We start from the raw sequence: 43,705 nt of genomic DNA on the forward strand, positions 1-43,705 counted from the left end.
TGAGCTACTGGATTCTCTGGCGCACGCGGTTCGGCCTTCGGCTGCGTTCGTGCGGCGAGAACCCGGTCGCGGCGGAGTCGCTCGGCGTGAACGTGTACCGCTACAAGTACGTCGGCGTGCTGATCTCCGGCGGGTTCGCCGGCATGGGCGGTGCGTCGCTGGTGCTGCTCAAGGGCGGCGCGGACTACCTGGAGAACCAGACCAACGGCCGCGGGTACATCGGTCTGGCCGCGATGATTTTCGGCAACTGGCGACCGGGCGGTCTGCTCGGCGGTGCCGCGCTGTTCGGGTACTCCGACGGTCTGCAGCTCGCCGGCGGCGGCGACGCGGTGCTGGCGTTGCTGTACGGCGCGGTGATTCTGCTGGCGATCATCGTGATCGTGCAGCTGATCCGGAAGCGCTGGCTCGCGGCCGCGCTCGGCGTCGTCGGTGCTGGGATTCTGTACGCGATCTACTGGACCAACGACACTCTCCCGAGCGACTTGATCCCGTACACCGCGCACTTCGTGACGCTGATCGTGCTAGCTGTTGCGTCGCAACGACTTCGGCCGCCCAAGGCGGACGGCGCGCAGTATCGACGAGGTGAGGGCGACTGATGTCCGAAGTGGACTGGGAGGCTTTGCGGGCGGCCGCGGTGTCGGCTGCTTCGCACGCTTACGCGCCTTATTCGGGACTGCACGTCGGCGTCGCGGCCATTGTGGACGATGGTCGGCAGGTGACCGGTTGCAACGTCGAAAACGCTTCGTACGGCTTGGGTTTGTGCGCTGAGTGCACAATGGCCGGACAATTGCGACTGTCCGGCGGCGGCCGTTTGGTCGCGGTGGCTTGCCGCAGTGGCTCGGGTGAGCTGCTGATGCCGTGTGGACGGTGCCGCCAGATTCTGTTCGAACTCGGCGGATCCACTTGCCTGGTCGACACTCCGCGTGGAGTGCTGCCGATGTCGGAGGTGCTGCCGGACGCGTTCGGGCCGGAGGACCTGCCGTGACTTTCACCGCGGTAGACGTCATCCGGACCAAGCGCGACGGCGGACGGCTGAGCGACGAGCAGATCGACTGGGTCGTCGACGCCTACACCCGCGGAGCGGTCGCGGAAGAGCAGATGGCCGCGCTGGCCATGGCGATTTTCTTGCGTGGCATGGACGACGGCGAGATCGCGCGCTGGACCGGCGCGATGATCGACTCGGGCTCGCGGCTGTCGCTGGACGTCGCGCGCCCGACCGTGGACAAGCATTCGACCGGCGGGGTCGGCGACAAGATCACCTTGCCGCTGGCTCCGCTGGTCGCCGCGTGCGGTGCCGCGGTGCCGCAGCTGTCCGGTCGCGGGCTCGGGCACACCGGCGGGACGCTGGACAAACTGGAGTCGATTCCCGGCTGGCGGGCGGCGTTGTCCCTGGACGAGATCGCGGCGCAGCTGAACTCGGTCGGCGCGGTGGTCTGCGCGGCGACCGAGGGCTTGGCTCCGGCGGACAAGAAGCTGTACGCGCTGCGGGATGTCACGTCGACGGTCGAGTCGGTGCCGTTGATCGCCAGCTCGATCATGAGCAAGAAGATCGCCGAGGGCGCTTCGGGGCTGGTGCTGGACGTGAAGGCTGGGTCCGGCGCGTTCATGAAGACCGTGCCGGAGGCGCAGCTGCTGGCGCGGACGCTCGTGGACATCGGGACCGCGCACGGGGTCGCTTGCACGGCGTTGATCACCGACATGAGCACGCCGCTCGGCCGGGCGGTCGGCAATGCGGTCGAGGTCGCCGAGGCGGTCGAGGTCCTGCGCGGCGGTGGCCCGGCTGACGTGGTCTCGCTGACGGTGGCGCTGGCTCGGGAAATGCTTGCTTTGGCGGGGATTTCCGTGGATCCGGCTGAGGTGCTGGCGTCCGGGGAGGCTTACGAGGTGTGGGCTCGGATGATCACCGCCCAGGGCGGGGATCCTTCGGCTGCCTTGCCGCGGCCTTCTACGGTGCACGTCGTCCCGGCACCTGCTTCAGGGGTGCTGACTTCGCTGGACGCCTATGCCGTGGGTGTCGCGGCTTGGCGGCTTGGGGCTGGCCGGGCGCGAAAGGAAGACCCGGTGCAGGCCGCGGCGGGGATCTTGTGCCACGCGAAGCCGGGTGACCAGGTGGTGGAGGGGGAGCCGTTGCTGGAACTGCACACGGACACCCCGGACGCGATCCCGGCGGCCCTGGCCGCGCTGGAAGGCGGGTTCGAGGTGGGAGCGGAGGCTCCTGCTGCGCGGGGGATCGTGCTGGAGGCGGTTCGGCCCTGAGGGTTTGCTTTCTCGTGGTTCCTGATCAACGGGCTGCGGTCGCCGGGCGTGGCCCATCGATCGCCCGCAGAGGGTGCCGACCGGCAGTTCCGGCGTGCTCGTCGGTCTGGATCTAGGGACGGGCGAGCAGCACGCGGTTGTCTTGGACTCGGACGGGAAGCGGCTGCATGACGGGCCGCTGCCCAACAGCGAACCGGAGCTATGGACGCTGTCGCGCACGGACCGCATCAGTAGCCCTAAACGCCGGGATTGCCGAGACTCACGCTCCCCGCAGGGGCGCGGACACAGTCTGCCGCGCCGGGCGACAGCCTGAAAGATCGTGCTCCAGCAAAGTAAACAGGTCGCCGCCGAGACTCGATGAGCACCCTTTGCCGCGCTCATCTGCCTTGCCCGACGGCGCTGCGACCTCTACGCCATGCTCCGCAACGGCGCCCACTGCCAGCACTCGGAACCAGGTCCAGCCACTGCGGCTTGACAGCCGTACAGCGACATCCTCTAGAGGGCGGGCTCGGTCGCGGCTAGTGACACTGAAACGACGAAGCCCCCGTCCAGAACTCTGGACGGGGGCTTCGGTCACTCAAGCTCAGTCGGTCGACTCGTCCGAGTCGCCGCCAGCCTTCGCCTTCGCGTCGGCGGCCTTGGGCGACCGCCCGTTGCGCGAGCTGCGGCGCGGCTGGCGCGGGGCGGGCGGCGGCGGGGCGATCTGCTGTACGGCCGGTCCGCCGCCCAGCATCAGTTCCGCGAACGTCGCCATCGCTTCGTCCAGCTGGCCGCCGATGCGGCGTACCGATTCGTCGTTGCTGCGGCGCACCAGCGAGTCGACCGCGTCGGTGTCCGGCTGCTTCGACAGCGTGCCTTCGACCTTCGACAGGCCGCTGCGGACCGAGCCGTCCAGGTCGCCGATGCGGCCGGTGACGTCGTCCTCGACCTTGTCGATGCGGCTGGACAGGTCGTCGAGACGCTGGGTGATCGTTTCGAGCTTCGTGCCCACCGAGTCGAGGCGCGCGGCCGGGTCGATCATCTCGCCGGTGTCGGAGACGGCGCTCTTCAGCGCGTCGGTCGCGGTGGCGATCCGTTCCTTCGTCGCGCGGTCCAGTTCGTCGACGCGCGAGCGCAGTTCCTGGTCCGTGGTCTCGATCCGCTCGCGCAGCGACGTCTCGGCCATCTCGATCCGGTCGCGGATCGGGCCCTGCGTGGCCTGCGGCAGCGACTCCAGCTTGGCGTCCTGCTTGTCCAGGTGCCCGCCCAGCTCGTCGAGCCTGCGATGGATGTTCTGCAGCTTGTCCTCGAGCCCGTCCATCCGGCCCGCGACGCCCTCGAACCGCGCCGCCACGCCGTCGAGGCGTCCGTCGAGCTGGGCGAAGGGCTTCGCCAGCTTGTCGACGATGCTCTCCACCGCGTGCGTGAGCGCGGCGATCGCGTTGTCCTGCGACTCCAGCCGCGTCATCGCCTCGTCGAGGCGCTCCGCCAGCACCCCGACCTCGGTCCGGTCCGGCAGTTCCGACAGCCGCTTGCGCACCGCGCCGAGGGAGTCCACCGGGGCGAGCCGGGCATAGATGTCGTCGAGCGCGTCGAAGATCTGCTGCTGCTCGCTCTCACGAACCTCGGCCGCGCGCACCAGCATGTTGCGCATCCGGTCGAACGACGGAGCGGCAATGTGGTTGTCAGTGGTCACTGCGGTGTCCTTCGTCGGCGGGGAAAAATGGAAGGGACTGACCCGAGCTTATCGATGAAGAAAATTGCTGTGCGTATGGCCCCCGGGGAACGCGGATAACGACCGTGCCACCCGGATGGCCGATTCCTTGCGCACAGTGCTGAGCAGAGGGTTGTTCCGGTGCTCTCGGTTACGGCCAGGTAGGGGAATGACAGCGAGGCTACCGTTGGAGCATGTCGGACGTAACCCCGCTGAGCGCGGAGATCCTGCGCCGCGCCCCCAAGGTCCTGCTCCACGATCACCTCGACGGCGGCTTGCGGCCGGGCACGGTCGCCGAACTCGCCGAGGATCTCGGCTACCGGGACCTTCCCGCGACGGATCCGGACGAGCTGGGCCGCTGGTTCCGCGCCGCGGCGGACTCCGGTTCCCTGGTGTCGTACCTCGAAACGTTCGCCCACACGTGTGGTGTCATGCAAACGGAGGAAGCCCTGGTCAGGGTTGCCGCCGAAGCGGTCGAGGACCTGGCCGCGGACGGGGTCGTCTACGCCGAGCTGCGGTACGCGCCCGAGCTGTTCGTGGAACGCGGGCTGTCACTCGATGCAGTGGTTGAGGCCGTCCAGGCGGGCTTCGCCGAAGGGATGCGGAGGGTAGCCGCGGGCGGCGGCCGGATCCGGGTGCGGACGCTGTTGTGCGGCATGCGCCAGCACGCCCGCGCGCTCGAGATCGCCGAACTCGCGGTGCGCTGCCGCGACGCCGGGGTGGCCGGATTCGACATCGCCGGACCGGAGGACGGATTCCCGCCTACCCGCAATCTGGACGCATTCGACTATTTGCGCCGGAACAATGCACACTTCACTATTCATGCCGGCGAAGCGTTCGGGCTTCCGTCGATCGGCGAGGCAATCCAGTACTGCGGTGCGGAACGGCTCGGGCACGGCGTGCGGATCGTCGACGACATCACCGCCGACGCCGACGGAAATGTCCACCTTGGACGGTTGGCCTCCTACGTCCGGGACCGGCGGATCCCGCTGGAGATCTGTCCCTCGTCGAATGTCCAGACCGGAACCGTGCCGTCGCTGGCCGAGCATCCCATCGGCCTGCTCGCCCGGCTGCGCTTCCGTGTCACCGTCAACACCGACAACCGGCTGATGAGCGGCTGCACGATGACCAGTGAATTCGCCGCGCTGGCCGAGACGTTCGGCTTCGGCCTCGACGACTTCCGCTGGTTCACGATCAACGCCATGAAATCCGCGTTCCTCGATTTCGACGAGCGGCTCGAGTTGATCGAGAACGTCGTCAAACCCGGGTACGCGGCGCTCGGCTGAATCCCGGCTCCGAAGCGGCCATGGCCGCGGCCGCCCGGAAAGGCGGTTGCGTTCGTTAGCCATGCCAACTATCGTTCACTATATAAGAAATACTTCTCAATATATGAGACAGTGGACGGAATGGCGCAGGTCGAGGCGGGGGAGCAGGTGCGGGAAAAAGGCAGCTCGCGACGGTGGCTGATTCTCGCGCTCGGCCTCGCCGCGCAGACCGCCAGCTGCTCGTTCCTTTACGGGCTCCCGTTTCTCGTGCCCGCCATGCGCGAGGCCGACCATCTGACGCTGGCGCAGGCGGGCACGGTCGTCGCGGCCCCGAGCATCGGCCTGCTGCTCACGCTCATCGCCTGGGGCGCGGCTGCGGACCGTTACGGCGAGCGGCTCATCATGGCGCTGGGCCTGGGCATTTCGGGGTTACTCCTCGTGTACGCCGCCCTGTGGCACCACCCGGTCGGACTTCTCTTTGGAGTGTTTCTCGTAGCCGGTGCGTGCACGGCTTCGGTGAACGCGGCGAGCGGCCGGGTCGTGATGGGCTGGTTCGCCAAATCCGAGCGCGGCGTCGCGATGGGGATCCGGCAGACGGCGCAGCCGCTGGGGGTCGGAGTGGCCGCGCTCGGGCTGCCGCCGCTGGCCGCGCTGTGGGGGTTCCAGGCGGCGATGCTGCTTCCGGCCGTGCTGGCGGTCGGCGTGGCGCTGTTGGTGGCGCTGTTCGTCGTGGACCCGCCGCGGCCGCCGCGTGCGGCGAAGGGGGAGCGGCCGCCGTCGCCGTATCGCAAGCCGTGGCTGTGGCGAGTGCACGGCGCGAGCGCGCTGTTGGTGGTGCCGCAGTTCGCGGTGTCCGCGTTCGCGCCGGTGTATCTGGTGTCGCAGCATCAATGGACCGCCGCGCAGGCCGGGGTGTTCGTCGCGGTGGCTCAGGTGCTCGGCGCGCTCGGGCGGCTGGCGTCGGGGTATTGGTCGGACCGGGTCGGCAGCCGGCTGCGGCCGATGCGGCAGCTCGCCGTCGCCAGTGTGGTCGTGATGCTGCTGGTCGCGGTCGGGGACGCGACTTGGCTGTGGCTGGTGCTGGCCGCGCTGGTGCTGGCGGCGGTGATCACGGTGGCGGACAACGGTCTCGGCTTCACCGCGTCGGCCGAGCTGGCCGGGGTCGCGTGGTCCGGCCGCGCGATGGGGACGCAGAACACCGCGCAAAACATCGCCGCGTCGGCGACCCCGCCGTTGCTGGGCCTGGTGATCGGGGACAGCCGGTATGCGCTGGCGTATTGCGTGGCGGCGATTTTCCCGCTGCTGGCAATAGGTCTGGTTCCGGTGCGGGCGGAGTCCGAAAAGGACTAAGCGCGCAGGCCGTCGAGAAAGAAGGCTAAGTGCCGCCGCCAGGTTTCGGGTGATTCGCGGATCAACGGCGACATCGCGGACATCAGCGGGGCGAGATCCGCGGGTGCGAAATCGGCGCGCAGCTGACCGGATTCCTTTGCCCGGTCGATAATCCGCGCGGCGTGCTCGAAACCGGCGGCGCACGCCTCCAGTACGGCCGGGCTGAGCGGCAGCCGCCGGGCGAGGGCGTCGCTGAGGCCGTGATCCTTGGCCTGCAAGGCAAACAGGCCGTCGAGGAACCCGGTGAAGCCCTGCCACGGGTCCGGCTCCGCCAACGCCTGCGTTGCCAGCTCGTCCAGTGCCGCGATTTGCGCGGGCAGGATCGCGTCGACAAACGCGTCTCGGGTCGGGAAGTGCGCGTACAGGGTGCCGATGCTGACTCCGGCACTGCGGGCGATCTGCTCCAGCGGCGCGTCGAGGCCGTGCTCGCCGAACGCGCGCGTGGCGGCGGCCAGCAGTTTGTCGCGGTTGCGGGCGGCGTCCGCGCGCAACGGCTTCGATCCGGTGGCCATGGGTCCCATCGTACAAAGTCGAGGCTGCCCTCGGGTTTTGTGGTAGCTTGGCGAACGAAGTCGAGGGCACCCTCGATTTATCCCTGGGGAAGGAAGCCAAGTCATGACCGCTCGCCCGACCGCTGTCGTTCTCGGAGCCGGACCCGGCCTCGGAATGTCGATGGCCCGCCGGTTCTCTGAGGAGGGATACCGCGTCGCGCTCGTTTCGCGTACCGCTGAGCGGCACCCGGCTTACCTGGCCGAGCTCGACAACGCCGAAGCGTTCGTCGGCGACGTCCGGAACGGCATCAGCGCGACACTCGAGGAAATCACCGAACGGTTCGGCAACATCGATGTCGCCTACTACGGCCCAGCCGCGATCGAACCGGACAGCTTCCCCACTGACATCACCGACGCGACCGTCGACGCTGTCGAGAAGGCGATGAGCTGGGTGTACCCGGCGGTCGAGGTGGTCGGCAAACTGCTGCCGGGCATGCTGGAGCGCGGCAGCGGCGGATTCCTGTTCGCCGGCGGGCTCAGCGCGGTGCGGCCGATGCCCGCGCTCGGCGCGCTCGCGGTGTCGTCAGCGGCGCTGCGGAATTACGCGCGGACGCTGTACGAGGGGCTGGCCGGGACCGGCGTGTACGCGGGCAGCCTGATCATCGGCGGTCTGGTCGAACGCGGCGACATTCACCGGATGGTCGTCGCACAGCGGGAAAAATACGGCGACGCCGGCGGCCACACCCTGGATCCGGATGCGATCGCCGGCGTCGCCTGGAAGATGTTCTCCGCCGGTGACTCGGCCGAGAGCGTGTTCGACGCCCTCTAGCAGGTTCAGACCACCGTGAGGCGGTTCTCGAAGTCCTCGACCAGCTTGCGCCAGGCGCTCTGCTCGGTGTCGAACGGAGCGCTCGGCTCGAGCCGGCTCGGGTCCGGCCGCAGCACGAACGACACCAGCCAGCCGAGGCTTTCGTTGGCCGCCAGCGCGGTTTCGACGGTGTCGTCGCCCGCCCATTCGGCCGCGTCGGTGATCAGCTCGACGGCCAGTTCCAGCTGGGTCGGGTCGATCGACTCCGGGCCCTCGGCGATGTCCTCGTCGAGACCGGGGAACACGTAGGTGTTGTCGGTGTCGACCTCGATCTCGAGCTCGTCGGCCGCCGCCTTCTCGCGCACCTCGTCCCAAGTGGACACGCTCGCGAGGTCGGTGTCGGCGAGCTCGTCGCCCGCCTTGATCGCCTTGAGCAGTGCCTTCGGCGAGCTGAACACGTCGATCTCGCCCTCGTTGCCGAGGAACACCGGCTTGTCGTCGAGGTAGCAGCGCAGCGTGTAGTACTCCGCGCCGGAGGTGACGATCTTGATCGGGTCGATGCCGACCTCGCCCCAGAAGCCGACCGGTTCGTCCTCGGCGTCCTCGTCCTCGGCGTCGACCGCTTCGAGGTCCTCCGGACCTCCGTCCTCTTCACCGGCCTCCGCCTCGGCGGACTCCTCGTGGAAGGCGGCCAGCTCTTCGGCGGTCTGCTCCAGCACCGCGGCGTCGACGTCCGGCACGGTCACCAGGTTGTCGATCGCGTCGAGCACGGTGTCCCACTTCTCGGAGACCGCCTTCGACAGGTCGTTCCACAGCGCTTCGCCCTCGCGCCCGGTGAACGGCAGCCGGCCCTGCTCCAGCAGCGAGAAGCCCTCGTAGGCGTCGAGCACCTCGTGCACCTCGTCGAGCTCGCACACGTCGGCGAGCGAACGGACGATGCCGACGATCTCGGCCAGTTCGCCGATCGTCCACGAGTCCGGCTCCTCGGCGACCAGCTCGGGCACGCCGACGAGGTCGTAGGAGTGGTCGTCGTCGGGGATCAGCTCGGGCACGTTCAGCACGGGCACCGCGTCCCACGCCGGGTGGTCGAGCAGGTCGTGCTGCTCGGCCGTGCGCACGAAAGCGGCCAGGTGCGCGGCGTCCGGGAAGGCGTACAGGTCGTCCTCGTCGCCGAGGAACGCTTCCCACTCCTCGCCGTCCTCCCGCCACCGCGGGGCCCAGAGGGTGACCACGTCGCCCTGCGGCAGCCCGAGCTCGATCGGGATGATGTCCTGTGCCATTGCCGAATCCTCCGCGAGTACCGCCCGTGTGCGCGCCCGCCTGTCCGTTCCCCTCCGGCAGCGCGCGGTACCGGAAGCCTACGGGTTAGGGCAAGCACCCGCGATCTCCCCTGCACCTGCGGGCGGGGCCGGGATGGCACGATGGGTGCCACGATGACTCTCACCGACCTCCTGCCAGCGGATCCCGACGCAGATGCCCTGTTCGAAGCCTTCACGACGTGGACGGCGGAGCGGGGCATCGAGCTGTACCCGGCGCAGGAGGAGGCGGTGATCGAGGTCGTCTCCGGGGCCAACGTCATCCTGTCGACCCCGACCGGCTCCGGCAAAAGCCTCGTCGCGGTCGGCGCGCACTTCACCGCGCTCGCCCACGGCAAACGCAGTTTTTACACCGCGCCGATCAAGGCGCTCGTCTCGGAGAAGTTCTTCCAGCTCATCGAGATCTTCGGGGCCGACCAGGTCGGCATGATGACCGGCGATTCCAGTGTTAACGCGGACGCGCCGATCATCTGCTGCACCGCGGAAATCTTGGCGAACATCGCGTTGCGCGACGGCGCCGATGCTCCGGTCGGCCAGGTCGTCGCGGACGAGTTCCACTTCTATTCGGAACCGGACCGCGGCTGGGCGTGGCAGGTCCCGCTGATCGAGCTGCCGAACGCGCAGTTCGTGCTCATGTCGGCCACGCTCGGCGACGTTTCGTTCTTCGAAAAGGACCTGACCCGGCGGACCGGACGGCCTACCGCGGTGGTCACTTCGGCGCAGCGGCCGGTGCCGCTCACCTTCCGGTACGCGCTCACGCCGCTGCACGAGACGATGTCCGAGCTGCTCAACGGCGGCCAGGCGCCGGTGTATGTCGTGCATTTCTCGCAGGCGGCGGCCATCGAGCGGGCGCAGACGCTGATGAGCATCAACGTCACGACTCGCGCCGAGAAGGACGCGATCGCCGATCTGCTCGGCGACTTCCGGTTCTCCGCCGGGTTCGGCAAGACGCTCTCGCGGCTCGTGCGGCACGGCATCGGCGTGCACCACGCGGGCATGCTGCCGAAGTACCGGCGGCTGGTCGAAACGCTCGCGCAGTCGGGTCTGCTGAAGGTGATCTGCGGGACGGACACCCTCGGCGTCGGCATCAATGTGCCGATCCGGACCGTGGTGTTCTCGGCACTGACGAAGTACGACGGTGTGCGGCAGCGGCATTTGAAGGCGCGCGAGTTCCACCAGATCGCCGGGCGCGCGGGCCGGGCCGGGTACGACACCGACGGTTACGTGGTCGTGCAGGCACCGGATCACGTGGTGGAGAACGCGAAGGCGCTGGAGAAGGCGGGCGACGACCCGAAGAAGAAAAAGAAGATCGTCCGGAAGAAAGCGCCGGAGGGTTTCGTCAACTGGACCGAGAGCACGTTCGACCGGCTGATCGCGGCCGATCCGGAACCGCTCACGTCCAGCTTCCAGGTCAGCCACTCGATGCTGCTGAACGTGATTTCCCGGCCGGGCAACGCGTTCGACGCGATGCGGCATCTGCTGGAGGACAACCATTCGGACCGTCCGACGCAGCGGAAGCTGATCCTGCGGGCGATCGAGATCTACCGTTCGCTGCTCGCGGCCGGGGTCGTGGAAAAGCTGCCCGAACCGGACGCCGAGGGGCGCGTCGTCCGCCTGACGGTGGACCTGCAGTTCGATTTCGCGTTGAACCAGCCGCTTTCGCCGTTCGCGTTGGCTGCCATCGAATTGCTCGACATCGAGTCGCCGTCGTACGCGCTGGACGTGGTGTCCATTGTGGAATCCACAGTGGACAACCCGCGTCCGGTGCTGTCGCAGCAGCAGTTCAAGGCACGCGGGGAAGCCGTGCAGGCGATGAAGGCCGACGGGATCGAGTACGACGAGCGGATGGAACTGCTCGAGTCCGTCACGTATCCGAAACCGTTGGAGGAACTGCTCAACGCGGCTTACCAGTCGTATCGCGCCGGGCATCCGTGGGTGGCGGATTACGAGCTGTCGCCGAAGTCGGTGGTGCGCGATATGTACGAGCGCGCGATGAACTTCGTGGAATACGTGGGCTTTTATCAGCTCGCGCGGTCTGAGGGCCTCGTGCTGCGCTACCTCGCCGACACCTACGACGCGTTGCGGCACACCGTGCCGGACGAGGCGAAGACCGAATCGCTGCAGGACCTCATCGAATGGCTCGGCGAACTGGTGCGCCAGGTCGACTCGAGCCTGCTGGACGAATGGGAAGCGCTGCGGCATCCGGACGAGGAGGGCCCGGTGTCGCACCGGCCGCCGCCCGAGCCGCCCGCGGTCACGCGCAACGAGCGGGCGTTCCGCGTGCTGGTGCGCAACGAGTTGTTCCGCCGCGTGGAGCTGGCTTCGCGCCGGGCGTACGAGGAACTGGGCTCGCTGGACGCGGCTTCCGGCTGGGACGCGGACGCGTGGGAAGACGCGATCGAGGACTACTTCGACGAGCACGATTCACTCGGAATCGGCCCGGACGCGCGTGGTCCGGCGTTGTTGCTGATCGAGCAGGAGCCGGACGTGTGGCGCGTTCGGCAGATCTTCGACGATCCGGCTGGCGACCATGACTGGGGGATCAGCGCGGAGGTCGATCTGCGTGCCTCGGACGAGGTGGGCAGCGCGGTGGTCCGGATCGTGGACGTCAATCAGCTCTGAGGGTTTGCGTCCGGGCTGGCCAGGATCGGCGGCTGCCAACGGGTGTAGCGCAGCATCGACCGCGCCATCACCGTTGTCGGCATGGCTCGGAACGCCAGATTCCGCACCGCGATCGCGGCTGGGTTCGTCAGCTGCTGGCCCATCCGGCCGGTTTGCCGGGCGGCTCGGGCGATGGCCTGGCTGCGCGGGCGGCGTTCGGCGTCGTACCGGGTGAGCGCGGTGTCGAGGTCAGTCGACGACAGCGCATGGGCCAGTGTCACCGCGTCTTCCAGGGCCTGACAAGCGCCCTGGCCAAGGTTCGGCTGCATCGCGTGCGCGGCATCGCCGAGCAGGGCGACTCGACCGGACACATAGGACGGTAGCGGCGTCACCAGTTCGTAAACGTCGTGATGCAGCACGGCTTCCGGGTCGGTCGCGTCGAGCAGCTCGGTGATTGGTTCGTGCCAGGAACCGAAGCGGCGGCGCATTTCGGCGATCGGGTCGGGATAGCGGGTGCCTGCCGGGATGCTCAGCACGGCGTGCCATTCGGCTCGGCCGTCCGCCAAACCGATGTATCCGAACTCGACTCCACGGCCCCAGGTGAGGTTGAAGTCCGAAGAGGACAGTGGGAACGGCTCGGTCGTGATGGCGCGGATGACGGCCGATCCACTGTAGACGGGGCCAGGATGAGCGGGAAAGAAACGCTTGCGCAGTCGGCTGTTTACGCCGTCGGCGGCGACAATCACGTCGGCCTTATGGCGGCCGGACGACGTGACCACGGCGTTGTCCTCGACGGCGGTGACCTCCTCCCGCACCACCGGCGAGGGCAGCAGAGACCGCAGCAGCCGATGCAATTCGTACCGTGCGATGCCGACGATCGGCGTCCCGGCGACGCGTTCGAGTTCGGCTCCGTCCATGCGCGCCAGCCAAGTCCCGCGCGGGCTGCGGGTGCTGACGGTGCGCTGGAAGCAGCCGTCGGCGCGGAGTGCGTCGCCGGCTCCCAATGCGTCCAGGGCTCGAACGCCGTTGGCGGCAAGGGAAATTCCGGAACCGGCGTCGTCCAGTTCGCCGGGCAGTCGTTCGAAGACCGTGACCTGCCAGCCGACGCGCGACAATCCGATCGCCGCGGCCAGCCCGCCGATTCCCCCGCCGACGACTGCCGCTGATCCACCTGTGGGCACCCCGCCAGGATAGGCCCGATCAGCTGGCCATGAGCATGGAACGCGCGTCCAGGCCGTCGAACCACAGGCCGATCGCCAGTCCGGCGGCGGCTTCCAGCAGGGCGGCTCGGTCGAGACCGCCCGCGGGCAGGGGAGTGCAGCCCAGGTCCTGGACCAGCTCCGTTGCCACGGCGACGGCCTCCGGGGCACCGCACAGCGGGACGCCGAGCGGGCGGCCTTCGAACAGCGGAGGAGCCATTCGCCAGACGTCCACGTGGGCGAGGTTGAACGCCTTCACCACCGAAGCGCCGGGGGCATATTCGGCGATCCGCGCGGCTACGGGTTCACCGGTCGCGCCAGGGGTGTTGGTGCAGTCGATGAGGACTTTGCCGGTGAGGTCGAGCGGGGTGAGCAGGGCTTCGAGGGCGGTGGTGGGGACGGCCAGCAGGATGGCGTCCGCCCGGGCAGCGGCCTCGGCCCAGTCCAAAGTCTCGGCACCGAGTTCAGCGGCCAAGGCGGCGGCGTGCGCGGGGGAGCGGCCGGAGACGGTCAGGTCGTGCCGGGTCCACTGGCCGCCGAGGGCGGACGCCATTCCGCCGGTGCCGAAGAGGGCGATGCGCATGGGAAGGTCTCCTGTCGTCGCGTGGTTGTACGCAAGCGACGTTAGGAACTCCGGCAGGAACCGAAAGGTAACCATGGACTTCATCGCCGACTGCCGCACCCGGCTCGCATTCGACCTGGTGGCGAACACCTGGCATCCGGTCGTGCTGTGGGCGTTGAAAAGCGGCCCGCTGCGGCACGGCGAACTGCGCACGCGCATCGGCGGGATCAGCGCGAAGGTGCTGACCGAGGCGGTGCGCAAGCTGGAACGCGACGGGCTCGTGGAGCGCGCGGACGGGGCGTATCAGCTCACCGGGCTAGGGGCGAGTTTCCTCGGCCCGATCGAGGGGTTCGGGCGCTGGGCGGCGGAGTACGGCGACCAGGTGCTCGAAGCGCAGCTCGCTCACGAGGGCAATGGCCTGGCCCGCGCCAGCTCCAGTAACGGGACGGCCGCCGCGGCGTCGGTGACCAGCGTCGACACCAACCCGGAACGCAGTACCGCGTCCACCGCTTCGGCTTTCGGGCGGCTGTAACCGATCGCGATCACCTCGGGGACCGCCATCAGCTCCTCGTGGCTGATCGCCAGCACGTGGTGCGCCAGCCCGGTGCCGAGCGAGTTGCCGTCCGCGTCGAACAGCCGCGCGGCGACCTCGGCGGTCGCGCCCCGGGCCGCGATGGCGGCGCGTTCGGCCTCGTCCAGCGCGTCGTACACGGTGGACTCCCCGGCCTCCCAGGACCCGATACTCACGACCGCTTTGGTGAGTTTCCCGAACTGGGCGAACGTTTCCGCGATGCCCGGCTGGTGCCGCAGGATCTCGGTGGTCCGCCGGTCGGGCAGGACGAGCGGGCCGAAGATCGGGTACGAATCGCCGCCGGACACCGACGTCACGCGGCTGACCGTCTCCACCGAACGGCCGCGCATGTCCATCCCGGCCTGCACCCCGCACAACTGCACGATCGGGCAGCGCGGCAGGGTCCGGATCGCCTCGGTCATCGCGTTGACCGACCGCGCCCAGGACAGCCCGATGACGTCGTCCGGGGTCGCGATCTCCTCCAGCAGCCGGGCGGCCAGCGCGCCGACCTGCTTGCGGACGACCTCCCTCGGTTCCTTTTCGGATGCTCGTTCGAGCACGAGCACGCGGTTCAGCCGGTACGCCCGGCGGATGTCGTCGGACAGTTCGACGTCGACCGGCGCGGGCAGGTCGAACTCGATCCGCACCAGTCCGGACTCGAGTGCCGTGTCCAGCATCCGCGCGACCTTGAAACGGCTCATGCCGAACTCGTCGGCGATCTCCAGTTTCGAGGTGCCCTGCACGTAGAACCGCCTGGCCATGGTCGCCAGCAGCAGCGTCTCGGTTAGCGGTAGTGGCCCCTTTTTCCTGCTCACATGAGCAGGATAGCGCAAAAATGAGCTTTGCTGGTTGACGGATCCGCAGGCAGGGGCCTGTAATGCCTACGCATGTTACCTACGGCATAAGTCAAAATCGCTCAAATGAGCATCTTGGAAGGTGATGACGCATGCGCGCCGCGATCGTGGACCGGCCCGGGGAGATCCGGGTCGGCGAGGTTCCCGATCCGAAGCCCGGGGAGCGCCAGGTCGTCGTGAAGGTGGGTGCCTGCGGGATCTGCGGCACGGACCTGCACATCGCCGACGGGCATTTCCCGCCGACCCCGTATCCCATCGTCCCCGGGCACGAGTTCTCCGGGGAGATCGTCGAACTCGGCGCGGACGTGCCCGCCGAGTGGAAGGTCGGCGACCGGGTCGCGGTCGACCCGTCGATCTACTGCGGATACTGCACCCCGTGCCGGTCCGGGCACGGCAACCTCTGCGCGAACTGGAACGCGACCGGCGACACCGTCAACGGCGCGTTCGCCGAGTACGTCGCGGTGCCTGCCGACACCTGCTACCGGATGCCCGACTCGATGACCTGGGAACAGGGCGCGCTGGTCGAACCCGTTTCCTGCGCGGTGCACGGCGTGCGCCGGATCGGCGTGGAGGCGGGCGAACGGTTCCTCGTGGTCGGCGCGGGCACGATGGGGCTGATCATGCAGCAGCTCCTGATCCGCGCGGGTGCGCACGTGACGATGGTCGACCGCAACGCCGCCCGGTTGCCTCGCGCGACCGACCTCGGCGCGACCGCGGTGGCCGCCGATGTGTCCGAATTGGACGATGAACGCTTCGACGCCGCAGTGGACTGCACGGGCGCGGCACCCGCCATCGAGGCAGCGTTCAACGCGCTGCACCGCGGTGGCCGGTTGCTCGTGTTCGGCGTCGCTCCGGCCGAAGCCCGCGTCGCGCTTTCGCCGTTCCGCATCTACAACGACGAAATCACCATCGTCGGTTCGATGGCCGTGCTGAACAGCTACGGCAACGCGCTCGACCTCGTCGCGAACGGTTACATCGACACCGAAGCGCTGATCACCGACACCCTTCCGCTCGAGCAGTACCCCGAGGCGCTGGCGAAGATGCGCAGCGGGTCCGGCCTCAAGATCCAGGTGCTGCCCGGAGGTGGTGGCGGTGCGTAAACTCCTGTGCCTCCTTGCCGCGACAGCGTTGTTAGTGACGGGATGCGCCGGAGCCGGGGCGCTCGGCACCGGCGGGCGGACACTGGTCGTCGCGATCGTGTCCAATCCGCAGATGAAGGACGCCATCTCGCTCAAGGGCGAGTTCGAGCAGGCCAACCCCGGGATCAAGCTCAAGTTCGTTTCCCTTCCGGAAAACGAGGCCAGGGCGAAGATCACCGCGTCCACCGCCACCCAGGGCGGCGAGTTCGACGTGGTGATGATCAGCAATTACGAGGCTCCGCAGTGGGCGGCCAACGGCTGGCTGGAGAACCTCGAACCGCACATGAAGGCGACGCCGGGATACGACGAGGCCGACTTCATCCCGAGCATCCGGCAGTCGCTGTCGTACCAGAACCAGATGTACGCGGTGCCGTTCTACGGCGAATCGTCCTTTGTGGTCTATCGCAAGGACCTGTTCCAGAAGGCCGGGCTGAACATGCCCGCGCATCCGACGTGGCAGCAGATCGCCGATTTCGCCGCGAAACTCGATGACAAGCAGGCCGGCGTCGCCGGGATCTGCCTGCGCGGCAAGCCGGGCTGGGGCGAGAGCCTCGCGCCGTTCACCACGGTCGCGAACACCTTCGGCGCGCAATGGTTCGACAAGAACTGGAACGCGAAGCTGACCAGCCCGGAGTTCACCAAGGCAGCGAACTTCTACGTGAACCTGCTGCGCGACCACGGCGAGGTCGGCGCCTCCAGTGCCGGGTTCACCGAATGCGGCACCAAGTACGCCCAGGGCAACGCCGCGATGTGGTACGACGCCACCTCGATGACCGGCACCACGGAAGACCCGAAGACCAGCCACGTCGGCGGCAAGAACGGCTACGTCGCCGCGCCGGTGGACAAGACGCAGGCGAGCGGCTGGCTCTACACCTGGGCGCTGGGCATTCCGAAGGTCGGCAAGAACAAGGACGACGCCTGGAAGTTCATGGCGTGGATGACGAACAAGGAGTACGCGAAGAAGGTCGGCGAGACCTACGGCTGGAACCGGGTGCCGCCGGGCACGCGCAAGTCGACCTATGAGATCCCGCAGTACAAGGAAGCCGCGAAGGCCTACGCCCAGCCGACGCTGGACGGCATCGCGGCGGCCAACCAGCAGCAGACGATGGTGAACCCGGTGCCGTACCCGGGCATCCAGTTCGTCGGGATCCCGGAGTTCCAGGATCTCGGCACCCGGGTGAGCCAGCAGCTGTCCGCCGCGATCGCCGGTCAGACCTCCGTCGCCGACGCGCTCGCGCAATCGCAGAAATACGCGGAAACCGTCGGAAAGTCGTATCAGGAGGTGCAGAAATGAGCACCCTCTCCGTCCCCGCCGGAACCGCGCCGGCGACCGCGAAGCCCGCCGCCAAGAAGGTGACCGGTTCGGCAGGCAAACGGCGGCTGCCGCTGCTGCCCGCGCTGATCTTCGTGATCGCGGTGACGCAGATCCCGTTCCTGCTCACCCTGTTCTACTCGTTCCAGTCGTGGAACCTGGTGCGTCCGGGCTCTCGGCATTTCGTCGGTTTCCGCAACTACATCGACGTCTTCACCGACACGACGTTCCTCGGCGCGCTGCTGAACACCGTGGTGCTCACCGTGGTCTGCGTGTTCCTCTCGCTGCTGCTCGGACTCGGGCTCGCGGTGCTGCTCGACCGGAAGTTCGCCGGCCGCGGCTTCGTCCGCACGCTGCTGATCACGCCGTTCCTCATCCTCCCAGCGGCTGGCGCGCTGCTGTGGAAGACGACGGTGTTCGACCCGACGTACGGGCTGCTGCACTTCGTGTTCGGCACGGACACCGATTGGCTTTCGCAGTTCCCGCTGGCCGCGGTGATGGCGCAGATCATCTGGCAGTGGACGCCGTTCATGACGCTGCTGATCCTCGCCGGGCTGCAGAGCCAGTCTAAGGAGGTGCTGGAGGCGGCGTCGGTGGACGGCGCGAGCCGCTGGCGCACCTTCGTGTCGATCACGCTGCCGCACCTTTCGCGGTTCCTGCAGCTGGCCACGCTGCTCGGCGCGATCTACATCGTGAACAGCTTCGACGCGATTTTCCTGATGACGCAAGGCGGTCCGGGCACGGCCAGCACGAACCTGCCGTTCTACATCTACCAGCGCGCGTTCGAGGGCTTCGACATCGGACAGTCGTCCGCGATGGGCGTGGTGGTGGTCATCCTGACGATGATCGTCGCGACCTTCGCGCTGCGGCTGATGTTCCGCGCGTTCTCCGTGGACGGAGGAGTCAAGTGAGCACCGCAACCGCCACCGCCTCGCCCGCCGCCACCGACACCGCGCCGCCTCCGCGCCGCCGGACCAAACGCCGCTACGGCCCCGGCACGCTGACCGTCGCGACCTGGATCATCGCGATCCTGTTCGTTTTCCCGCTGCTGTGGATGATCCTCACCGCGTTCAAGCAGGAGAACGACGCCTACACCGATCCGCCGAAGCTTTTCTTCACGCCGACGTTCGACCAGATCTCGAACGTCCTCAACAGCGGTTTCCTGCCGTACCTGGGAAATTCGGCGTTCGTCACGGTGATTTCGACGCTGCTCGTGCTGCTGCTGGGAATCCCGGCCGCGTACGCGCTGTCGCTGGCCCCGGTCAAGGGAACGAAGAACGCGCTGGGCTTCTTCCTGTCGACCAAGATGCTGCCGATCGTGGCCGCGATCATCCCGCTGTACGTGATCTCGCAGAACACCAACCTGCTGGACACGGTGTGGGCGCTGATCATCCTGTACACCGCGATGAACCTGCCGCTCGCGATCTGGATGATGCGGTCGTTCTTCCTGGAAGTCCCCGGCGAAATGATCGAGGCGGCGCGGATCGACGGGGCGAACCTGCCGACGTTGCTGCGCAAGATCATCATGCCGGTGGTCGCGCCCGGGATCGCCGCGACCGCGCTGATCTGCGTGATCTTCTCCTGGACGGAGTTCTTCTACGCGGTCAACCTCACCGCCGCCCGGGCCGGCACGGTGCCGGTGTTCCTGGTCGGCTTCATCACCAGCGAGGGCCTGTACTGGGCCCAGCTGTCCGCCGCCGCGCTGCTGGCCTCGCTGCCGGTGATGATCGTCGGCTGGATCGCGCAGAACCACCTGGTGCGCGGCCTGTCCATGGGCGCTGTGAAGTAAGGGAGAACGCAGATGTCCGCTGAAGTGATTTACGACCAGGCGTCGCGTGTCTACCCCGGCAACCCGGGCGTCCGCGCGGTCGACCAGTTGAGCCTCGAGGTGCCGGACGGCGAATTTCTCGTGCTCGTCGGCCCGTCCGGATCGGGCAAGTCGACCGCGCTGCGGATGCTCGCCGGGCTGGAGGACGTCAACGAGGGCGCGATCCGGATCGGCGACCGCGACGTCACCGACCTGCCGCCGAAGGACCGGGACATCGCGATGGTGTTCCAGTCCTACGCGCTGTACCCGCACATGACGGTCGCCGACAACATGGGTTTCGCGTTGAAATTGCGCGGTTTCTCGGCGGCCGACATCAAGAAGCGGGTGGACGAGGCCGCCAAGATGCTGGACCTGTCGCGGTTCCTCGACCGCAAACCGAAGGCGTTGTCCGGCGGGCAGCGGCAGCGGGTCGCGATGGGCCGGGCGATCGTGCGCGAGCCGAGCGTGTTCCTGATGGACGAGCCACTGTCCAATCTGGACGCGAAATTGCGCGTGGAAACCCGCGCCAACATCGCGAAACTCCAGCAACGGCTCGGCACGACGACCATCTACGTGACCCACGACCAGGTCGAAGCCATGACCATGGGCGACCGGGTGGCCGTGCTGAAGGACGGCGTGCTGCAGCAATGCGCGTCGCCGCGGTCGCTGTACGAGAAGCCGGAGAACTCGTTCGTGGCCGGGTTCATCGGGTCGCCGGCGATGAACCTCGCGACGCTGCCGTTGACCGACGGCGGCGTGCAGCTGGGCGACCTGGTGGTGCCACTGCCCACCGAGGTGCGGACCGCGGCGGCTGGGCTGTCGGAGATCGTCTTCGGCATCCGGCCGGAGTCGCTGCGCCTGGTCGGCGAGGCCGACGACGGTTTCGAGCTGGTGGTGGAACTCGTCGAGGAACTGGGCGCGGACGCGTACCTGCACGGCAAGGTCGGCGACGACCGGTTCGTGGTCCGGGTCGACGGCCGGACGCCGCCGCGGATCGGCGACAACGTCCGGGTGGCGCTGCGCGGCGAGGGCGAGACGCACGCGTTCGATCCGAAGACGACGCTGCGGCTGGGCTGAACGGCTCGTGAGTGTTCATGCCGGTTAGCACCGGCATGAACACTCACGACCGCCTACCTCTCACGGGGGGGGGGGGGGGGGGGGGGGGGGGGGGGGGGGGGGGGGGGGGGGGGGGGGGGGGGGGAGACGCTTCCCCCTCGCGCCGGATCCCCTCCGCCGTGCTCCAGGCGACGCTTGACGCATGACGCTGAAGCAAGCCGAGTTGCGCAAATGGCCGGGTTACGCCGCCGCGGTGTGGGGCCTCTTGTTCGCGATCCCCAGCTTCGTCTGGGCGACCGGCAGTACGTTCGGCGCGCAGTCGACGGTGTCGCCGTCGCTGGTGAAGCTCGCGCAGGACCGGGTGCCGTGGTTTGTGGCCGTGCTGGTGATCACCGGACTGCTGAAGGTTTTCGGCGCGGTGGTCGGCGTCAGCCTGACGCGGCCGCGCGGCCGGTGGCTCAGCCGGACGATGGTGTTCTGCGGCGGTGGTGCCTCGATCCTCCTGACTTGGCACGGCGGGCTGTTCGTCGTGCAGGGCGTGCTGGTGAAGACCGGAGCCGTGGCGGTCGATCCAGCGCTTTCCAACCTGGTCGGTTGGTATCTCTACCTCTGGGGACCGTGGTTCATCGTCGGCGGTATCGCGTTCGCGGTGGCGGCCGCGCGGTATGTCGTGGACCGCGATGACCGACGCACGCTGACGCGGTACGGAGTGGTCGGCGCGCTCGGTGCGTTGGCGCTGTCGGTGGCCGCGGTCGCGACGGGCATCGGGTGAGTCAGCGGAGGGCGCCGGCGAGGACCGTGCTCGCCATCTGGCGAACGGCTTCCTCGCTGGGCGGTTCTCCGGTGCGATCCGCGAAGAGCAGGTGACCGGCTCCGATGAGCGTCGGGGCCAGTGTCTTCACATCGGCATCTGGGGAGATCCGGCCGAGTTCTTGTTCCGCGGCAAGGTAATTCGCCAGTACGTGCGCCGCGTCCGTCGCCAGCGGAATCCCCGGACCCGGCCGCGCTGCCCGGAGCCGGTGCCGCAGTTCGTCGCGGAAGGTGATCAGCGCGACGATCGACACCGCGACCGACGAGAAGACCTCGGTGAGCACCTCGGCCACCGTTTCGACCACGTCGCCGGTCCCGGCGTGCAGCTCCTCCGCGCGGGCTTCGAGGCGATGGATCCGGTCGAGCACCAGTGCGGCGAGAAACGCGTCGAAATCCTCGAAATGCCGGTGCAGCACGCCCTTCGCGCAATCCGCCTCGGTGGTGACGGCGCGACTGGTGAGTCCGCTCGGTCCTTCGCGCAGCAAAACCCGTTCCGAGGCGTCGAAAAGCTGAGCGCGAACGTCGCGGAGATGGATCCCGGTGGGCACTTTGACAGTCCTTCCTAGCCATAGTGGGCGCTTGCCCACTATGGTGGGCACATGCCCACTTTACCTCGTCCCGAACCGCATCAGCACCGGACCATGGCGGAGTCGTTCGGCGTCGATCCCGAGCGCTACGACCGGGCCCGCCCGCGTTACCCGGACCAACTGGTGACCGCCGTCCTCGCCGCCAGCCCAGGGAAGGACCTGCTCAACGTCGGGTGCGGCACCGGCATCGAGGGGCGGCAATTCCACGCCCGCGGCGCCGTCGTGCTCGGCGTCGAGCCGGACGCGCGGATGGCGGAGTTCGCCCGGCGCGCTTTCCCGGTCGAGGTCGCGAAATTCGAGGATTGGGACCCGGCGGGGCGGACGTTCGACGCCCTCGTGTCCGGGCAGGCGTGGCACTGGGTCGACCCGGCCGCGGGAGCCGCGAAAGCCGCGCAAGTGCTCCGCCCCGGCGGCCGGTTCGTCGCGTTCTGGCACGTGTTCATGCCACCGGAAGAAATTTCCCTGGCACTGGCGGACGCGTTGCGCCGGGCGATGCCGGATTCGCCGTTCAGCGGCAACTACCTGAAAAAACCCAGCGCCGACGCCTACCAGCCGATGCTCGACAAAGCCGCGGACGGACTGGCCGGGACCGGCGCGTTCGGCGCGGCGGAGAACTGGCAATACGCCTGGACGCAGGACTACAGCCGCGACGAATGGCTGGACCTGCTCGCCACGCAGGGCGGCGTCACCGTGGCGACGCCGGAGCAGCGCGACCGCATCCTGGCTGAGGTCGGCGCGGCGATCGACGCGCGCGGCGGCAGGCTGACGACGAATTACTCGACCGCCGCGGTGACCGCCGTCCGTCTTGCCGCGTGAAAGGCCGGTCCCCGGCGCGAAACCGGGGACCGGTCAGGTCACTCCTCCAGCGAAAGCGCTTGGCTCGGGCAGATGTTCACGGCCTCGCGCGCCTTCTCGACCAGTTCGCCGTCCGGGGTGTCGTTGAGGACGATGACCGTGCCGTCGTCCTCGCTCTGGTCGAACAGCGCGGGCTCGGTGAGCACGCACTGGCCGGCGCCGACGCACTTGCCGGTGTCCGCGATGATCTTCATGATGGCCTCTTCCTGGCTTGTGGTGGGAGCACTCTGATCTCTACCAGGTCACCGGCAACTGGTACAGGCCGAAGATCGTGGCGTCCTTCTTCACCGGTAATTCGTCGGCCGGGACCGTGCACGTGAGTGTCGGAACGCGGCGGAACAGCGTGTCGAACACGATCTGCAGTTCCATCCGCGCCAGGTTCTGGCCGAGGCACTGGTGCGGTCCGAACCCGAACGCGACGTGGTGGCGCGCGCCGCGTTCGAGGTCGAGCTTTTCCGGGCTCTCGAACACGTCCGGGTCCCAGTTCGCGGCGTAGCCCAGCACGAGCACACCCTCGCCCGCCTTGATCGTGACGCCGCCGATCTCCACGTCCTCGGTCGCGACCCGCGCGGTCGCGCCTTCGACGATCGTGAAGTAGCGCAACAGTTCCTCGACCGCGAGCAGCGTCTTGCCCGGATCGGCCTCGATCGTCGCGCGCTGCCCGGGGTTCTCCAGCAGCCCGATGGTGCCGAGCGAGATCATGTTCGCGGTGGTCTCGTGCCCGGCGACCAGCAGCAGGAACGCCAGCCCGATCATCGCGTCGTGGTCGTAATTGCCTTCCTCGCGGCGTTTGACGATCTGCCTGCCGAGCAGGTCGTCGGTCGGGTCCTTCTCCTTCGCCGCGACCAGGCCGCTGAGGTACGCGCGCAGTTCCTCGGACGCCTTCTTCCGGTCTTCGACGCTGGTGCTGCGCCGGATGAGCGCCATGGTGCGCTCTTGGAAGTAGTCGTGATCGGCGTACGGGACGCCGAGCAGTTCGCAGATCACCAGCGACGGCACCGGCAGCGACAGCTTTTCCACCAGGTCCGCCGGTTTCGGCCCGGCGAGCAGTTCGTCGATCAGGCCGTCGACGATCTCCTGGATCCGCGGCCGCATCGCCTCGACCCGCTTCACGGTGAACTCGCCGAGCACCTCCCGGCGGGCCTCGCCGTGCTCGGGCGCGTCCATCCCGATCATGGCTTTCTGCTTGGCGTTGGTGAGGATCGCGGCCCCGCCCTCGGCCAGGAACGGGAAATTGGGCAGGAACCGGTCGGAGGAGAATCGGCGGTCGCCGAGGATCTGCCGTGCTTCCTCGTGCCGCGAGGCAACCCAAGCCTCTTTGCCGCCGGGGATCTGCACGCGGGTGAGCGCGCTCTGCTCGCGCATCCGGACGTACTGCTCCGGCTGGGCGAACGGGCAGGTCCGGGCGACCGGCATGCGGAGTTCTTCAGTGGCAGTCATCGTTTCCCCCTCACCAGGTCACCGGGAGGCAGTAGAGCCCGAAGACGCCGGAGTCGTGTTTGAACGGCAACTGGTCGACCGGCGCGGCGAGCCGCAGCGTCGGAATACGGCGGAACAACGTGTCGAAGACGATCTGCAGTTCCATCCGCGCAAGGTTCTGGCCGAGGCACTGGTGCGCGCCGAAGCCGAACGCGACGTGGTGCCTGCCGCCGCGGGTGATGTCGAGCCGCTCGGGCTCGGGGAAGACCTCGGGGTCGAAGTTGGCCGCGTAGCTCAGGCCGAGGACGCCTTCTCCGGCCTTGACGGTGACGCCCGCGATGTCCACGTCTTCGAGGGCGACGCGGGTGGTGGCGAATTCCGCGATGGTGAAGTAGCGCAGCAGTTCCTCGACGGCGTCGAGGGTCTTGCCCGGATCCTCCTTGATCGCGGCGAGCGCGTCCGGGTTCTCCAGCAACGCGACGGTGCCGAGCGAAATCATGTTCGCGGTGGTCTCGTGCCCGGCGATGAGCAGCAGGAAGGCGAGCGACACGAGGTCGTCGTGGTCGTAGTTGCCTTCCTCGCGCTTCTTCGCGATCTGGCGGCTGAGCAAATCGTCCGCCGGTGCGGTTTCCTTCTTGAAAACCAGCTCGGACAGATAATTCTGCATCGCTTCGACGGACTTGCTGCGTTCCTCGAAGCCTGTTTCGCGGTTGAGGAGCCGTGAACTGTGCGTCTGGAAGAAGTCGTGGTCGGCGTACGGAACGCCGAGCTGCTCGCAGATCACCAGCGACGGCACCGGAAGCGACAGCGCCGACACCAGGTCGGCGGGCTTGTCGCCGGCCAGCATCGCGTCGATGTGCTGGTCGACGATCTCCTGGATGCGCGGCTGCAGCGCCTTCATCCGCTTGACGGTGAACTCGCCGACGACGCTGCGCCGGGCCGGGCCGTGTTCCGGGGCGTCCATCGCGATCAGCGACGGGCGCAGCCTCGGACGGCGCTGCTGGCCGTCCTTGAACAGGACCGGGAAGCCCGGATTGAAGCGGTCCGAGCTGAACCGCGGGTCGTTCAGCATCGCCCGCAGGTCCTCGTGCCGGTTGAGCACCCAGGCGCGCTGGCCGGTGTGCTCGAGCTCGACGTAGTGCGCGCGAGCGTCGCGGAACCGGTCGTACTCCGGCGGCGGCGCGAACGGGCAGGTGCGCTTCATCGGGAACGCGGCCTGCTCCGGCTGGGTGCGGCTGGGCTGGGCGACTTCGGTCATCTGAACCCCCTGTGGTGGGTTTGCCCCGTTACGGAATGAATGTGGAGGATTACATTCCGGTTCACTGCCCAAGGTACCGAAGTGGAGGATCGCCGTCCACTAGCAACGGGGTGACAATTGCTGTCCGCCCCGGGTTGCCGGCACGTTTGCGCAGCTGGTCCGGCGTGCGAGAATGCGCGCCAACCGGGAAAAGGGAAGGCCGGGTATGAGTGCAGACCCCGAGACGCCGCTGCGGGCGGACGCGCAACGCAACCGCGACCAGATCATCGCCGCGGCTCGCGTCATCTTCGCCAGCCACGGTCCCGAGGTCCCGATGGAGGAGATCGCGCGCGCGGCCGGCGTCGGCGTCGGCACCCTCTACCGGCGCTTCCCGGATCGCGACGCGCTCATCCGCGCGGTGGCGGTGGACAATTTCGCGGGCGTGCTGGACAGCGCCCGGCGGCTGTCGGTGGAAGCGCCGACGGCGTGGGAAGCGTTGGTGCAGTTGCTGTATCACGGCGCGGAGCTGCAGTTGTCGATGCAATTGGCCATGTTGTCGCAGCGAGCGCACGAAATTCTCAAGGACGACCCCGAGGTCGCGCACCTGCGCGAAGCGGTGCTTCTCGAGGTCGAAGGCCTGGTCGACCGGGCGCAGGCCGAGGGGACGCTGCGCAAGGACGTGGGCGCGGGAGACGTCGCGGTGCTGTTCGCCCGGCTGATCCGGCAGCTGCCCGCGCACCGGTTGAAATCGCCGGAGATGGCGACGGCGCGCAACATCGCGATCATGATCGACGGCCTGCGCGCCGGTCCGGCCACCACGCTGCCGGGGCGGCCGATCGACAAGGAAGACTTGCTCTGACCGCTTCTTCGGACGCGACGGGACGATCGGGGTTGCTCCGGCGGGGGTGATCTCACAACGGGCCATCGAGTCGCGGACGGGGACGTCTTATCTCGTGAAAGCCGGTGCGGAGCCGCCGGAAAACGCGAGAGGGGACGAACAATGAAGAACATCCGCCGAATTGCCGTCGCAGTCGCCGTCGCCGGAGGCGCGGCCGCGGTCTTCGCCGGTACCGCCAGTGCCACGACCACGGAGTCGTCGGCGCTTCCGTGCACCGCGAACCAGTTCAGCACCAAGCTCGTCTACGGCGGGGCCGGCGCGGGCCAGCGCAACGCCGCGATGCAGTTCACCGCGAACCAGGGCGAGCGGTGCGTCCTTTCCGGCCGGGCCGACGTCGACCTGGTCGGTGCGCACAACGTCCTGGTCAACAACGAGGCTCCGGCCGACGCGCCGCCGGTGCTGATCGCGAACGGTTCGTCGGCGTACGTGCCGCTGCACTGGACCGCGATCGGCTCCGACGACGAGCAGCAGACGCCGAACGCGCTGACCATGACCGCCCCGGCCGCCTCCAACCCGCACGGCGACCCGATCGACCCGAACGTGACGGTGGACTGGACCCTCGGCGCGGTCGACGCCGGCGCCGACAGCCACACCATCGACGTCGGTGCGATGACGGCCGGCGAAGCGCCTGCGGTGTAAGGGATTACTGGTCAGCCGGGCGGGGCTGCGCGGGTGAGCGAATCGAGCACCCGCAGCAGCACCGCCCTGGCGGCGTCGCCCTCGGCCGCGACTGTCCACAGTAGATCCGCGACCTCGTGGTACGGGTCGACGTCGCTCGCGATGTGCTCGCCCTCGGGGGTTTCGACCATCGCGACGTCGTCGACGACCCAGAAGTCCGAGGTGACCGGGTAGGGCACGACGACGTCCGCGGGGATGATGCCGAAGCGGATGTTGGGGGTGCCGAGCAGCGCGAGCAGCTTGTGCACCTGCCCGATCATCACCTCGTGCGGCGCGTTCGGATAGCGCAGCGCCGCCTCGGAGGTGAGCAGTTCGATGGTCCGGCCGGGTTCGTAGAGGATCTGCTGGCGCTGCATCCGCGCCCGGACGGCTTCGGTGATGTCCTGTCCGCCGCCGTGGATCCGGGCGTGGGCGAGCAGCGTATGCCGCGCGTACTCCGGGGTTTGCAGTAATCCGGAGACAATTCGGAGATCTACCGCCCGAATTCGTAGCGCTCTGGCCTCTCGGGCAATGGATTCCTCTTGCCGAGCGCGGTGTCCGTCGCGGACTTTGTCTTTCCAGCTGGCGTGCGCGTCGCGGACCTCGACCAATTGCTCGCGCAGTTCCGCGGCCAGCTCCGGCGGCCCGCCGACGGCGGCGACCCAGGCGTCGAGGTCGTCGTCGCCGACGGTCTGCCTGCCGTTTTCGATCTTGCTGACCTTGGGCGCGTTCCAGCCGATGGCCCTGGCGAAATCCTTTCCGGTCTCGTAGCCCGCGTCGACCCGGAGCCGGCGCAGGCGATCGCCAAGCTCTGCCCGGCGTTTCTCGAAACTGGTAGGCACTCGCCCTCGCTATCGCATGCGGAATTCCTCGAACCCGATGGCATCTTCCCACACCTGGGGTCGAGTTTCGAGAAATCCTGGGCGACTAGTGCGTCTGAATCGCCGGGCTGCCCTTGCCTCGCCTGCGCCGGTCGTCGTGCTCAGGCTTCCTGCGGGAAGAACTTGAGCAGGCCGGCGGGGATTTCGACGGCCGTCTCGGTGTCGGGCATGCCGCGTTCGTGCAGTTGCCGCAACGCCTGCTCGTCGGTGACCCGGTATCCCTGGACGACGTACGTGCCGCGGTTGGTGCGATAAGCGTTGGGGCAGTTGCCGCCCGCGCTGGTGGTGCCGAGGAACTCGAGGGCAAGTGCTTCTTCGGACTGGGCGGGATGCGGGGTCATGCGGAGTCCTCCTGACGTGCTGGCGGCGCCTGTACCGGACACGGGGTTGTCGAAATTTCCCCAATGGCACATGTTGGCAGAGAATTTCGCGAAAGGATAGGGTTGTGGCGCGAAATGTTGGGGCTCGGTGATGCTCGTTCAGGCAAGTTCGGCGAGCGTGTCGACGAGGTGGGAGCGGGTGCCGGAGTAGACGTTGATCCGCGGCCCGCCGACCTCGTCCGGGCTGACGAGCACGCGTCCACGCCCGGTGAGGTCGATCGCGGACAAGCGCTGGCCGACGATTCGGCGAGTTCGAGAGCTTCGCGCAACCGCGGACTGGGCGCGCCCAACCCAAGCGCAAGCCTGCCCGCTGCGCAGTTTTTCGAATGGCCGCAGACAAAACCGCCGTTCCGGCTTAACCGGAACGGCGGTCTGGGTGAGCTCGAACGTCAGACGCCCATGGGGTGCCAGACGGTTTTCGCTTCCAGGTACCGACGCAGGCGGGACAGGTCGGGTTCGGCTGTCCAGTCTGGTTCGGAGTCGGGGACGGACAGGACGCGCTTCACCGTTCCGGCGGCTTCCTGGGCCAGGGTGACGCGGTCCTCGGGGGTCGCGCCGGTCGGGTCGAGGGCGTTGACGTCTCCGTGCGAGGCCAGCCAGGGGCCCAGTTCCGCGGCGTGGCCGGTGAGGATGTTCGCGACGCCGCCGGGGACGTCGGAGGTGGCCAGGACCTCGGACAGGGTGATGGCGGGCAGGGGGCGGTCCGCGCTGGAGACCAGGACTGCTGTCGAGCCGGTGGCCAGGACAGGCGCCAGGACGGTCACCAGACCCAGCAAGCTCGACTCTTGCGGCGCGAGGACGCCCACGACCCCGGTGGGTTCGGGCGTGGTGAAGGAGAAGTACGGCCCGGCGACCGGGTTGGCGGCGCCAAGGACCGAGGCGATCTTGTCGGTCCAGCCCGCGTACCAGACCCAGCGGTCGATGGCGGCGTCCACAAGGGACTCGGCCTTTTTCGCGGCGACGCCCTCACAAGCGGCTACCTCGGCGGCGAACTGGGCGCGGCGGCCCTCCATCACCTCGGCGACGCGGTAGAGCACCTGGCCGCGGTTGTATGCAGTTGCCGACGACCAACCGGGGAACGCCTTGCGGGCGGCGGACACCGCGTCGCGCAGGTCCTTGCGGGACGCGTGGGCCGCGTTGGCCAGGAAGGCGCCCTTGGCGTCGGTGACGGGGTAGACCCGGCCCGATTCCGAGCGCGGGAATTTGCCGCCGAGGTAAAGCTTGTAGGTTTTGGCGACGGAAATCCGGTCAGACATTGAGGTAGGCCTCCAAACCGGTGCGTCCGCCCTCGCGGCCGAAACCGGACTCCTGGTAGCCGCCGAACGGGGCGGCGGGGTCGAAGCGGTTGAACGTGTTGGCCCAGACAACGCCTGCCCGGAGCTGGTTCGCCATCCACAGAATGCGCGAACCCTTCTCGGTCCAGATGCCCGCGGACAGCCCGTACGGCGTGTTGTTCGCCTTCGCCACGGCCTCTTCTGGGGTGCGGAAGGTGAGAACCGACAGCACCGGGCCGAAGATCTCTTCGCGGGCGATCCGCATCGACTGGTGGACCTCGGAGAACACCGTCGGCGCGAAGAAGAACCCGCGGTCCGGCACCGGGCACGGGCTGGTCCAGCGCTGCGCGCCTTCCGCGTCGCCGGATTCGACGAGGCCGCGGATCTTCGCGAGCTGCTCGGCCGAGTTGATCGCGCCGAGGTCGGTGTTCTTGTCCAGCGGGTCGCCCAGCCGCAGCGTCGAGACGCGGTACCGGAGCTTCTCCAGCACCTCCTCGGCCACCGATTCCTGCACCAGCAGCCGCGAACCCGCGCAGCAGACGTGGCCCTGGTTGAAGAAGATCCCGTTGACGATCCCCTCCACCGCCTGGTCCAGCGGGGCGTCGTCGAACACGACGTTCGCCGCCTTGCCGCCGAGCTCCAGGGTCAGCTTCTTGCGGGTGCCCGCGACGGTGCGCTGGATCAGCTTGCCGACCTCGGTGGAGCCGGTGAACGCGATCTTGTCGACGTCCGGATGCTCCACAATGGACGCTCCGATGTCGCCGGCTCCCGGCAGGATGTTCACCACGCCCGGCGGCAGCTCGGCCTGCTGGCAGATCTCGGCGAACACCAGCGCGGTCAGCGGCGTGGTCTCGGCCGGCTTCAGCACGACGGTGTTCCCGGTGGCCAGCGCGGGCGCGATCTTCCACGCCAGCATCAGCAGCGGGAAGTTCCACGGGATCACCTGGCCCGCGACGCCGAGCGGCTTCGGGTCCGGGCCGTATCCCGCGTAGCCGAGCTTGTCCGCCCAGCCCGCGTGGTAGAAGAAATGCGCGGCCGCGGTGGGCACGTCGGAATCGCGCGACTCCTTGATCGGCTTCCCGTTGTCCAGAGTCTCCAGCACCGCCAGCTCGCGCGAGCGTTCCTGGATCAGCCGCGCGATGCGGAACAGGTACTTCGCCCGCTCGGCGCCCGGCATTTTCGACCAGACCGACGTGTACGCCTTGCGCGCGGCCTTCACCGCGATGTCCACATCGGACTCCGACGCGGTGCCGACCTCGGCGAGGATCTCCTCGGTGGCCGGGTTGACCGTCTTGAGCGGCTCGCCGGAACCGTCGACGAACTCGCCGTTGATGAACGGCTTGTACTGCTCTTTCAGATTGGCCAGAGCGCGAGATTCCGGCGCGGGCGCGTATTCGAAGATGCCCATGTCAGTCCACCGTCACGTAGTCAGGGCCGCTGTAGTGGCCGTCCACCTGGGTGCGCCGCTGCAGCAGCAGGTCGTTGAGCAGGCTCGACGCGCCGAACCGGAACAGTTCCGGCGTGAGCCACTGCTCGCCCGCGACCTCGTGCACGGCGACGAGGTACTTGATCGCGTCCTTCGTCGTCCGGATCCCGCCCGCGGGCTTGACGCCGCGCAGTTCGCCGGTGCGCTCGTGCCAGTCGTGCACCGCCTGCAGCATCACGTGCGTGACCGGCAGCGTCGCGGCGGGCGACACCTTGCCGGTGGACGTCTTGATGAAGTCCCCGCCCGCCAGCAGCGCGAGCCAGGACGCGCGGCGGACGTTGTCGTACGTCGCCAGCTCGCCCGTTTCGAGGATCACCTTGAGGTGCGCCGAGCCGCAGGCCGCTTTCACGGCGCGGATCTCGTCGAACACCTCCAGATAGCGGCCCTCGAGGAATGCGCCGCGGTCGATCACCATGTCGACCTCGTCCGCGCCCGCCTCGACCGCGAGCCGGGTGTCGGCCAGCTTCACCTCGCGGCTCGTGCGGCCCGCCGGGAAACCGGTGGCGACACTCGCCACCCGCACGCCGCTGCCCGCGAGCGCTTCGACGGCTGTCTCCACCAGATCCGGATACACGCACACGGCCGCGACGCGCGGGCAGTCCTGCCGCTCGGGGTCCGGCCGCATCGCCTTGGCGGCGAGGCCGCGGACCTTGCCGCGCGTGTCCGCTCCTTCGAGCGTGGTCAGGTCGACCATCGACACCGCGGTGTCGATGGCCCACCGCTTGGCTTCCTTCTTGATGCTCCGGGTCGCGAGCCCTGCCGCGCGCTGCTCGACGCCGACCTGGTCGACACCGGGCAGCCCGTGCAGGAACCGCCGCAGGCTCGCTTCGTCGCGAGTGACGTCCGTCAGCGGCGACGGGGTTTCCGGCGCCGCTGCCGGGCTGGTGGTAGCTGTCATACCGCTGAGTGTAGGTGCGCGACAGCAGGCGCCGGAGCGCTCACCGGAATCTGTGGACAGCTGGTCACAGCCTCGCGGTTGTCCACAGCCGCGCGGCGCGGGCGACGGTTTTTGTCGGTGCTGTGTGCAGTCGGGTTCAGGATTCGATCTGCGGTGCGTTCAAGTCCTTGGCCGGCTTGCGGTACACGACGACGCCGCCCCAGAAGCCGAGGCCGTTGATCGTGACGGTCGGGGCGGTCGGCGGGGCAGGCGGCGCGCCGGACTTGTCCTCCAGCATGAACGCGCCCATGAAGCCGATGCCGGTGACGTTCACGTTGATGTCGTCCGGGACGGTGATCTCGATCCCGCCCATGATCGCGACCGCGGTGATCGTGCACGATTTCTCGGCGAACCGGGCGCTGCGCAGGTCGATTTCGGCGCCGCCCCAGAACGCGAAGGTCGTGTGCTGCTGCGGCAGGACCCAGCTGCCCTTGCGCACGGCCCCGGACATCACGCCGATCGACACGGCGGAACCGGGATGCCCGCCGACGCGGTTGTCCGGCAGCCCGAGCGCGCGCGAAGGGGCGGGCTGCAGCGAAGCCGACGCGGTGGGCGCGATCGCGGCGCTGCCCGGCAGGTCGGCGGTCACCGGTTTCAGGTCGGCGAACGTTTTCGCGGAGTAGACGCTGGAGAGCCGCTCTTCCAGCTCGTCGATCGTGATCCGGCCTTCGGACAGGGCCTGGTGCAGCACCTGCGCGACCTGCTCCCGATCAGCGTCCGACACGCGCATCTGGTCCGGGCCCGGCATGGCTGGATCTCCACTCACCTGGGAAAGCCTAGTCCTGTCGGGTCTGCGCCGGGTCCATCGAACGGTGGATAAGGGCATCATGGCGTGATGGATGCTGGGTTGACGGGGACTCTCGTGCTTCCGGACGGGGTTCGGTTGCGGGCACGTGGGCTGGGGAAGCCGAAGCCGGAGGGGGCGGATCCGGAGTTCGGGTTGTATTTGGGGTCTCGGCGGATGCGGGCCAAGTACGACGCTTCGCTGAACTGGGAGCGGCGGTGGGTGTTGTGGCCGGACTTTTTGCTGCCGCGGGATCGGGAGGGGGCTCGGCGGGAGATCCTGGGGTTGCATGCCCGGGCGGTTGCCGGGGAGGCGGTTGAGGTGGCTTGTCTTGGCGGGGTTGGGCGGACTGGGACTGTGCTGGCTTGTTTGGTGACGTTGGGCGGGGTGGGGGCTGAGGAGGCGGTGGAGTGGGTTCGGCGGGAGCACCATCCGCGGGCGGTGGAGACGCCTTGGCAGCGGCGGTGGGTGGGGTGGTTTGCTGAGGCTCGGTAGTCGGGCGGGGCCTCGTCGCCTGGCGGCGACATTGGCCCGTCCTGGTTGCGTGGGGCACCCCGAAGGTTGATTGTGCTGACGGTTCGGGGGTGCTTGTCAAGGCGGGAAAGATGCCTTGACAAGCACCCCCGAACCGCAGGGGAGCTTCGTATCGGGGTTGGGGGAGGGGCTGGGTGCCTCGCTCGTAGGGTGCATCGGCTGCGGGGAAGGGCCAGGTGCCTGGCTCGTTGGGTGCGTCGGTGCGGCTGGGGTCCTCGGTGCTGGGTGCACCGGCTGCGGTTTGGGTGGGGTTAGCGGCCCCAATGTGGCATTGGGTGCATCTGACGCACCGAACGCCACATTGGGTGCATCCGACGCACCCAATGCCACATTGGGGAAGCATCCCGGTGGCTGGGTTGGCGGGGCGGCCGTGAAGGGCTCCTTGAGGGAATCCAGGTCCGTGAAGGGGCCCCTCACCTCTGGAGCATGGTCGTGAGGGGAACCCTGCGGGAATCAGGGGATGTGAGGGTGGCCCTCACGACGTAATGNACCTCTGGAGCATGGTCGTGAGGGGAACCCTGCGGGAATCAGGGGATGTGAGGGTGGCCCTCACGACGTAATGGGGCCCACGAAGGTGCGGGGGAAAGAGTGGCGGGTCCGAAACGGGCGGCTAAGTTGTGCGCTATGGATGTGCAGGTAGTCGATCACCCGCTGGCCAAGGCTCGTCTCTCGACCATGCGGGACGCTCGGACTGACAGTGCTGCGTTCCGGGCCGCGCTGCATGAGTTGACTGTCATGCTCGTCTATGAAGCCATGCGGGACGCGCCGGTGCGTACTGAGCGCATTCATACTCCGGTCGCGCGCACTGACGCTTTTCGGCTTGCCAGTCCGCCGTTGCTGGTGCCCGTGTTGCGGGCGGGGCTTGGCATGGCTGACCAGGCGCACAAGCTGATCCCGGACGCGCAGATGGGGTTCGTCGGGCTCGCTCGTGACGAGGAGACGCTCAAGCCGACTCCGTACCTTGAGTCGCTGCCTGAGTCTCTCTCGGATCGGCCGGTGTTGGTGCTTGATCCGATGCTCGCGACCGGTGGCTCGATGGAGTACACGATTCGTCTGCTGACCGATCGTGGTGCTACTGACGTCACCGCCATCTGTGCGCTTGCCGCGCCGGAAGGGTTGGCGCACCTGGAGCAGACTGGGCTGCCGCTTCGGGTCGTCACGTCGAGCATTGACGAGCGGCTCAACGATTCCGGGTTCATCGTGCCGGGGCTCGGCGATGCGGGGGATCGGCAGTACGGGGCTAGGTAAGCCAGCCGGAAGCGTTGGCGTGCAAGGCTTTCTCGTACGCGTCGGAAACGCTGAAGCCGTCCGGGAGGCGGCCGGACAGTTCCAACGACACCAGGCCGTGCACGAGACCCCACAGGCTGACGGTGATCAGTTCCGGTGCGACGTCTTGGAACTGGCCGGACGACACCGCGGCGCGGACGACGCCCATCAGCGGGGCGAGGGTGGCTTGCGCGACCTCGTCGGCCTCGGCGTTGGGTTCGAAGCCTGGCACGGAGCGGCTGAACATGATCGCGTACAGGTGCGGGTCGGCTAGGGCGCTTTCGCGGTACGCGATGCCCAGCCGCACGAGGTCGGCTACTGCGTCGCCGGACAGGGGGACTTTCGCCAGGCGGGCGCCGAAGCGGCGGAAGCCCTCGACGTACAGCGCGTTCACCAGGTCCGGTTTGCTGCCGAACAGCGAGTACACCGCGGTGGTCGACGTGCCGGAGTCGGCGGCCAGTTTGCGCAGCGACAGGGCCTTGGGGCCGTCCGCGGAGATCAGTTCGCCTGCCCGGTCCAGGAGCTTCAGCCGGAGGGTTTCGTCATGGGTACGGGGGCGAGGCATGTACCCAGCGTAACGCAACAACGTTATAAAACGCGACCGTGACCGTCGTTTTAAGATTTGACCTGGAGTGCACTCCAGGTCGTACTGTCGAGCGCATGAGCTACTCGATAGCGGAAGCCGCACGACGTAGCGGCCTGTCGATCGACACCCTCAGGTACTACGAACGGATCAAGCTTCTCGAACCGCCCGCACGAGACTCGGCGGGGCGGCGCGCCTACTCCGACGAGGACCTGAACTGGCTCGGCTTCCTCACGAAACTGCGGCTCACCGGGATGCCGATCAAGAGCATGCGCGAGTACGCCTCGCTGCGCAGGCACGGGGTGGCCAGCGCGGGACGGCGCAAGGCGATCCTCGTGGAGCAGCGGCAGTCGGTCGCCGACCGGATCGCCGAACTGCAGGGTTGTCTCGACATTCTGGACTACAAGATCGCCAACTACGAGCAGATCGAGCGCAAGGCCTTCGGCGTCGCGCCCGAGATGGAGGGAATTTCCGCGTGATCGGTACGAGGAAGCTCGGCGCACTGGAGGTCGGGGCACAGGGGCTCGGCTGCATGGGGATGAGCTCGGCCTACGGCGTGCGCGACAACGACGGCGAGTCCGTCGCCACCGTGCACCGGGCGCTGGAACTGGGGGTGACCCTGCTCGACACGGCCAACGTGTACGGCGCGGGGGAGAACGAGAAGCTCGTCGGCAAGGCGATCGCGGACCGTCGCGACCAGGTGGTTCTCGCGACGAAGTTCGGCATCGTGCACACCGATCAGGGCATGACCGCGCGCGGTGACGCCGCGTACGTGAAGCAGTGCTGCGACGAATCGCTGCAGCGGCTCGGGGTCGACCACATCGACCTCTACTACCAGCATCGCGTCGACCCGAACGTCCCGATCGAGGAGACCTGGGGCGCGCTCGCCGAGCTGGTCCAGGCCGGGAAGATCCGTTTCGCCGGGATCTCCGAGGCGGGTGCGGACACGATCCGCCGGGCGCACGCGGTGCATCCGGTCACCGCGCTACAGAGCGAGTGGTCGCTGTGGACGCGTGGCATCGAGGACGAAATTCTCGGCACCTGCCGGGAGCTGGGGATCGGAATCGTGCCGTTCTCGCCGCTGGGGCGCGGGTTCCTGACCGGTGCCGTCACCTCGGTGCAGGAGCTGCCCGAGGGCGACATGCGGCGCGGCCTGCCGCGGTTCGCCGAGGACAACTTCGCGCGCAACATGGCGATTGTCGAGGCGCTGCGCGCGCTGGCCGCGGACAAGGGGGTCACCGCGGGGCAGCTGGCGCTCGCCTGGGTGCAGGCCAAGGGGTCCGACGTCGTGCCGATTCCGGGCACGAAGCGGCGGAAGTACCTGGAAGAGAACGTCGGCGCGGCCGAGCTGGAACTGTCCGAAGAGGACATCGCGGCCATCGAGAAGGCCGCTCCGCTCGAGGCGGTCGCCGGTGCGCGGTACCCGGAGGCGCTCGCGCGCGTCACCGGCAAGTAGCAGCCCTCGTCCGCCCCGACGGGCCCGCCGCGCGCTAGGCCGAGGTCCGTGAGGGCCACCCTGAGGGAATCTGATTCCCTCAGGGTTCCCCTCACGGACTTTCGCAGGAACAGGCCGCGGCCGTCTCACCTGCCGGTGTCCCGAAGACCGGGTACGTTCTGAGGGATTTCTGAGATCTTCCGACCACTCTGATCGCCGTCAGATCACGGCGACGCGGGAGGTCGGTTTCATGGCGGACGTGCTGGACTACCTGGTGGTCGGAGCCGGGCCGGCGGGATTGCAGCTCGGGCGGCAGCTGGGCGGGGCCGGGCGCAGCTACCTGGTCCTGGAGCGCGGGTCCGTGCCCGCCGCGTTCTTCACGCGCTTTCCCCGGCACCGCACGCTCATCTCGGTCAACAAGAAGTACACCGGATGGACCGACCCCGAGCTGAACCTCCGGGTCGACTGGAACTCGCTGCTCGACGACGGGCCGGACCCGCTCGTCTTCACCGACTACAGCGCGGAGATGTTCCCGCCCGCGGAAGCGTTCCTGCGCTACACCGCCGATTACGCGGCGAAACACGACGTCAAAATCCGGTACGACACCGAGGTTACGCGAATTTCGCGCGCGGACGACGTCTTCACGGTCACCGCGGCGGACGGGGAAACGTTCAGCGCGCGGCGGCTGATCATGGCGACCGGCGTGACCAAGCCGTACGTCCCGGATGTGCCCGGCATGGAACTGGTCGACCAGTACGCCGATTACGACATCGAGCCGGAGCAGTTCATCAACCAGCGCGTTCTCGTGCTGGGCAAGGGAAACTCCGCTTTCGAGACGGCTGACAGCATCAATGCCTACGCCGCGGTGCTGCACGTCGCGGGGCCGCGACCGGTCAAACTCGCCTGGCGCACGCACTTCGTCGGGCATCTCCGCGCGTACAACGCGGGCGTGCTCGACATGTACCAGCTGAAACTGCAGCACGCGATTCTCGACGGCGACGTCCGCGAGATCACCAAGGACGACGACGGCTACCACGTCAAGTTCGCCTTCGCCCGCGCCAATGAACTGGTGAAGGAGATCCGTTACGACCGGGTCATCGCGGCCACCGGATTCCGTTTCGACGCCTCGATGTTCGACGAGGACTGCCGTCCGGAGATGACGATCAACAACCGGTTCCCGGCGCAGACGTCGTCGTGGGAATCGGTGAACGTGCCGGGACTCTACTTCGCCGGGACGATCACCCAGGTGCGCGATTTCAAGAAAGCCACCAGCGCGTTCATCCACGGCTACCGTTACGGCGTCCGCGCGCTTTCCAAGGTGCTTGACGAGCGTTACCACGACACCGAATGGCCGAACACGGTGGTGGCCAACAAGACCAGCGAACTGGTCGACGCCGTCATCCGCCGGATCAACCGCACTTCCGCGCTGTACCAGCAGTTCGGCTTCCTCGCCGACGTCCTCGTGGTCGACGGCGACCGAGCCAGGTATTACGAGGAAGTCCCGGTCGACCGGTTCAAGGACACCCCGCTGGGCGAGAGCGCCGACGCGTTTGTGATCACTCTCGACTACGGGCCGGACCACGACAAGATCGACCCGTTCGATTTCGCTGTCACCCGCGCGAGCCAGGACGTCGCGAACGATTCCGGCGAAGGGCATTACCTGCACCCGATCGTCCGGCATTACCAGGGCGGCGAATTGGTCGCGACTCACCACGTCACCGAGAACCTCGAAAACGAGTGGAACCGCCCGGTGCACGTGGACGCGTTGACGGCCTTCTTCACCAAGCAGCTCTGACATGCGCACTATCGCGGAGCTGGAAGCCATCGCGCGGGAACGGATGGAACCAGCGCACTACGACTATTACGCCGGTGGCGCGGGGCGAGAAGACACGTTGCGCGCCAACGAAGAAGAATTCCGCCGCCGGGTCCTCGTGCCGCGGGCGCTGCGCGGAGTCGGTAAACGCGACCTGTCGGTGGAAATCGCCGGATCGCCGTTGTCGATGCCGATTTTGGTGTGCCCGACGGCTTTCCACCGGCTCGCGCATTCGGACGGAGAACTCGCGACTGCGCAAGCAACCGCGGAAGCGGGCACCGTCTTCGTGTGCAGTATGGCCTCGACGACGGCGGTCGAGGACGTCGCCAAGGTCGCGGACGTACTGTGGTTCCAGCTGTATGTGCAGTCAGATCGGGATTTCACCGAAGCGGTCATCAGCCGGGCGGAGAACGCGGGCGCGCGGGCATTGGTGATAACGGTCGATTCCGCGGTACGCGGACGGCGAGAACGCGAATTTCGCCACTCGTTCCACGATCTCCCTCCGGGGATGGCCGCCGAGAACATGCGCGACAGCACCGGTCGCGTGCGGAATATCGAGATGCCCGTCGATCTGACCTGGGAAGACCTGGGCTGGCTGCGCGCGGCCACGAAAATGCCGTTGCTGCTCAAAGGCGTGCTGCACCCGGAGGACGCCCGGCAGGCGGTGGCGGCCGGAATCGACGGGATTTTCGTGTCCAACCACGGCGGCCGGCAACTCGACGGCGCAATTTCGAGCCTGGCCGCGTTGCCGGAAATAGTGTCCGTTGTGGACGGTCAAGTGCCGGTGCTTCTCGACGGCGGCGTGCGAAGCGGCGCGGATGTGGTCAAGGCGCTCGCTCTCGGCGCGGACGCGGTCGGCGTCGGCAGGCCGGTGCTGTGGGGGCTCGCCGCGGCGGGACAGGAAGGGGTCGCCGAAGTGCTGGAACGGCTGCGCGAGGAAACGGACACCGCGCTCGGCCTCTGCGGGGCGCGCACCCCCGGCGAGCTGACCGCGGACCTGGTCCGATGAAGCGGCTCGTGGTCGCCGGGGCGGCCGGGCTGATCGCGACCTCGCCGAAGTGGCTGCCCGGCCGGGTGGTCGCGTTGCGGAACCGGATTTTCGCGCTGGTCAACGGGGACGAGGGCTACCCGGTGCCGGTCGAGGACTTCCGCCGGGTGTACGCCGATCCGGCCGCTGACGGACGCAGTGAGGGCGCCGCACTGTCCGACCTGTTCTGGTACTGGCTCGCGCCCGGACCCCAGGTGCACCAGGAACATCTGGAGCCGGGCCCGCGCTACGACGAGGTCGCCAAAACGACCCGGAGCATCCTGGTCAAGTCGAAGGCCGAATCGCAGGCGCTGACCGAACGGGTCGCCGCGCGCGTGCTCGACCGGATCGAAACCGGGCCGGGACGGCTGCTCCGGCTGCGCGACGAGATGATGCCGGTCTGGGCCGAGCTGTACTACGAGCTGGTCTTCGGCGAACCGTGTCCGCCGGAGGCGCGGGACCTGATAGTCGGGCATGCCGACGACGTCGTGTCCGCGCTGAAGTGCGTGCGCCCGCGCAACATGCGCCGTCGCGCCCGGCTCACCGCGTACCTGCGCCGCCGCCTCGACGACGTACCGCATCCGCTGCCGTCCCGGCTCACCCGCGAGGAGCAGGTGTTCTACCTGCAAGGGACGTTCTTCAACACCGCGGTCGTGCAAATGTCCGAGGCGATGGCGCACCTGCTGATGGTGCTCGCCGAACATCCGCGGGTGCAGCGGAGGCTCGCGGAAAACCCGGACGACGACGAGTATTTCGACCGCGTGCTGGACGAATGCCTCCGCACGTACCCGCTGTTCGGCATCGCGCACCGGATCAGCACCGGCGACATCGAACTGGCCGACCGGACCATCGACGCCGGCACCGTGCTGCTGTTCAGCTATCCGGAATTCCACCACGCCGGACTGGACCGGGCCGACGAGTTCGACCCGGAGCGCTGGGCCGGTTGCCCCGCGCACCAGCAGAGAAATTTCTTGCCGTTCGGCGTCGCGCAGAACCGGCCGTGTCCCGCGCGCGGCCTCGCCCCGGTGACGATGCGGGTGGTGACCAGGGAATTCCTGCGCCGATTCACTCTCGCCACGAGCGCCGCGCACACCCGGTCGATTCCCAATCGCGGACCGGTTTTCGTCACGCCGCGCGGATCGCGGAGAAATCCGCGGACCGCGCTGGCCTATCTGGCGGTGCGGGATCGCTGGGAAGACGTGTGGCGCAGCCTCGCGCAGTTGGTGTTCGGCACCTACATGGTGCTCGACGCGCGCCGGCTCCGGTTGTGCACCAAACACTTCCAGGGAGGAACCCGATGAGTGCCGTAGAAGCCGCACCCGCGTTTTTCCTGGCGGCCGTGGTGATCCTGGCTGCCTGCCGCGCGGTGAACGCGCTCGCCGTGCGGCTCGGGCAGCCGCCGGTGGTCGGCGAGATGGTCACCGGCGTGCTGCTGGGCCCGTCGCTGCTCGGGCTCCTGCTGCCGGGCGTGCAGGAATGGCTGTTCCCGGACTCGGTGCGGACGCTGCTGTACCTCGGCGGCCAGATCGGGCTGGTCATCTACATGTTCGGCGCGGGCTACGAATTCCGGCTGAGCGCGCTCAAGGAAGGCCGTCGAACCGTGGCGGCAGTGTCCGCGGCGGGCACGGTCGTGCCGCTCGCCCTCGGCGTCGGGGTGAGCGTGCTCGGCGCGAACTGGGCCGGGATCCTGAAACCGGGGGTGTCGCCGGTGGTTTCGGCGGCGTTCGTCGCGGTGGCGATCGCGATCACCGCGTTCCCGATGATGGCTCGGATCATCACCGAACGCGGCCTGGGCAGCACGAGGTTCGGCTCGCTGGCGCTGGCCTGCGGCGCGCTCGACGACGTCCTCGCCTGGATCCTGCTGGCCGTCGTGCTCGGCATGCACGCCGGTACGGCCGGTCCGATCGCGACGGCCATCGGCGGCGGAGTGCTGTTCGTGCTGCTGGTGTGGCTGGTGGTCCGCCGGATCGTGGTGAAGGTGATGGACAACCCGCGGGTGTCAGTGGACCAGCGGATGCTCGTGACCGCCATGTTCCTCTTCGCCGCCGCGTGGTTTACCGACGTCATCGGCCTGTACGCGGTGTTCGGCGCGTTCGTGCTCGGGCTGGTTTTCCCGCGCGGCGAGGCGGCCGACGCGGTGCTCGCGCGGATCATGCCGGTCGGCCGGGTCGTGTTCCTGCCGCTGTTCTTCACCTACTCCGGCCTGAACACGCGGTTCGCGCTGCTCGCCGACCCGAAGCTGCTGCTGTTCGCGCTGGTCTGCATCGCGGTCGCGGTGGTCGGCAAACTCGGCGCCTCGTGGGGCGCGGCACGGCTGACCGGCGAACCGCAACCGGTCGCGCTGCGGATCGGCGTGCTGGTGAACGCGCGCGGACTGATGCAATTGGTGGCGTTGAACGTTGGGCTGTCCGCCGGAATCGTTTCGCCCGCGCTGTTCACCGTCCTGGTGCTCGTCGCGCTCGTCACCACGATCATGACCTCGCCGGTGCTCGGCTGGCTGGACAAACGCGACGCCCGCCGGTACGCGGACGGGGAAATGCCCGAATTTCTCCTGAGCGGGCGAAGCTGAGCGATTGCCTACGAAAGTCGAGGGTCGGATGGCCGGATCACTGCGAGTATGGACCTGTGCACGATGAGGCAGAGACCCCGGCGGCTTCCCGGGTGCTCCTGGTCGAGGACGATCGCGATCTCGCCGGGATGCTCGTCGAATTGCTCGCCGGAGAAGGTTACGAGACCGAAGTGGCCCACGACGGACAGCGCGGCCTGCACCTCGGGCTCACCGGAAGGCACGCGGTGGTGATTCTCGACCGGCGGCTGCCGGTGGTCGACGGCCTTTCGGTGCTGGCCCAGCTGCGTCGCCGGGCGGTGCCCGCGCGGGTGCTGGTGCTGTCCGCGCTGGGCGAGCTGGCCGACCGGGTGCACGGCCTCGACACCGGGGCCGACGACTACCTGGTGAAACCGTTCGAGACCGACGAACTCCTCGCCCGGGTACGCGCGTTGTGCCGCCGCGACGCGGAGCACGCCGAGTCCCTCCCGCTCGGCGCGGCGGCGCTCGACCTCCAGCGGCACGAGGTCGTGCTGCCGCGCGGCGAGCGGGTGACACTGTCCGGACGCGAGTTCGAGCTGTTGCGCACGCTCGCCCAGCGGCCCAAGGCAATCCACCCGCGTGCGTCGCTGCGCGCGGGAGTGTTCACCGAATCCGCCGCGGAGTCCATTGTGGACACCTATGTGTACTACCTGCGGCGGAAGCTGGGCCGCGGTGTGGTGAAGACCGTGCACGGCCTCGGCTACCAGATCGGGGCGGTGTGACCACCGTCGTCGCCCCGGAGGCGCGGGCGCTGCGGCGCGCGCGGCGGATCATCGCGGGCCAGATCGCCGTGGTGATCACGATCGTCGTGCTCGCCGCGGGCGCGATCGCGTACTGGGTGCTGCTGCGCGGGCAGGCCGCGGAGACCGAACGCCAGCTGGATTTCGCTTTGGGGCACGGCCTTTCCGCGACTCCGCCCGGATGCACCTACCTGGTGACGCCGCAGGGACACGCGCCTGCCGGGCGGCTGCCGTTCGCGCTCCCGCCGATTCCCGCGGTACCGAACGACGGCGACGTGGTGACCGAAGAACGCGTGCTCGACGGCGCGACGTACACCATCCGCACGGTGAACCGCGAAGGCGAAGTCTGGCAGGCGTTCTTCAACGAGCATTACCTGATCTCGGACCGGGAACAGCTGCTCCTGGGGCTCGGGGTGGCCGAGCTTGCGGTGCTGATCATCTCGGTGATCAGCGGGTACCTGCTGGCCGGACGGGCGATCCGGCCGTTGGGCGAGGCGCTGCGCCGGCAACGGACGTTCGTCGCCGACGCGTCCCACGAGCTGCGGGCGCCATTGACCCGATTGCACACCCGCACGCAACTCCTGGCCCGACGCGGCGGTGCGGGGTCGGCCGAGCTGGAAACCCTGGTCTCAGGCACCCGGGAACTGGGCGCGGTGGTCGACGATTTGCTGCTGTCCGCGCAGGCCTGTTCCGAGCGGCCGCATCTGGAACCGGTGCAGCTGGCGGTGCTGGCGGAACAGGCCGTGGCGGCGGAATCGGTCCGCGCGAACGACCGGCAGGTGGACCTCCGGCTGAGCCGTTCACCCGGTCTGGAGGACGTCGTTCCAGGCGTGCCGACCGCGTTGCGGCGAGTGCTGTCCGCCTTGCTGGACAACGCGATCGGGCACACGCCGCCGGGCGGGTCGATCGAGGTGATTCTCGCCAACCCGGACGCCCGGCACGTCGAACTGCGCGTGTGCGACACCGGGACGGGCTTCCCGCAGCACGAAGCGGAACGCCTTTTCGAGCGGTTCGCCCACGGAGCGCACGGCGAGGGCCGGCGCTTCGGACTGGGGCTGGCGTTGGTGCAGGAAGTCGTCGCGGGACACGGTGGGACTATCGCCGCGTTCGGCAAGCCGGGGGTCGGCGCGACGTTCACGTTGCGCTTTCAACGGGCTTGAGGGGAACCCTGAGGGAATGAACTGCTCCCCGGAAGT

Annotated in this window: 44 protein-coding genes and 1 pseudogene (1 of these 45 cut by a window edge); 27 read left to right on the plus strand and 18 right to left on the minus strand. The window is 68.2% G+C overall.

The genetic code is table 11. From position 1 onward, the window contains the following. The 3 genes in view from EIZ45_RS32705 to EIZ45_RS32715 are tightly spaced (each overlapping or abutting the next) and all read left to right on the plus strand, a layout consistent with a single transcriptional unit that may run on beyond the window. A protein-coding gene (locus EIZ45_RS32705) for an ABC transporter permease (protein ID WP_051172618.1) crosses the window boundary here: on the plus strand, positions 1-596 show its end. It extends 637 nt beyond the left edge of the window; the window shows 596 of its 1,233 coding nt (coding positions 638-1,233); its start codon lies beyond the left edge, outside the window; the stop codon is at positions 594-596. After that, on the plus strand, positions 596-985 hold the full coding sequence (locus EIZ45_RS32710; RefSeq protein WP_037816141.1) for a cytidine deaminase: 390 nt from the start codon (positions 596-598) through the stop codon (positions 983-985). Before EIZ45_RS32705 ends, EIZ45_RS32710 begins: the two co-directional genes overlap by 1 nt. Further along, positions 982-2,256 (plus strand): thymidine phosphorylase, encoded by a 1,275-nt coding sequence (locus EIZ45_RS32715; RefSeq protein ID WP_134667574.1) that lies wholly within the window; start codon positions 982-984, stop codon positions 2,254-2,256. Before EIZ45_RS32710 ends, EIZ45_RS32715 begins: the two co-directional genes overlap by 4 nt. A gap of 583 nt (positions 2,257-2,839) precedes the next feature. On the opposite strand, the gene EIZ45_RS32725 is transcribed toward EIZ45_RS32715, so the two are convergent. Then, on the minus strand, positions 2,840-3,931 hold the full coding sequence (locus tag EIZ45_RS32725; protein WP_134667572.1) for a PA containing protein: 1,092 nt from the start codon (positions 3,929-3,931) through the stop codon (positions 2,840-2,842). 212 nt (positions 3,932-4,143) lie between these two features. On the opposite strand from EIZ45_RS32725, the gene EIZ45_RS32730 reads away from it, so the two are divergent. Then, a complete protein-coding gene (locus EIZ45_RS32730) occupies positions 4,144-5,235 on the plus strand; it encodes an adenosine deaminase (protein WP_134667570.1) in 1,092 nt (363 codons plus the stop codon). A gap of 120 nt (positions 5,236-5,355) precedes the next feature. After that, complete coding sequence (locus tag EIZ45_RS32735) at positions 5,356-6,564, plus strand: MFS transporter (RefSeq protein WP_134667568.1); 1,209 nt, start codon at positions 5,356-5,358, stop codon at positions 6,562-6,564. On the opposite strand, the gene EIZ45_RS32740 is transcribed toward EIZ45_RS32735, so the two are convergent. Further along, complete coding sequence (locus EIZ45_RS32740) at positions 6,561-7,115, minus strand: TetR/AcrR family transcriptional regulator (RefSeq protein WP_037816134.1); 555 nt, start codon at positions 7,113-7,115, stop codon at positions 6,561-6,563. The genes EIZ45_RS32735 and EIZ45_RS32740 overlap by 4 nt on opposite strands. A 103-nt stretch (positions 7,116-7,218) precedes the next feature. On the opposite strand from EIZ45_RS32740, the gene EIZ45_RS32745 reads away from it, so the two are divergent. Beyond that, entirely contained in the window at positions 7,219-7,923 is a 705-nt protein-coding gene (locus EIZ45_RS32745; protein WP_134667567.1) for an SDR family oxidoreductase, read from the plus strand. Positions 7,924-7,928: 5 nt separating this feature from the next. Here EIZ45_RS32745 and EIZ45_RS32750 read toward each other — a convergent pair whose 3' ends face one another. Beyond that, complete coding sequence (locus EIZ45_RS32750; protein WP_134667566.1) at positions 7,929-9,182, minus strand: primosomal protein; 1,254 nt, start codon at positions 9,180-9,182, stop codon at positions 7,929-7,931. A 153-nt stretch (positions 9,183-9,335) separates the two neighbouring features. Between EIZ45_RS32750 and EIZ45_RS32755 the strand changes: the two genes are divergently transcribed. Further along, positions 9,336-11,840: an RNA helicase gene (locus EIZ45_RS32755; protein WP_134667565.1), complete on the plus strand. Its 2,505-nt coding sequence runs from the start codon at positions 9,336-9,338 to the stop codon at positions 11,838-11,840. On the opposite strand, the gene EIZ45_RS32760 is transcribed toward EIZ45_RS32755, so the two are convergent. Together EIZ45_RS32760 and EIZ45_RS32765 are read right to left on the minus strand one after the other, a co-directional pair. Next, positions 11,831-13,000, minus strand: a complete 1,170-nt coding sequence (locus EIZ45_RS32760; RefSeq protein WP_134667564.1) for an FAD-dependent monooxygenase — start codon at positions 12,998-13,000, stop codon at positions 11,831-11,833. The two genes, EIZ45_RS32755 and EIZ45_RS32760, sit on opposite strands and share 10 nt — an antisense overlap. Before the next feature lie 19 nt (positions 13,001-13,019). Then, positions 13,020-13,601, minus strand: a complete 582-nt coding sequence (locus EIZ45_RS32765) for an NADPH-dependent F420 reductase (protein WP_134667563.1) — start codon at positions 13,599-13,601, stop codon at positions 13,020-13,022. Positions 13,602-13,674: 73 nt separating this feature from the next. On the opposite strand from EIZ45_RS32765, the pseudogene EIZ45_RS32770 reads away from it, so the two are divergent. After that, positions 13,675-13,977: pseudogene (locus EIZ45_RS32770) on the plus strand (winged helix-turn-helix transcriptional regulator); the annotation flags it as partial. A gap of 5 nt (positions 13,978-13,982) precedes the next feature. On the opposite strand, the gene EIZ45_RS32775 reads toward EIZ45_RS32770, so the two are convergent. After that, positions 13,983-14,912, minus strand: coding sequence for a sugar-binding transcriptional regulator (locus EIZ45_RS32775; RefSeq protein WP_134667671.1), 930 nt, complete (start codon positions 14,910-14,912; stop codon positions 13,983-13,985). A 185-nt stretch (positions 14,913-15,097) separates the two neighbouring features. Between EIZ45_RS32775 and EIZ45_RS32780 the strand changes: the two genes are divergently transcribed. From EIZ45_RS32780 to EIZ45_RS32810, 6 genes are all read left to right on the plus strand, one after another. Then, positions 15,098-16,105 (plus strand): zinc-dependent alcohol dehydrogenase family protein, encoded by a 1,008-nt coding sequence (locus EIZ45_RS32780; RefSeq protein ID WP_043835118.1) that lies wholly within the window; start codon positions 15,098-15,100, stop codon positions 16,103-16,105. Next, a complete protein-coding gene (locus EIZ45_RS32785; RefSeq protein ID WP_199817838.1) occupies positions 16,098-17,438 on the plus strand; it encodes a sugar ABC transporter substrate-binding protein in 1,341 nt (446 codons plus the stop codon). The genes EIZ45_RS32780 and EIZ45_RS32785 overlap by 8 nt, the downstream gene beginning before the upstream one ends. Next, positions 17,435-18,367 (plus strand): carbohydrate ABC transporter permease, encoded by a 933-nt coding sequence (locus EIZ45_RS32790; RefSeq protein WP_037816123.1) that lies wholly within the window; start codon positions 17,435-17,437, stop codon positions 18,365-18,367. The genes EIZ45_RS32785 and EIZ45_RS32790 overlap by 4 nt, the downstream gene beginning before the upstream one ends. An 89-nt stretch (positions 18,368-18,456) precedes the next feature. Further along, on the plus strand, positions 18,457-19,245 hold the full coding sequence (locus tag EIZ45_RS32795; RefSeq protein WP_037716491.1) for a carbohydrate ABC transporter permease: 789 nt from the start codon (positions 18,457-18,459) through the stop codon (positions 19,243-19,245). 12 nt (positions 19,246-19,257) lie between these two features. After that, positions 19,258-20,340 carry an ABC transporter ATP-binding protein gene (locus tag EIZ45_RS32800; protein ID WP_134667562.1) on the plus strand — a complete coding sequence of 361 codons (1,083 nt, stop codon included), beginning with the start codon at positions 19,258-19,260 and terminating at the stop codon, positions 20,338-20,340. A 181-nt stretch (positions 20,341-20,521) separates the two neighbouring features. Beyond that, a complete protein-coding gene (locus EIZ45_RS32810) occupies positions 20,522-21,091 on the plus strand; it encodes a DUF3995 domain-containing protein (protein WP_134667561.1) in 570 nt (189 codons plus the stop codon). A 1-nt stretch (position 21,092) separates the two neighbouring features. On the opposite strand, the gene EIZ45_RS32815 is transcribed toward EIZ45_RS32810, so the two are convergent. After that, a complete protein-coding gene (locus EIZ45_RS32815; protein WP_134667560.1) occupies positions 21,093-21,677 on the minus strand; it encodes a TetR/AcrR family transcriptional regulator in 585 nt (194 codons plus the stop codon). 51 nt (positions 21,678-21,728) lie between these two features. Here EIZ45_RS32815 and EIZ45_RS32820 point away from each other — a divergent pair, with 51 nt between their 5' ends. Then, positions 21,729-22,532 carry a class I SAM-dependent methyltransferase gene (locus EIZ45_RS32820; protein ID WP_134667559.1) on the plus strand — a complete coding sequence of 268 codons (804 nt, stop codon included), beginning with the start codon at positions 21,729-21,731 and terminating at the stop codon, positions 22,530-22,532. A 38-nt stretch (positions 22,533-22,570) separates the two neighbouring features. On the opposite strand, the gene EIZ45_RS32825 is transcribed toward EIZ45_RS32820, so the two are convergent. The 3 genes from EIZ45_RS32825 to EIZ45_RS32835 are packed head-to-tail and all read right to left on the minus strand — an operon-like array spanning position 22,571 to position 25,248. After that, positions 22,571-22,765 (minus strand): ferredoxin, encoded by a 195-nt coding sequence (locus EIZ45_RS32825; protein WP_037356317.1) that lies wholly within the window; start codon positions 22,763-22,765, stop codon positions 22,571-22,573. A 40-nt stretch (positions 22,766-22,805) separates the two neighbouring features. Then, entirely contained in the window at positions 22,806-24,011 is a 1,206-nt protein-coding gene (locus EIZ45_RS32830; RefSeq protein ID WP_134667558.1) for a cytochrome P450, read from the minus strand. 10 nt (positions 24,012-24,021) lie between these two features. After that, positions 24,022-25,248 carry a cytochrome P450 gene (locus EIZ45_RS32835; RefSeq protein ID WP_134667557.1) on the minus strand — a complete coding sequence of 409 codons (1,227 nt, stop codon included), beginning with the start codon at positions 25,246-25,248 and terminating at the stop codon, positions 24,022-24,024. A gap of 205 nt (positions 25,249-25,453) precedes the next feature. Between EIZ45_RS32835 and EIZ45_RS32840 the strand changes: the two genes are divergently transcribed. Then, positions 25,454-26,086 (plus strand): TetR/AcrR family transcriptional regulator, encoded by a 633-nt coding sequence (locus EIZ45_RS32840; RefSeq protein WP_037816112.1) that lies wholly within the window; start codon positions 25,454-25,456, stop codon positions 26,084-26,086. Between the two features lie 141 nt (positions 26,087-26,227). Beyond that, on the plus strand, positions 26,228-26,764 hold the full coding sequence (locus EIZ45_RS32845; RefSeq protein WP_134667556.1) for a DUF4232 domain-containing protein: 537 nt from the start codon (positions 26,228-26,230) through the stop codon (positions 26,762-26,764). A gap of 11 nt (positions 26,765-26,775) precedes the next feature. Here EIZ45_RS32845 and EIZ45_RS32850 read toward each other — a convergent pair whose 3' ends face one another. The 7 genes from EIZ45_RS32850 to EIZ45_RS32875 form a co-directional block, all read right to left on the minus strand. Beyond that, the gene (locus EIZ45_RS32850) at positions 26,776-27,624 is read right to left on the minus strand and encodes a helix-turn-helix transcriptional regulator (RefSeq protein WP_134667555.1); all 849 of its coding nucleotides are present in this window, start codon (positions 27,622-27,624) and stop codon (positions 26,776-26,778) included. 140 nt (positions 27,625-27,764) lie between these two features. After that, complete coding sequence (locus EIZ45_RS32855; RefSeq protein WP_037816108.1) at positions 27,765-28,004, minus strand: hypothetical protein; 240 nt, start codon at positions 28,002-28,004, stop codon at positions 27,765-27,767. Positions 28,005-28,142: 138 nt separating this feature from the next. Continuing rightward, positions 28,143-28,271 (minus strand): hypothetical protein, encoded by a 129-nt coding sequence (locus EIZ45_RS47450; protein ID WP_255443582.1) that lies wholly within the window; start codon positions 28,269-28,271, stop codon positions 28,143-28,145. 161 nt (positions 28,272-28,432) lie between these two features. Then, entirely contained in the window at positions 28,433-29,299 is an 867-nt protein-coding gene (locus tag EIZ45_RS32860) for an aldehyde dehydrogenase family protein (protein WP_043835097.1), read from the minus strand. After that, positions 29,292-30,725 (minus strand): aldehyde dehydrogenase family protein, encoded by a 1,434-nt coding sequence (locus EIZ45_RS32865; protein WP_134667554.1) that lies wholly within the window; start codon positions 30,723-30,725, stop codon positions 29,292-29,294. The genes EIZ45_RS32860 and EIZ45_RS32865 overlap by 8 nt, the downstream gene beginning before the upstream one ends. Before the next feature lies 1 nt (position 30,726). Further along, a complete protein-coding gene (gene deoC / locus EIZ45_RS32870; protein ID WP_037816104.1) occupies positions 30,727-31,701 on the minus strand; it encodes a deoxyribose-phosphate aldolase in 975 nt (324 codons plus the stop codon). Positions 31,702-31,837: 136 nt separating this feature from the next. Next, the gene (locus tag EIZ45_RS32875) at positions 31,838-32,470 is read right to left on the minus strand and encodes a DUF1707 domain-containing protein (RefSeq protein ID WP_167756620.1); all 633 of its coding nucleotides are present in this window, start codon (positions 32,468-32,470) and stop codon (positions 31,838-31,840) included. Between the two features lie 105 nt (positions 32,471-32,575). On the opposite strand from EIZ45_RS32875, the gene EIZ45_RS47050 reads away from it, so the two are divergent. Continuing rightward, complete coding sequence (locus tag EIZ45_RS47050; protein WP_134667553.1) at positions 32,576-33,019, plus strand: protein tyrosine phosphatase; 444 nt, start codon at positions 32,576-32,578, stop codon at positions 33,017-33,019. Positions 33,020-33,682: 663 nt separating this feature from the next. Next, positions 33,683-34,306: a uracil phosphoribosyltransferase gene (upp, locus tag EIZ45_RS32885; RefSeq protein ID WP_043831803.1), complete on the plus strand. Its 624-nt coding sequence runs from the start codon at positions 33,683-33,685 to the stop codon at positions 34,304-34,306. Here the strand turns inward: upp and EIZ45_RS32890 are convergent. After that, positions 34,299-34,889 carry a TetR/AcrR family transcriptional regulator gene (locus EIZ45_RS32890; RefSeq protein WP_134667552.1) on the minus strand — a complete coding sequence of 197 codons (591 nt, stop codon included), beginning with the start codon at positions 34,887-34,889 and terminating at the stop codon, positions 34,299-34,301. The genes upp and EIZ45_RS32890 overlap by 8 nt on opposite strands. Before the next feature lie 95 nt (positions 34,890-34,984). On the opposite strand from EIZ45_RS32890, the gene EIZ45_RS32895 reads away from it, so the two are divergent. The 8 genes from EIZ45_RS32895 (at position 34,985) to EIZ45_RS32930 (ending at position 43,669) form a co-directional block, all read left to right on the plus strand. Continuing rightward, positions 34,985-35,386 (plus strand): MerR family transcriptional regulator, encoded by a 402-nt coding sequence (locus EIZ45_RS32895; protein WP_009072633.1) that lies wholly within the window; start codon positions 34,985-34,987, stop codon positions 35,384-35,386. Next, the gene (locus tag EIZ45_RS32900; RefSeq protein ID WP_037816099.1) at positions 35,383-36,363 is read left to right on the plus strand and encodes an aldo/keto reductase; all 981 of its coding nucleotides are present in this window, start codon (positions 35,383-35,385) and stop codon (positions 36,361-36,363) included. The genes EIZ45_RS32895 and EIZ45_RS32900 overlap by 4 nt, the downstream gene beginning before the upstream one ends. Before the next feature lie 229 nt (positions 36,364-36,592). Next, positions 36,593-38,137, plus strand: a complete 1,545-nt coding sequence (locus EIZ45_RS32905) for an NAD(P)-binding domain-containing protein (protein ID WP_134667551.1) — start codon at positions 36,593-36,595, stop codon at positions 38,135-38,137. A 1-nt stretch (position 38,138) separates the two neighbouring features. Further along, positions 38,139-39,164, plus strand: a complete 1,026-nt coding sequence (locus tag EIZ45_RS32910) for an alpha-hydroxy acid oxidase (RefSeq protein WP_134667550.1) — start codon at positions 38,139-38,141, stop codon at positions 39,162-39,164. Further along, on the plus strand, positions 39,161-40,483 hold the full coding sequence (locus tag EIZ45_RS32915) for a cytochrome P450 (protein ID WP_134667549.1): 1,323 nt from the start codon (positions 39,161-39,163) through the stop codon (positions 40,481-40,483). The genes EIZ45_RS32910 and EIZ45_RS32915 overlap by 4 nt, the downstream gene beginning before the upstream one ends. Further along, a complete protein-coding gene (locus EIZ45_RS32920) occupies positions 40,480-41,751 on the plus strand; it encodes a cation:proton antiporter (RefSeq protein WP_134667548.1) in 1,272 nt (423 codons plus the stop codon). The genes EIZ45_RS32915 and EIZ45_RS32920 overlap by 4 nt, the downstream gene beginning before the upstream one ends. Positions 41,752-41,843: 92 nt before the next feature. Further along, entirely contained in the window at positions 41,844-42,491 is a 648-nt protein-coding gene (locus tag EIZ45_RS32925; protein WP_037816092.1) for a response regulator transcription factor, read from the plus strand. Beyond that, positions 42,488-43,669 (plus strand): HAMP domain-containing sensor histidine kinase, encoded by a 1,182-nt coding sequence (locus EIZ45_RS32930; protein ID WP_134667547.1) that lies wholly within the window; start codon positions 42,488-42,490, stop codon positions 43,667-43,669. Before EIZ45_RS32925 ends, EIZ45_RS32930 begins: the two co-directional genes overlap by 4 nt. The last annotated feature ends 36 nt before the right edge of the window (positions 43,670-43,705 follow it).

This window comes from Amycolatopsis sp. CFH S0740, assembly GCF_004522315.1.
Taxonomy (GTDB): Bacteria; Actinomycetota; Actinomycetes; order Mycobacteriales; family Pseudonocardiaceae; genus Amycolatopsis; species Amycolatopsis nivea.

What these genes read in the sequence shown, in the direction of transcription:
- EIZ45_RS32810 (WP_134667561.1), top strand. Translation starts at nt 20,522, where the DNA reads ATGACGCTGAAGCAAGCCGAGTTGCGCAAATGGCCGGGTTACGCCGCC.
- deoC (WP_037816104.1), bottom strand. Translation starts at nt 31,701, where the DNA reads ATGACAGCTACCACCAGCCCGGCAGCGGCGCCGGAAACCCCGTCGCCG.
- EIZ45_RS32820 (WP_134667559.1), top strand. Translation starts at nt 21,729, where the DNA reads ATGCCCACTTTACCTCGTCCCGAACCGCATCAGCACCGGACCATGGCG.
- EIZ45_RS47050 (WP_134667553.1), top strand. Translation starts at nt 32,576, where the DNA reads ATGGATGCTGGGTTGACGGGGACTCTCGTGCTTCCGGACGGGGTTCGG.
- EIZ45_RS32730 (WP_134667570.1), top strand. Translation starts at nt 4,144, where the DNA reads ATGTCGGACGTAACCCCGCTGAGCGCGGAGATCCTGCGCCGCGCCCCC.
- EIZ45_RS32775 (WP_134667671.1), bottom strand. Translation starts at nt 14,912, where the DNA reads ATGGCCAGGCGGTTCTACGTGCAGGGCACCTCGAAACTGGAGATCGCC.
- EIZ45_RS32825 (WP_037356317.1), bottom strand. Translation starts at nt 22,765, where the DNA reads ATGAAGATCATCGCGGACACCGGCAAGTGCGTCGGCGCCGGCCAGTGC.
- EIZ45_RS32905 (WP_134667551.1), top strand. Translation starts at nt 36,593, where the DNA reads ATGGCGGACGTGCTGGACTACCTGGTGGTCGGAGCCGGGCCGGCGGGA.
- EIZ45_RS32830 (WP_134667558.1), bottom strand. Translation starts at nt 24,011, where the DNA reads ATGACTGCCACTGAAGAACTCCGCATGCCGGTCGCCCGGACCTGCCCG.
- upp (WP_043831803.1), top strand. Translation starts at nt 33,683, where the DNA reads ATGGATGTGCAGGTAGTCGATCACCCGCTGGCCAAGGCTCGTCTCTCG.
- EIZ45_RS32915 (WP_134667549.1), top strand. Translation starts at nt 39,161, where the DNA reads ATGAAGCGGCTCGTGGTCGCCGGGGCGGCCGGGCTGATCGCGACCTCG.
- EIZ45_RS32895 (WP_009072633.1), top strand. Translation starts at nt 34,985, where the DNA reads ATGAGCTACTCGATAGCGGAAGCCGCACGACGTAGCGGCCTGTCGATC.
- EIZ45_RS32920 (WP_134667548.1), top strand. Translation starts at nt 40,480, where the DNA reads ATGAGTGCCGTAGAAGCCGCACCCGCGTTTTTCCTGGCGGCCGTGGTG.
- EIZ45_RS32845 (WP_134667556.1), top strand. Translation starts at nt 26,228, where the DNA reads ATGAAGAACATCCGCCGAATTGCCGTCGCAGTCGCCGTCGCCGGAGGC.
- EIZ45_RS32835 (WP_134667557.1), bottom strand. Translation starts at nt 25,248, where the DNA reads ATGACCGAAGTCGCCCAGCCCAGCCGCACCCAGCCGGAGCAGGCCGCG.
- EIZ45_RS32790 (WP_037816123.1), top strand. Translation starts at nt 17,435, where the DNA reads ATGAGCACCCTCTCCGTCCCCGCCGGAACCGCGCCGGCGACCGCGAAG.
- EIZ45_RS32800 (WP_134667562.1), top strand. Translation starts at nt 19,258, where the DNA reads ATGTCCGCTGAAGTGATTTACGACCAGGCGTCGCGTGTCTACCCCGGC.
- EIZ45_RS32750 (WP_134667566.1), bottom strand. Translation starts at nt 9,182, where the DNA reads ATGGCACAGGACATCATCCCGATCGAGCTCGGGCTGCCGCAGGGCGAC.
- EIZ45_RS32840 (WP_037816112.1), top strand. Translation starts at nt 25,454, where the DNA reads ATGAGTGCAGACCCCGAGACGCCGCTGCGGGCGGACGCGCAACGCAAC.
- EIZ45_RS32860 (WP_043835097.1), bottom strand. Translation starts at nt 29,299, where the DNA reads ATGTCTGACCGGATTTCCGTCGCCAAAACCTACAAGCTTTACCTCGGC.
- EIZ45_RS32745 (WP_134667567.1), top strand. Translation starts at nt 7,219, where the DNA reads ATGACCGCTCGCCCGACCGCTGTCGTTCTCGGAGCCGGACCCGGCCTC.
- EIZ45_RS32710 (WP_037816141.1), top strand. Translation starts at nt 596, where the DNA reads ATGTCCGAAGTGGACTGGGAGGCTTTGCGGGCGGCCGCGGTGTCGGCT.
- EIZ45_RS32765 (WP_134667563.1), bottom strand. Translation starts at nt 13,601, where the DNA reads ATGCGCATCGCCCTCTTCGGCACCGGCGGAATGGCGTCCGCCCTCGGC.
- EIZ45_RS32735 (WP_134667568.1), top strand. Translation starts at nt 5,356, where the DNA reads ATGGCGCAGGTCGAGGCGGGGGAGCAGGTGCGGGAAAAAGGCAGCTCG.
- EIZ45_RS32740 (WP_037816134.1), bottom strand. Translation starts at nt 7,115, where the DNA reads ATGGCCACCGGATCGAAGCCGTTGCGCGCGGACGCCGCCCGCAACCGC.
- EIZ45_RS32855 (WP_037816108.1), bottom strand. Translation starts at nt 28,004, where the DNA reads ATGACCCCGCATCCCGCCCAGTCCGAAGAAGCACTTGCCCTCGAGTTC.
- EIZ45_RS32875 (WP_167756620.1), bottom strand. Translation starts at nt 32,470, where the DNA reads ATGCGCGTGTCGGACGCTGATCGGGAGCAGGTCGCGCAGGTGCTGCAC.
- EIZ45_RS32910 (WP_134667550.1), top strand. Translation starts at nt 38,139, where the DNA reads ATGCGCACTATCGCGGAGCTGGAAGCCATCGCGCGGGAACGGATGGAA.
- EIZ45_RS32865 (WP_134667554.1), bottom strand. Translation starts at nt 30,725, where the DNA reads ATGGGCATCTTCGAATACGCGCCCGCGCCGGAATCTCGCGCTCTGGCC.
- EIZ45_RS32755 (WP_134667565.1), top strand. Translation starts at nt 9,336, where the DNA reads ATGACTCTCACCGACCTCCTGCCAGCGGATCCCGACGCAGATGCCCTG.
- EIZ45_RS32890 (WP_134667552.1), bottom strand. Translation starts at nt 34,889, where the DNA reads ATGCCTCGCCCCCGTACCCATGACGAAACCCTCCGGCTGAAGCTCCTG.
- EIZ45_RS32780 (WP_043835118.1), top strand. Translation starts at nt 15,098, where the DNA reads ATGCGCGCCGCGATCGTGGACCGGCCCGGGGAGATCCGGGTCGGCGAG.